The sequence below is a fragment of the Olsenella porci genome (genome assembly GCF_009695875.1).
In the GTDB taxonomy this organism is placed as follows: domain Bacteria; phylum Actinomycetota; class Coriobacteriia; order Coriobacteriales; family Atopobiaceae; genus Olsenella_H; species Olsenella_H porci.
In genome coordinates this window covers 228,770-284,696 of record NZ_VUNC01000003.1, presented here as the reverse complement: position 1 = coordinate 284,696, position 55,927 = coordinate 228,770, and the positions used below count along the sequence as shown (strand labels likewise).

Below are 55,927 nucleotides of genomic sequence, written 5' to 3'. Positions count from 1 at the left end.
GGACAGGGCCTCGCCGGCAGTGGTCGCCGATTCCGGCGCCCCGCGGTGACGGGACTGGCGAATGTACGTTGGTGCGGATGGGGGCGGTTCGCTGTCTAGTCTGGTGAAATCTATCTTGACTTCAACAGATGCCGGGCATGTACGCCACGTCGTGGCCGGCGGCCCTGGCCCTCCTCAGGACGAGGGTGCCGATGTTGCGGCGCTGGTCCACCACCACGAGCACGCTCCGCCCGCGTCCGAGGGCATCGGCGAGGACGCGGTCCACGGACGCCTCGTCGTTGCCGAGGCCAACGTTGAACAGCACCTGGCCCCCCGCCGTGACGGCGCAGGCCCGGTGGGCGAGCTTCCCGACGTCGAAGCCGACGGTCACGTCGTGCGGTCTCTCGAACCCATGCATTCTGCTATCCTCCAACCGAGTCGGCCGGCCGGTGGACGCCAGGACACCCACATTACCGAGCCGTCATCCGCGGATGCGGCAGGTTCCCATCAGTCCTTCGTCGCGCCCCTTTCCGCCGCCGGTGGCAACACCCCCCGGGCCTTCGCGAGAGGCAGGGGCAGAGGGCCATCCGGCGGCGGCCGGTCGGCGGCCCCTTGCGGGACTGACAAAGAAGATAGCCCGGCCGTCGCCGGGGCAGTCGGGCCAGTCCTTAAGAGGCCAATTCGAACTGTAATGGGCAGCAGATGCCCATCCTCACGGCGGCGGGGGCACGTTGCACGGTGCTTGACTACTCCTGTGCGCAGACTGCCCTTTGACCCGGTCGAAAAGCGCACGTTTGCAGACGGGTGCGCGCGGGCTACACGGGAATGCAGTTCTCCCATACCGCCGGGGAGCTCCTGGGAGGCATAGCTCGCGCGGGACTCGTGCTGGACGACGCCTTCGACGACACCAACGGAGAGGGACGCCTGCACGAGCTGGGCATCCCCACCATGCTGGCGGTACGCGCCCACCGGGGTAGCGGGGAGGGACGGCTCCGCCGACGGGAGCACGGCGTCTCGACCATACCGCTCATGCGCGGGAGTCAAGTCAAAGGGTGGGGTGGGTTGGCCGCTCGTTCCAAGACGCTGGGCGAAACGGTCGCTACTCAGCGAGCTTCAAGCCGTGCATTCGTCCATGAGAATGGACGATGAAAGGTCCTGGCCCCGTCACTCGGGAGGGGGACCAGGTCAAGGAATGGGGCGGTGCAGAGAAACTGCCATAGGGGGCTCATTCCCGCGCGCGTCTCCGCCGTGAACGCGTTAGGATGGAACTCGGACACCATCGGGAACGCTCCGTCCAGTTGGTTAAACATAATTTCTCAAACCATGGCAGCAAATCGCCCGCGTGAGCACTCGTGCGGGAAGTTTCTGCCAATCGAATCCCCCTCCAGGCTCGGATGGCTGCCGCTTCCCGATATGAGCGCTCACTTCGGGAGTGCTCTGCCATGGCTGCAAAGATGATGGAGGACCAGCTGGGGTAACGCGATGCCGACGCGTCGCCGCAGCAGCAGAAGCCAGACGGAAGTGCACACATCGAGAGTTTGCTGCCAATGGGACAATCGCGGAGGTGCCGAATCCGCGGAGTGGTCTCTCCGCAGGGAAGAACCCTGAGAAGGGAATCCAGGGACCTGCTTGCCCAGAAGGTGGGTCGCCCGTCCCATTCTTAGCCCACCGACTCCCCGTCGTGGTCGTCGTGTCTCGGAGCACGAACGGTCGGATGCCGAGGAGAGCCGTCCTGTGCAAGAAACGACGTCCCGTGTGTACACGCGATACGTGTTTCCCGACAGAGGAGAGCTTTCCGACCGTCGGGAGGCGGGTCATATGCCAGAAAACCCATCGCGCGTGCACACCTGGGACGAGGTTTTTGACAGAGAGGACCCTCGCTGCCGTGCGGCTGTCTGAAAACCCATACCGTGTGTACACGCGCAAGGCGATTTCTGACCTTTTCAGGTGCAACGAGGTTGCTCCAACAGCGGTTATGCCTCTACTTGCGACGGCCCTGTCGGAAAGTATGTCCCGTGTGTACACGCAAGATGAACTTTCTGACAACGGGGAGAGCAGATCAGCCGGGACATGCGAGAACTCCTCTCGCATGCAAACGGGAGCCTGGAGAGGAGACCTCACAAGACGCCTCCTTCTTTGCCCTCCCCTCTGAGCGGAAATAGAACGGACAGCCTAGCTACCCCAGATGCCTCAAACGGTGGCCCCTTCTTTGGCCCCTCTTCGAGACTGAAACGGTTGGAGTGGACCTTCAAGCCCCAGGGAGCCTCAGGCGGCAACGACGCAATCGGACCACGCCGCCGCTGCCATGGGATTGCGCGACCACGCTGAGCGCGTGTCCCTCTCCCCTACCCCACGAAGCCACCGGCGCGCAGCATCCACAGCCACCCCGTGAGCGTGAGGGCGCACCCCAGCGTGGTCATCATCACGATGGTGGCGGTGAGCACGCCGTCGTGCCCCATGTTCCGTGCCATGATGTAGCAGCTGACGGTGGAGGCGGAGCCCAGCATCACCAGCAGGGCGACCAGCTGCTGGTCGCGAAAGCCCGGGTGGATGGCCATGGGCATGAAGATCGCGACCAGCACGACGAGCTTTATCAGCGTCGCGACCGTCGCGATTCCGACGCTGCCGCGTGCCTCGCGGAAGTCGAACGACGCCCCCATCGCGATGAGCCCGAGCGGCGTCGCGAGCACGGCGACGTTCTTGACGGTCGACCCCAGCACCACCGGCATGGGGAGCCCCAGCAGCGACCAGGCGAAGCCCACCGCGATCCCGAGGATGATCGGGTTGGTGACCACGCCGCGGACGGCCCTGCGCGCCAGCTCGCCCGCAGAAGCCCGCTCCCCGCCGCCATCGGCCGTGAGCGTGAGCACCACCACGGCGAACACGTTGTACAGGGGCACGCTGCCCAGGATCATCAGCGCTGCCATGCTGGAGGGGGCGCTCCCATAGATGCTCTGGATGAAGGCGATGCCCAGGATGGCCGCCGAGCTGCGATAGCTCGCCTGGATGAACTCGCCGCGCTGCCCCACGTCGCGCACCAGCACGCGGGCGAGAAGCACGATCCCCGCCATGCTGGCTGCGGTCGCCAGGAAGCAGAACAGCACGAAGCGCCCGTCCCAGGCGGCGGCGAAGTCCTGCGTGGCGAGGTCCTGGAACAGAAGGACCGGCAGCGCGACCTTGAACACGAACCCATTGAGATAGCCCGTGAACGCCTGGTCCATCATCCCCAGCCGGCGCAGCAGCATGCCCACGAGCATGGTCAGGAAGATGGGGAAGGTAGCGTTGACGCTGAAGATAAGGCTGTCCACCAGGCAATTCCGTTCCACGTAGCGATTCCGCGCCCGAGGTCGCATGGCAGTGGCAACCGGGGCCTCGTGGCATTGTAAGCCCCGCCCGCCCCACGGCATGCAGTCCGCAACGCGACGGTTACCACGGCGAGTGGCCCGTCCGTCTCGCACAAGCCAGGCGAGAGGCCCGCACGCCCATGCGCCGGGGCCGTCCAGCCGGCTGCCCGCGTCCCTCTCTCCCAGCCGCTACCTCCAGTGAGTGGGGTCCCAGGAGAGTCCCGCGGAGCATCCCTCGATTCCCATGGACGAGAGGACCTGCGCCAGGCTCACCGGACGGTATCCGTTGGCGTCCACGCCCACGTCGTAGCGGCACAGGCCCTGACGGCGGCACCACTCGTTGTAGCCGTGGAGCGCGTGCGCGTGCTCGGTGGCAACGGGGCCCTGGGGCTCCTCCCCCTCCGCCAGCCCTCGCGAGTGGATGTGCCCGTGCAGCATCACGGAGCCTCGATGCAGGCCGTCCCAGTCCAACACCGGGTAGTGGAACAGCACGAGCCTCTGCCAGGAGCCATCCGCAAGACGCACGCCGGTGTCCTCGTAGCGCGCCATCGACTCAAAGGCCCCGCTCTCCAGGCATGCCTGCTCGCGATCGTGATTGCCCAGCACCAGGCGGACGTGCCTGCAGTTGATACGCCGCATGGCGCAGGCGATGGTCCTGGCACCGCGCTCGCGGGTCACGTCTCCCAGGATCCAGAGCTCGTCCTCCAGGCTCACGGTGTCGTTGATGTTGGCGATGATGGCACGGTCGTGCTCGCCGATGGAACGGAAGGGCCGCCCCTCCCCAATGGTGACGATGGAACGGTGCCCCAGGTGCAGGTCCGCGGTGAGATATATCATCTGCCCTCGCCTCCGTCCGTGGCGTCTGGCTGCCTGCCGCCGGCGTCTGCCGCCTCATCCCGGAAGCCGTGCGCGTCTCGCCCGCCTCCCCGCTGCCCCAGCGCGAGTCCCTAGCGGCGGCGGAGGACCGCCTCGCGAACGCGACCGCGCGGGTCCCTCGCCAGCAGCGCGACGACCCAGACCACCAGGCCGAGCGTCACCACGCACAGGCCGAGGAAGGCATCGTTCGCAAGCCGCTCACCCGAGGGGTTGAAGATCGCGACGCCCTCGCCCAGGTACTCCGCGACGGCGTCGACAAGCCACATCAGGGACGCACCCCAGTACATGAGGCACGGGAGGGAGAGGAGCATCCCCTCTCCCCTGCCCGAGTACCACGCAACGGTGAACGCGACCGCCGCGAGGACGGTCATCGCCAGCGTCACGCCTGAACCTCGACCGCGGCGCCCTCGTTTGCACGGCGCTCGATCGCGCTGGCTACGGCGCACATCACGCCCCACACGACCGTGACCGCAAGCGCCATCCCGACCCCGACGGTCGCCATCTCGCGGACCATCGCAACGGCGTCAGACGGCGTCGCCATCGCCGTGAGGAAGGGCGCGAACGGGACCACCTCTCCATGCCAAACGTGCTCGAACGCCAGCAATCCGCTACCGCCCCAGAGCATGCCCGACAGCCAGCGCAGCCGCTGCGCCCGTCGCGCGACGGCCTTGGGGTCACCGGCACCGCCCCTCTCGACCCTGCGCTCGATGACCTTCACGACGGCGCCCTCCGCAGCGGGCACGATGAAGCAAGCCATGTGATTCTCCCTTGGTCCTGCCCGTTGCCGGGCACCCTGGTCCATGCGCGCATTCTATGCGAAATCTCCCCCTCCGTCACCTGCCTGGGCCCCCAAAAAGTCACCCGCCAGGGCGCCCGGGACGACCCGCCCACTCGCTCCCAACAACACCCCGTATGACGCACAGGTAAAAACTTTAAGGATGTACACACGACATACACACCCTACCTTGAGAATGTCTAGCTCCATGGGGCACTCGGTGCGTCGGCGCAGCGAGGGCTCGGCCAGCACACCCACGGCGAGAAAGGCATGCGATGCCCGCCTTCATACAGATTCGCAACCTCAACAAGTACTTTGGGGACCTCCACGTGCTCAAGGACGTCAACCTGGAGGTCCAGGAGGGCGAGAAGGTCGTCATCCTGGGTCCCTCCGGCTCCGGCAAGTCCACGCTCATCCGCTGCGTCGACTTCCTTGAGGAGCCCAGCTCGGGCGAGGTCGTGATCGACGGGACCACGCTCACCCGCAAGAACCACCTGGAGATGGCGCGCAAGTACTCGTCCATGGTGTTTCAGCAGTTCAACCTGTATCCCAACATGACCGTGCTGGGCAACCTCACGATCGCCCCCATCAAGCTGCAGCACAAGAGCAAGGAGGAGGCCAACGCCAACGCCATGGCCGCCCTCAGGCGCGTTGGCCTCGCCCAGAAGGCGGACGAGTACCCGCAGAACCTCTCGGGCGGCCAGCAGCAGCGCGTCGCAATCGCCCGCGCCATGTGCACCAAGCAGCCCATCATCCTGTTTGACGAGCCCACGAGCGCCCTGGACCCCGAAATGGTCCAGGAGGTCCTCGACGTGATGGTCGAGCTCGCGCACGAGAACATCACCATGCTCTGCGTGACGCACGAGATGGGCTTCGCGCGCGAGGTCGCGGACCGCATCGTCTTCATGGACGACGGCAGGATCATCGAGACGGGCACTCCGGAGCACTTCTTCACGCATCCGGACAACCCCCGCGTCCAGGCGTTCCTCGACAAGATCATCCACTAGGCGCCCGCATGGGGCGCCATCTTTGGGGAGAGAATCGCATGAACCTTTCTCGCAGGCAGTTCGTCAGGGCGGCAGGGGCCGTCGTGCTTGGGCTGGCGGGCTCGGGAGCCCTGACGGGGTGCGGGTCGGCGGGCTCGGGCTCGACCTCCGGCCCGGAGTCGTCCAAGCTCGCAACCATCAAGGGCCGCGGCACGCTCAACTGCGGCGTGAAGAAGGACATCCCGGGCTACGGCTACCTTGACCCGGCGACCGGCAAGTACCGAGGCATGGAGATAGACCTGTGCTACCAGGTGGCCGCCAAGGTCTTTGGCTGCAGCTACGAGCAGGCCAAGTCGGACGACCTGGTGGCCTTCACGGACGTCACGCCCAAGACCCGCGGGCCGCTCATCGACAACGACCAGCTCGACATGATCTGCGCCACCTACACCATCACGGACGAGCGCAAGCAGAGCTGGGACTTCACCCGCGCGTACCGCTCCGACTACATCGGCCTTTTGGTGAAGAAGGGCAAGTTCAAGGGCCTCCGGGACCTGGACGGCAAGTACATCGGGGTGTCCCAGGGCTCCAGCACCAAGCAGGCCATCCAGGACATGCTGAAGGACAAGGGGCTGGACGTCTCCCCCACCTTTCTGCAGTTCCCGGACTACTCCACGCTCAAGATCGCTCTGGACTCGGGCAACATCGACGTGTTCTCGGTGGACCGCTCCATCCTGGGCGGCTACAAGGACGACACGACCGAGCTTCTGGAGCCCGACGTCAAGTTTGGCAAGCAGGAGTACGGGATCGCGACCAAGAAGGGCTGCGACTTCTCGTCCACCTGCGACCAGGTCGTGGCCGAGTGCCTGTCCAACGGCTGGCTCGACCAGGAGGTCAAGGACTGGAAGCTGCTGTAGCACCGCACCATGCGATGGCATGCCGCGACCGCGCCCACGCGCGCCGGCATGCGTGAGGAGGAACGGATGGACCTATTCGACCCCATGCGCTGGCAGCAGACGCTTGCCAACATGGACATGTTCTGGGAGGGGTTTGGCTTCACGCTCAGGGTCGTGCTCGCCGGCCTTGCCCTGGCGCTGGTGCTGGGCACCGTGCTCGGGATCTTCTCGACCACGCGCTCCAAGGTGCTCCACGCGATCAACCGCGTCTACGTGGAGTTCTACCAGAACACGCCGCTGCCCGTGCAGGTCTTCTTCATGTACGCAGCCGGCCCGCTGATCCTACAGCGCATCACTGGCGCCTCCGACCCCGTGCGCATCGCGTCGTTCACGCTGGGCGCGTTGGGCGTGGGGCTGTACCACGCCGCCTACATCTCGGAGGTAATTCGCCAGGGGATAGAGGCGGTGCCCCGCGGGCAGATGGAGGCCGCACTGTCGCAGGGCTTCTCGCGCGCCCAGGCCTACCGTTACGTGATCCTGCCCCAGACGTTCCGCATCATCCTGCCGCCGCTCTGCAACCAGGCGCTCAACCTGGTCAAGAACACCTCGGTGCTGGCGCTCATCGCCGGCGGCGACCTCATGTATAACGCCGACAACTTTGTCTCTACCTACGGCTACCTGCAGGGATACGTCATGTGCTGCCTGCTGTACTTCCTCATCTGCTTCCCGCTTGCGCTGCTGGTTCAGCACCTCGAGCGCAGCTCGTCCCGCACACCGCGCCGTCGCCGTCGCGCCGTCGCCGCGCAGGCCGGCCAGACAGCGGGAGGTGAGGCGTAATGGGCGTCTTCACCGCCACCAACGTCGCCTTCATGCTGGGCGGCTTCGTCAAGACCATCGAGATATCGGCCCTCTCCATCATCCTCTCCGTGGCGATGGGCACCGTGCTGGCCATGGTGAAGCAGTACTGCACGGGCAGGCTGCGCGTGCTCTCGGTGGTAGCCAGCGCCTACATCGAGCTCTTCCGTTGCACGCCCAACCTACTGTGGATCCTCTTCGTGTACTTCACGGTCAAGGGCAACGACGTGCTGATCTCGGTCCTTGCGTTCACGCTCTTCACCTCGGCGGTCATGGCCGAGATCGTGCGCGGAGGCCTCAACTCCATCCCCAAGAGCCAGTTTGAGGCGGCCCAGTCGCAGGGCTTTGGCTTCTTCCAGTCCATGCGGCTCATCATCCTGCCACAGACCTTCAAGCTGATCATCCCCGCGCTGTTTGGCCAGTGCACCACCGTGGTCAAGGATTCGTCCTACCTGGCGGGCATCAACGTGGCGGAGTTCATGTACACCTCCAAGGTCATCATGGCCACCACCACGAGCCTTGACCAGATCCTCCTGGTGTACGGCTTCATCTTCCTGCTGTACTTTGCCCTCAACTTTGGCATCTCGCTCGCGGTGCGCCGCTACCAGCGCAGCCTCGTCGCCGCGTAGCGCCACGATCACCCAACCCCCAAGCCAGAAAGGCAGGCACCCATGAGCGAGAAGGACAGCGACGCCCGGCGGCAGGAGGCCGCACCCCACGGCGGCGAGCCCACCACGCCCGCGCTCAACCCCGTGGTCATCACCATCGAGCGCGACTTCGGCGCCGAGGGCCACGAAATCGGCAAGATGCTCTCGCAGGAGCTTGACCTGCCGTTCTACGACAACGAGGTCCTGGTGCGGGCATCCGCGCGCGCCGGCGCCCCCGTGGACGAGGTGGCCGCCTACGACGCTCGCCTCACAGCCGAGATGAGCGCGTTTCTCCCCGACCGCATCGACGCCCGCTCAACCGCCGACAAGCTGTTCCAGCGCGTGTCGAGCGTGGTGCGCGACCTCGCCTCGGTGGGCCCCTGCATCATCGTGGGGCGGCTCTCCGACTACATCCTGCGCGACAACCCCAACCGCATCGCGGTGCTGGTGACCGCCCCCGAGGAGGATCGCATCGAGACCGTGCGCACCAAGCGCGGCATGACCCGCAAGGAGGCCAAGAAGCTCGTGCGCCGCATGCAGAAGGGGCGCGAGCTGTACTGCCACCGCTACTCCGCCGGCAAGTGCGAGATGCACGACGGCAAGGACCTGGTGCTCAACCGCTCGCGCTTTGGCCGCGAGGGCTGCGTCGCCGTCATCGCCGCCGCGTATCGCGCCAAGGTCGCGGAGGTGCAGGAGGGCGAGGGAGAGTAGCGCCGGCCGCGGGGCCCAGGCCCGTCCCGCCGGCATCCCGGGCAACGGACCCGTGCCCCGCGCCCGTCTCGCCCGCCCCCTACCCCTGCGCTGCAGCCTCGAACGGGGGGCGCACCGACTCGTACGAGCGGGGCGAGACGATTCCGCCGCCCAGGCACACCTCGCCGTCGTAGGCGACCACGCTCTGGCCGGGCGCGACCGTGCGCACCGGCTGGAAAAAGCGCACCGTGGCCGATGACCCGTCGCCCGTGGGCTCGAGCCGAGCGGACACCAGCGCCCCCGTGTGCCGCATGCGCACCACGGGCTCGCAGGCGCCGCCCTCCTCCCCCGCCACCCAGCGGCAGCCGTCGAGCACGAGGGAGCCGGTCCACAGCGCGGGGCACGAGCGGTCCGCCGTGACGTAGACCACGTTCTCCCCCACGTCCGTGCGCACCACGTAGCGGGCGGGGCCGCCGCCCAGGTCGAGCCCGCGGCGTTGCCCCACGGTGAAGAGGAAGGCGCCGTCGTGGTGCCCCAGCACCCGGCCCGTCTCCCACTCCACCACGTCGCCCGGGCGCCTCTCCAGCGTGTCGAGCAGGAAGGTGCGAATGCCCACCTCGCCCACAAAGCAGATGCCGTCCGAGTCGGGCTTGCGTTCCACCCCCAGGCCGCGCTCGGCGCACGCAGCGCGCACCTCGGCCTTGCTAGGGTAGTCGCCAATGGGGAAGAGCGTCCGGTCCAGCACGTCGGCAGGAACGCGCCAGAGGAAGTACGTCTGGTCCTTGTGCTCGTCGCGCGAGCGCAGCAGCTGCGCGGGGCGGCCACCCTCGCCGTGCCGCACGCGGGCGTAGTGCCCCGTTGCCACGTAGTCGGCCCCACGGGCGAAGGCCCGCTCGGCGAACGTGCCAAACTTCACCGTCTGGTTGCACATCACGTCGGGGTTGGGCGTGAGGCCATGGGCGTAGGCGTCAACCAGGTAGTCTACGACCGTCTCCTTGTACTCGCGCTCGCAGTCCCACACCTCAAGGTCGATGCCCAGCGTCACGGCCACGCGCTCCGCGTCCGCCAGGTCGTCGGCCCAGGCGCACTTGAATCCCGGGAGGTCGCGCGACCAGTTGCGCATGTACACCGCCGTGACGTCGTAGCCGCACTCGACCAGCAGCGCGGCCGCAAGCGCCGAGTCGACCCCTCCGCTCAGGCCCACGAAGACCCTCTCGCCCATCACGCACCGCCTCCCGCGGCCTGCCGCATGTCGTCGTCCGTAAGCGAGAGGCGCGCCATCTCGTCGCGCACGCAGGCCGCGATCTGCCGGGAGGCGTAGGCTACGTCCTCCGCGCCCGTCTGCCTCCCCAGCGTGATGCGAAGGCTCCCCTGCGCCACCACGTCCGGTACGCCCATCGCGGCGAGCACGTGCGAGCTCCGCATCCTGCTCGCCGCGCACGCCGAGCCCGTGCCCACGTACACGCCGCGACGCTCCAGCAGGATCACGAGCCTGCGCGCGTCAAGCCGCGGGAACGAGACGTGCAGCAGCCCGGGAAGGCGCAGCCTGCCCTGGCGGGGACCGCTCACCACGCACCACGGGAACTCTCGCCTGAGCCTGCCCTCGAGATCGTCACGCAGGGCAGCCAGTCGCCGCACCTCCTGCGGGCGCATCCGCTCCGCCAGCTCCAGCGAGTGGGCAAAGGCCACGGCGCCGGCCACGTTCTCGGTGCCTGAGCGCACGCCGCCCTCCTGGCCGCCGCCCAGCACGAGGGGACGGAGCCGCACGCGGTCGGACGACCACAGCAGTCCCACCTGCTTGGGGCCGTACACCTTGGCGGCGCTGAGCGTGACCAGGTCGGCACCCAGGGACGACACCGCGACCGAGACGTACCCGGCAGCCTGCGAGGCGTCCACGTGGAGCAGGATGGGGCAGCTCTCCCCTGCCCTCAGCCGGCGATCGCGCTCCGCCGCCACGACCGCCGCGACGCGCCTGACGGGCTGGATTGCACCCACCTCGCCGTTTGCCGCCTCAACCGAAACCAGCTCCGTCCGGGGCGTGATGGCCTGGGCGACCTCGTCGGGGTCAACGCGCCCATCGGGTCCCACGCCCACGATGACGCCGCCACGCGCCTGCGCCACGGCGAGAACGCTCTCGTGCTCTGCCGCGTCGGTCACGACCTCGCCGTCCACGCATGCGAAGGCGAGGTTGTTGGCCTCGGTGGCCCCCGCGGTGAGCGTGATCGACGCCGGACGCGCACCCATCACGCGGGCGAGGGAGGCACGGGCGTCCTCCAGTGCCGCATGGGCGCGACGCGCGGGGGCGTAGGGGGCGGAGGGGTTGTAGAACTCATTCGAGAGGAACGGCTCCATGGCGCGCACCGCACCGGGATCCATGGATGTCGCCGCCGCATAGTCCAGGTAGACCTCGCGCGACACCTCCTTGCCGTCCCAAGGGGTAGGGGCACCTGGCATCACAGGTCCTGCCCAATCACGAGGTTCTGGAACCGCTGGCTCATGAACTCGTCGGTGTAGTGGTCGTCTATCCAGCGCTCGAAGTCGTTGGACGCGGGGATGCCCGCGTCTCGCTCGGTGCGACGCTGGAAGCACGCCAGGGTCATGAAGATGTCGAGCGCGAGGTAGGCTGCCAGGATGACCACGAAGGTGACCTGGCGCTTGGTGGTGGGCTCGCCGATGCGGTACAGCAGCTCGGGCATGATCATCTTGGTCCACACCAGCCCCAGCACGCCCCACATCACCAGGAAGCGCCATGCGATCCACTGCGTGATGTGGTCGGGCAGGTACAGGTAGGTCCACGACTGGGCCTGGAACAGGGTCTCCATGGCCCAGCCGGTGAACTGCTCCAGGCAGCCTCCCACCAGCGCCGAGACCAAAAACACCTGCCAGCCCTTTGCGCCGCGCTTCCTCATCTGAAACGCGATGAGCGTTAGGAACACCGTGCCAAACCCATACAGGGGCGAGAAGGGCCCCCACACCAGGCCCACGCGGCTCTGCGTGAGCCCGGCGGAGGCGAACATCCACAGCTCCTCTAGCAGCAGCCCCGCCATGGAGCCAAACACGAACAGGATGACCACCTGGTACCAGGTGATGTGGAGGTTGTCGAGGAACTCCTCGCGATCCTGGAGCTGGGCTCGCATGACCTCGGCTCGCTGGTCGCGCGTGAGGTGGCGGCCCTCCTCGAGGTAGGCAAGGGCGGTCTCCTCGCTCACGCGCTGGTGGTCCACCGCGGTCCTGAGGTCCTTGCCCCTGCCCAGCCAGGTGATGAAGTACCTGATCACACGCGCGAAGCCCCTCACGACCAAGGCGAGGAAAAGCAGGGTGAGGATATTGAGGAACATGGTTCTCCTGACGTACGTGCCGCGTACGGCCTAGCGGTCCCGGGCGCCAGGATGCGGGCGCCCTGCCTAGCATAGCGCAGTCGGGACGCGCGCCATGCCGCCGGGATGACTGGCGGCCAAGAGGGCGGTGCCTCTCACCTGCATTTTCTTCCACGCGAGGAACAAGCTGACAAGATTTTTGAAATTCGTGCTTGCATAATCGGGCTTCGCCACGTATATTCTTCTTCGCGTCGCGGGCTTGGCGCAGTTGGTAGCGCGCCACCTTGCCAAGGTGGAGGTCGCGGGTTCGAATCCCGTAGCCCGCTCCATGAGCTTAGCGGGCCGGTCTCAGCCGGCCCTTTTCATAGCCGCATATCTGGCGAGATGGCCAAGTGGTAAGGCGCGGGCCTGCAAAGCCCTTATCCCCGGTTCGAATCCGGGTCTCGCCTCCAAGCGATCGACGGGCGTCCCCTCGGGGCGCCCTTTTTCGTGGCTCTCCCCTGGCGGCGGAGGGAACGCCCTCGAAGGGCGCGACGCCCGCACGGATTCCGCGCCTAGCCGCCTGGCGCCCCGTGCGCTTAGTAAAGCCAGGCCCCGTGCCGATCCTGCGGCCGCGCGCTTAGCGACTCCAGACCTCTTGTAGCTTTGGTTGCCGCGCGCTTAGCGACGCTAAGCGCGTCATTCATCAAGCTCGGATTTGTGTGCGTTAGGTTGAGGGCGATGCCCTCGCACCTCTCCCCTTGCGAATGGGAGAGGTTCCTCGTATACTTACTCCTCGCGTCGCGGGCTTGGCGCAGTTGGTAGCGCGCCACCTTGCCAAGGTGGAGGTCGCGGGTTCGAATCCCGTAGCCCGCTCCATGAGCTTAGCGGGCCGGTCTCAGCCGGCCCTTTTCATAGCCGCATATCTGGCGAGATGGCCAAGTGGTAAGGCGCGGGCCTGCAAAGCCCTTATCCCCGGTTCGAATCCGGGTCTCGCCTCCAAGCGATCGACGGGCGTCCCCTCGGGGGCGCCCTTTTTCGTGGCTCTCCCCTGGCGGCGGAGGGAACGCCCTCGAAGGGCGCGACGCCCGCACGGATTCCGCGCCTAGCCGCCTGGCGCCCCGTGCGCTTAGTAAAGCCAGGCCCCGTGCCGATCCTGCGGCCGCGCGCTTAGCGACGCTAGGCCTCTTGTAGCTTTGGTTGCCGCGCGCTTAGCGACGCTAGGCCTCCGTGCCAATTTCCGACGCCCGACCCGCACGAGGGCCAGGGGGATTAAGCATCGGGCGCCGAAATCCGCAAGAGGGCTAGCATCGCTAAGCAGCCCGAGCCAAACCCCCACGAGCACTAGCGACGCTAAGCGCGTCACCCGCCGAGCGCGGATTGTCCCGCCCTATGCCGTCCGGTTCCTCGTTACCCCAGGTTATGACGCTCACAGCGGGGAGCAATGGAAAGAATGGAGCGAGCGTTCACCGTTCGGATTGCAATCCCTATGCGCACCAAGCTCCACCCCCTCCTGAAGCTCTTTCCAGATGGGTTGATGCAGACAGCAGACCAGACCCACCTCTGTGGGGAGAGGCCCACTGCTCGAAGACTCACGAAGCGAGTTCTCACACCGAGCCTTGTCGCCGTTGTAGGGCGCTTGAACGCGACCTCCGCATCCGCATTTGGGGTGGGAGGTAACGCTCATCTCCCAGCTGAGGCCAGGGACACCATCCAAGTTAAACCCACTTGCACCACGCCCCCTCTTTGAGGGGGCAAGCAGATCTGTCCCCAAGGTTGATATCCCTCGCCTTCCTCGAACTCGCTCTTCGCTAAATCATGCACGAAGGTTCGGCACCATCGCGTTCTCGCCGGCAGACAGGCATACGACGACGTTTCGCTGATATGATTGCTAGTTTGATTAGATACGAACTAAGGAAGACGGATCCAGAATGCGGGGATGGGCCATGCCTGCTGAGGAATATCGAGTTGTGGCAATCTGAAGGCCGCTTACGGCGGGGAAAGCGGAGTGCTGGTCTTCCAAGGCCATGTTCCCGACCCTGCCCCAGCACAGAAACCCCACTTTTCCCGAAACTTAGCGTGCATTCGGGCTGCCCCGATTGCCACAAGTCGCATTTCCTCAGCAGCTACCCACTGTGGAAGCGTCCAAGCCCGCCGTTGACTGCCACAGCTCCGTTTTCCTCAGCACCCCACCGTCCCGCTACGGGCGAAAAAGCTTCACGATGCGCACGCAGGTCCCGCCCTGCTGCCGGCGCACGATCGAAACCGAGTCGGCAAGCAGCCGCATGAGCTTGATGCCGCGGCCGCGCTCGTCTCCCTCCCCCACCTCGGGCGTGTCGTCGTCGGGCGAGAGCTCAAAGCCACAGCCGCAGTCCGTCACGTCCACCACGGCTCGATCGGGGTAGCACGCCACGGTCACCAGGGCGCACCGGTCGTCCGTGTGGTCGATGGCGTTGCCCATCGCCTCGCCCGTGGCAAGGTTGAGGTCAAACAGGTCGTCCGGCGACAGGTCCATGCGGGAGAGGAGCGACGCCACGCGCTCGCGGCTCGCCCCCAGGTCGTCCGGGTCGATCCACACCGTGGTCCTCCAAAGCGGCATGGCAGAGGGGTCCAGCGCCGGAACCTGTGGCCGCGAGCCCTGGGCCGAGACCGGAACCAGGTCCACGACGCGAGCGATCCTGAGCGCGCGCATCACGCTGGGCGACACGTTGGTGAGCGAGAGCAGCCCTCCGTGCTCGCGCATGTGGCGGATCTCGTGGAAGATCATCCCCATGCCGGCGGAGTCCACGTAGGTTGCCTCGGCCATGTTGAGCACGATCCGCTTGCACCCGCCATCGATCAGGGCGTCGATGGCCCTCCTCAGGCGAGGCGTGGTAGTCACGTCCACGTCGCCAAAGGCCGGCACCAGCGCGATGCTGGGACCCGCCACGGACCCCCGGGCCTCTCCGGCACCATCCCTCATGCGCCGCTCACCTCCCCCTTCTCGCGAGGCGCGTCAGACGGGCCCACCATGTCAAAGCGGAGCGAGACCATCGCCACGTCGTCGTCCAGGTGCCGCTCGGTGAAGGAGTCGAGCGTCGCCAACAGGCGGTCGAGCAGGCCGTCGTAGCCGCGCGGCACCTCGCGCATCACGGCGTCGCGCAGCCCGTCCTCGCCAAAGAACGACCCGTCCGCCGCACGCGCCTCGGTGGTGCCGTCGGTGTAGAGCAGCAACACGTCTCCCCTGCGCAGCCTCACGCGGCCGTTGCGGTACGTCATCTCGTGGAAGGCGCCCACCACGCCCGACTGCACGTCGAGGGTCTCTATCTCGCCCGTGGCGGCTCTCACGAGTATCGCGGGCGGATGGCCCGCCGAGCAGTACGAGAGCATACCCGACCCAAGGTCCACGATGCCCACGAACAACGTTGCGAACGTCTCCAGGCGAGAGAATCCCAGCAGGAACTCGTTGAGCAGCCGCACCATGCGGGCGGGAGAGAGGCCCTGCCATGAGTAGGCCCCCAGGGCGGTCTTGACGGCGGCGGAGACGGACGCGGCCTCCACGCCCTTGCCCGACACATCGCCCATGATCACGCACGCGCGGCGGTCTGGGAGCCGGATCAGGTCGTAGAAGTCTCCGCCGATGACCGCGGTCGCCGTGGCGGAGGAGTAGATGCCCCGCGCGGTGATGCCGTCGACCTGCTGGAGCTCGTTGCGCATGCCCGTCTGGAGCGCCTGGGAGATGCGCTTGTCCTGCTTGCGGCGCTCCTCTCCCCTGGCAAGGCCCTGCAGGTCGCTCGCGACGCGTCCGAGGTAGCGCAGCTCGCTCTCATCGAGCGGCTCGCCGTCGGACGGGCGAAGCACCAGGACCCCCAGGGCGTCGTCCCCGATCCTGCCCAAGCCCACGTAGGCGCCCGTAGCCGGCATGCCCGCCTCCGCAAGTGCCCGGGATGCAGCGTCGTCGGGCTCCAGGGGCATGACCGCGGTGCCGTCCTCCTGCGTCAGGCGTTGGACCTGCTCGAAGTCCAGCGGGACGCTCAGGTCCTCGCCCGCGGGGGTAGTGACCAGCGCGGTGTTGCCCTGCCGTTGGTTCAGGCGCACCTCAACGCAGGTCGCATCCAGTGCACGCTCGACCTCGTCCGTCACCTCACGGCGCGACTCTGGGGTGAGGTCACCGGCCTCCATCAAGGTCTCCCTCACCTGGGAGGCGCTGTCGCGCAGCTCGCCGTCGCGGCGGGCCCTGAGCGCGCTGAAGGCTCCGACAAGCTGCACGGAGAGGTACTGGGCGACGGCGTCCAGCAGCTCGCTGTCCTCGCGCTGGAGGGGACGCGCCTGCTCCCAGCCGACCTCGATGAGCGCTATCACTTGGCCGCCAAACCACACCGGGACCGCGATGAAACTCGTGAACGGGGGCACCTTCCCGGCGCGCAGCCGATAGACCTCCTGGGTCTCCTCGTTCACGACCTCGCGGTTGGTGAGCCTGCCGCGGCGGAGTTCGTCGCCCTTGGGCGGGAGCACCCGTAACCTGAGCGCGCGACCCGCCCGCTTTGCCAGGGCGTCGATGGTCTGGCCAAACGAGAGGTAGCGCGGCACCCGGGCGCCCGCAAGCGACTTGCTGACGCCGCGAAGGTGATAGCCATCCTGCTCGGCCACGTAGAACACGGTGCCGGAGGCCTCCATGGTGTTGGTTATCTCCTCCAGCGCGCGGCTGAAGAGCGTCATCACGTCGCCGGAGTCGAGCGTGCCCAGCACGATGCCCAGCGTGCCCGAGAGGCGCTTGTTTGCCCTGGAGAGCTCCTGGACCAACCGGTCATTCTCACGCTCCGCCTGCGCCGCCGCATCGCTTGCCACGGCAACGAGGAGGTACGTCTCGCCCGCCGAGGGAACGCGGTCGCAGCGAACCGTCAGGTCGAGCGTGCTGCCGTCACCCGCTTGGCACACCAGCTGCTTTGAGCTGCCGTCCATGGGAAACGGGAGGTCGTCCGGGCAGAAGGGGGCGTCGGGATCGGCGTCCTCCGACAGCGGGAAGCACGAGCGCACGTCACAGCCCACGAGTCCCCCTGAGGGGTGGGGAAACACCAGCGCAGCGGTGTCGTTGGAGAGGAGCACCCTTCCCAGGCCGTCGAACGCGATCACCGCGTCGCTCGTGAGCGAGAGGAGCGTTGCCAGCGTGCCGCCCACGCTCTTCTCCCCTATGCCATCCAACCTGCGGACGATACCGCCCTGTGCCATGCATCCCCCTGCCGCCCGACTGCGTCACGGCAGATTCTACCCAGATGGGCGCAGGTAAACGCCAGGGCTTGCGCCGAGCTGCGAGGGGCGGGCGTGTGGACGTCGGTTGGCGCGAGCTTGCGCTGAGCGAGACGGTCGCTAGCCCAGGAGGTCCGAGAGTGCCAGGTCGTGGAAGTCGATCTCGCGCAGCTTGACGGCAACGGGGTCGCCCGTGACTCGAATCACGTCCACGGCGCGGTCGCGGATGGAGCAGCTGTAGGCGTACTGGATGTTGAGGTCGCCGCTCGCGATGCGCGTAACCACGGATGCAAGGCCGCCTGGGACGTCGGGCACGTCCACGGCGATGACCTTGGTGGTGGCGGCGCTGAGACCCGCCTGGTGCAGCGCGTCGAGGGCGCGCGGGGTGTCGTCCACAATCAGCCGGACGCTGCAGAAGTCCGTGGAGTCCGCGACCATGATGGCGAGAATCTGGACGCCTGCCTTGCCCAAGACGTCGCTCATGTGCGCGAGCGTTCCGGGTTCGTTGGGGAGAAACACGGTGACCTGGTCAATCATTGTGCATCCCACCTCTCGTGCGGGGACTTTTATCGCATGGTAGGCCGGCGGGACGCCCGATTGGTTGCGCGCGGGTTTCGTTTTGTGGAAGGTTAGGCACGTCGACGGGCGGGCAGAGTCTACGTCGCGAGGCTGTGCCTTCGCCGGGACGGACTTCGCGAGTCACCGACCAACGTCGCTCTCACGACGCCAATCGCAACCCATCCGGATGGCGCGCTCTGGGCGTGACGGCTCGTCTCCCGCGGCATCGTCGGCGTTTGACCCGCCCACATGACATGGCGAGCGCTCAATATATAAGAAGAGAGGCTCCCGTGGGAGCCTCTCTGCACCTTCGTGGTGTCGGAGGCGGGACTTGAACCCGCACGACCTTTTAGTCAGTCACTAGCACCTCAAGCTAGCGCGTCTGCCAATTCCGCCACTCCGACATGGCTTGCTGCGTTGCAGCAGAAAGAATATTAACAGAACGTCCGACTCTGGCAAGCGTCAATTCCAAACTTTTGGAAAAAGTTGGGACGTACCTCTCACCCGTCAGAGACACCCAAGGTCACGAGCTTAGTTGGGGCGTCTCCCCCATGCGCCAGCATTGCCCGTCGACGACTTTGTCCACTATCGGGGCGAGAAGATCCTCGATCCGACTCCGGACACCTCCCCCCGGCATCCGGGGAGACGAGGCCGTCGCGCCCCTCTGGCTCGCCATCAATCGCCCTGTAAAACGGAGCTCCCGAATCATCCCCACACGGGCGTACGGCGCAAGAGCCAGCATCAGACATCGGACCTTGGCAAATAGCCCCTCGCGTGAATGATCCGAGCGTGTGTACGCATGGGTCGAGGCTGTAGGTACAGGGCGGCTCCCCCATCATCCGGCCACACGGGCTCTACGCCACGACGACCACGGCAGGGGATCGATGCGCAAGGAATGGGGCGGGTCTCCTGGCCCCCGGACGCGCCGGCCTCCCACATGTGGCGGATCCCCACGACCCAGTTCCCAGAGCTCCAAGTGGATGGCAACCGCGACGAGACGGGAGCCTCCCGCGGAGGGCCCAATGGCAGCGAACTCCCGAGGTGAGCACCTCCGCGTGGCCTCGGCAGCGGATTGGCGGGGCATTTCCCCAATTGTGTTCCCGTCAGAAAGGGAACCGTGGCAGAAAGCTCCCGACGTGTGTGCTCATTTGGGGAAGCGGCTACCAATCAGAGGTTGACAGATGGTCTCTTGGCAGCAAACTCCGGATGTGTGCACTCACATCCGGCTCCCGCCGCCATTAAGGACCTAGTGGGCTTTGACTCATCGCAGGACGAGGGAGACGCACAAAACTGGTGTCGGTGCCGAGACAGGGTTCGCGTCGCCACGGCAGGCCCGGTGACGTCCGCAATGGCTCAAAAAGTGAACAGGCACCTTCCCCGATGGCTCCGCCCCCAACAGGGGAACACGCTCCTCTCCCCTTCTTTGCCCTCCCTCGAACTAGCTCAGGCGAGACCCTCATCGACCCAAAGGGAGAGGGACCCGGCCGCGTTGGCCAGGCCCCTCTCGCCAGGGCAGTCACTTTGATTGAGGAGGAACGCCTACAGCTCCACCGAGGACTCCTTGATGGGCTTGGGGGCGGCGAAGTGGCAGCGGCAGAAGTGGCCGGGAGCGACCTCGCGCAGCTCGGGCATGGGCTCCTTGCTGCAGATCTCCTGCGCGATCGGGCAGCGGGTGTGGAAGCGGCAACCCGAGGGCGGGTTGATGGGCGAGGGGGGATCGCCCTTGAGGATGATGCGCTTGCGGTTGCGCTGGAGGTCCGGGTCGGGAACGGGGACCGCGGAGAGCAGCGACTGCGTGTACGGGTGATAGGGCTCGGCGTAGAGGGTCTTCCAGTCCGAGTACTCCATCATGTTGCCCAGGTACATGACCGCAACGCGGTCGGAGATGTGCTGAACCACGCTGAGGTCGTGCGCGATGAAGAGGTACGCGGTGCCGTACTCCTGCTGCAGGTCGCTCAGCAGGTTGAGCACCTGCGCCTGGATGGACACGTCGAGTGCCGAGACGGGCTCGTCGCAAATGATGAGCTTGGGGCGCAGCGCGAATGCGCGCGCGATGCCGATGCGCTGGCGCTGGCCGCCCGAGAACTCGTGCGGGTAGCGGTTGATGTGCTCGGGGTTGAGGCCCACGACGTCGAGGAGCGAGCGGACGTAGTCCATGCGCTCGTCCTTGTCAGGCATCACCTTGTGGATCACCAGCGGCTCAGAGACGATCTCACCGATGGTCATGCGGGGGTTGAGCGAGGCGTAGGGATCCTGGAAGATGAACTGCATGTTGCGGCGCATCTCCTTGAGCTCCGCCTTGTTCATCTTGGAGACGTCCTTGCCGTCGAACACGACCTTGCCCGAGGTGGGCGTGGTGAGGCGCATGATGCAGCGGCCGGTGGTCGACTTGCCGCAGCCGGACTCGCCGACCAGGCCAAAGGTCTCGCCGGGATAGATGTCAAACGAGACGTCGTTGACCGCGTGGACCGACTTCTTGCGCGAGCGGTTGAAGACGCCGCCCTCCACGGGGAACTCCTTGGTGAGGTGCTCCACATGCAGCAGGGGCTTCTGACCAGTCCTGTCCTGCTCCATTACGCCTCACCTCCTTCCTTGGCCGCCTTGGCCGCAGCCTTGGTGCGGGAGTTGGCGGGTGCGTTCTTCTTGACGAACTCCGGGTCGCCCGCGTAGTGGCAGCGAGAGTAGTGACCCGTCTCGGTGACGTAGAGGTCGGGGTACTTCTCGTGGCATAGCGCGGTGGCATAGGGGCAGCGGGGCGAGAAGGGGCAGCCCTTGGGCACGTTGACCAGCGAGGGTGGGTTGCCCTCGATGGGCGTGAGCGGGTGCTTCTCGGTGAAGACCGGGTCGGGGATGGAGCGCGTGAGACCCCAGGTATACGGGTGGAGCGAGCCGTAGAAGATCTCGTCCGCCGTGCCAAACTCCACGGGGGAGCCGGCGTACATGACCATGATCTTGTCGGCGACGTCCGCGACGACACCCAGGTCGTGCGTGATCATGATGATGGCGTTGCCGTTCTTCTGCTGCATCTCCTGCATGAGCTCGATGATCTGCGCCTGGATGGTGACGTCCAGTGCGGTGGTGGGCTCGTCGGCGATCAGGATGTCGGGGTTGCAGGCAAGGGCCATGGCGATCATGACGCGCTGGCGCATGCCGCCCGAGAACTCGTGGGGGTAGTCCTTCACGCGCTGCTCGGGGTTGGGGATGCCCACCATGTCGAGCAGCTCGATGGAGCGCTTCCACGCCTGCTCCTTGGTGTAGCCCAGGTGGAGCCTCATGCCCTCGCTCAGCTGGCGCCCGATGGTGTACACGGGGTTCAGCGACGTCATGGGGTCCTGGAAGATCATCGCGATGTCGTTGCCGCGCACGTGCTGCATGTCACGCTCGCTCATCTTGAGGAGCGACTTGCCACGGTACAGCACGTCTCCGCCCATGATCTTTCCGGGAGGCATGTCCACCAGGCCCATGATGGTGAGGGAGGTGACGGACTTGCCGGAGCCGGACTCGCCCACGACGCCCAGGGTCTCTCCCCTGTCGAGGTTGTACGACACGCCGTTGACGGCCTTGACCACGCCGTCCTGCGTGTAGAAGTACATCTTGAGGTCCTGGACCTCGAGGAGGTGGTGACCCTCGGGAACGGGCTGCTCCTTGAGCTCCGTCCAGGTGTCTTCCTGATTCTTCTTTCTCATTATGCGTCCTTCATCTTGACGTCGAGTGCATCGCGAAGGCCGTCACCAAGCAGGGTGAAGGCAAGAACGGTGGAGATGATCGCGAGGCCGGGCATGATCATGAGCCACGGGTTGGTGGCGAGGTACTTCTGGCCGTCCTCGATCAGGATGCCCCAGGAGGGGTCGGGCGGAACGACGCCCATGCCCAAGAACGAGAGCGAGGCCTCGGTGAGGATGGCGCCACCGATGTTCATGGTCGCGTACACGACGATCGAGGCAACGGAGTTGGGGAAGATGTGGCGCGTGATGATGCGGAAGTCGGACGCACCCATGGAGCGCGCGGCGTCGATGTAGTCGTTGGACTTGACCGACAGGATCGCCGAGCGGAACACGCGGGCGATTGACGGCCATCCCAGCACGCCGATGGCGATGAACACGTTCTGGATGCCGCTGCCCATGACCGCCAGCATGACGATGACGAACAGGATGTACGGGAACGCCAGGAAGATGTCTGCCAGACGCATGATGATGGTGTCCCAGAGACCGCCGTAGTAGGCGGCAAGGGCGCCCATGATGAGACCGATCACGGTCGAGATGGCGGTTGCCATGACGCCGACAGCCAGCGAGATGCGCGAACCATAGATGACGCGCGAGAGAACGTCACGACCGACCTGGTCGGTGCCAAAGGGGTGCTCCCAGGACATCGGGAGGCGGGCGTCATAGAGCTGCTGGGTCGGACCGCCGAGCTTTGCGGGGACCCACAGGTCCGCCGTGAGGGCGATCAGGACGACGATCGCGATCCAGATCACCGAGATGATGGCGAGCTTGTTGCGGCGAAGGCGCCTCCAGGCATCGCTCCAAAGCGTCCTGACGGGAGCGGTCGTCTCGACCTCGCTCCCCTCCTTCGGGGCGTTCGCACGCGCCTGCTCGGGCGTCTCCACGCCCACGGGCTTCTCGTTGAAGATCTTCTTCTTAGCCATTGTGCGAGCCTCCTAGCCCTGTTCCTTGGGGCTGCCGTACCTGATGCGCGGGTCGAGGTACGCGTAGCTGATGTCGACGATCAGGTTGATGACCATGACCACCACGACGATGACGGTGACGGAGCCCAGGACGATGGGCCAGTCGCGCTTGGTGATGGCTCGGTAGGTCTCGTAGCCGACGCCAGGCCAGTTGAAGACCGTCTCGGTGAGAATGGCGCCCGCGAGCATGCCGCCAAAGTCCATGCCGATGTAGGTGACAACGGGGATGAGCGCGTTCTTGAGCGCGTGGTGCACGATCACGTCGTGCTTGGAGAGGCCCTTGGCGCGCGCGGTACGAATGTAGTCCTGACCCAGGACCTCAAGGAGCTGGGACCTCATGATTCGAGCGACGTACGCGCAGGAGACTGCGGACAGCGTGACGGCAGGAAGGATGTAGTACACCCAGTCGTCAAACTCCGCGGTGGGCCCGCCCGCACCCGAGATCGGCAGGTAGAATGCGCCGCCGGTTGCGTTCTTGAGCACAATGCCGAAGAACAGCTGGAGCAGCATTCCCAGCCAGAACGCGGGGATGGACACGTTGATGGAGGTGATGAGGGTCACCAGGATGTCCCAGAACGAATATCTCTTGATGGCGGATATCATGCCGGCACCTATGCCTATGATCGCCTCGAGGATGATGGCGACCACGGCGAGCTTGATGGTGTAGGGGTACTTCTCCGCCAGGATGTCTGCGACGGGCTTGCCGTTCTGCTGGTAGGAGTAGCCCAGGTCACCATGGAGCAGACCACCGACGTAGTCCACGTAGCGCTCCCACATGGGGGTCTCGATGGTGTTCCCATTCTCGTCGTAGATGGGCTTGCCATTCGAGTCGGACTCGATGAGGTGGTACTTGATGCGAAGGTTGATCTCCGTCTGGGGATCAAGCTTCTTCTCGCCGGCGATCAGCTTGATGGGGTCGCCGGGAACCACGTTCTCCATGAGAAACAGGATCAGCGTCACGCCCAGGAACACTGGGATGAACTGGAGGACGCGTTTGACAATGTATCTGCCCATAGGGTGGACTCCCCTTTCCGCGGGTTTACACTGCGTTTGATGTGGTCCTTTCACATACAAACGGGTGAATTATAGGCTAACGGGCACGGTCCCGTAGGCCGGGCACCTGCAGGCCAAGGCTTATTGACAGAAAACCTGTCAGGTAACCCAAAAAATGGGAGAGGCGAGGTGCCAGGTAGACACCCCGCCCCTTGAACGCTCTTCTCCCGGTAGGGCTTCAGCTACGCGGTGATGCTTGCGCTGCCGAGCTCCGCCTTGCCCTGCGGGTCGTAGTACATCTTCTGGACGCGGTCGCTGCCCACGTGGTTGTGAGCGTAGAACATGATGGGCGCGATAGGCAGGTCCTCGCCGATCTTCTTGTTGATCTCGCGATACTTTGCCCTGCGCTCGTCGTCGTCCTCGGTCTGACGAGCCTCGTCGATGGCCTTGTCGACCTCGGTGTTGCTGTACTTGCCGTAGTTGTTGTCAGACCCCGTGTAGAAGTTGGGGTAGATGAAGTTGTCCATCGTGGGGTAGTCGGCAATCCAGCCCAGGCGACCCATGAAGAAGGATCCCTCGCTCATCGAGGAGAGGTAGGCAGCCCACTCCTGGGAGGACTGCTTCACCTTGAAGCCAGCCGCCTCCAGGCCGTCCTGGATGATGCTCATGATGTCCTCGTGGCCACCGCCGGAGTTGTAGTCGAGCTCGAGCTCGATGCTACCGAGGTTGTTGTCGGAGACGAGCTTCTTGGCGGCGTCGGCGTCGTACTTGGCGTACTCCCAAGAGTTGTCGTTATCCTTGTCCAGGATGGTGGGGATGGCGCCGTCAGCAGGCTTGCGGGAGCCCTCGAAGAGGGTGTCGCAGATCTTCTGGCGGTCGATGGCCAGGTTGATCGCCTTGCGGACGTTGAGGTCCTGCAGCTCCTTCTTCTGGAGGTTGAAGCACAGGTAGTAGATGGCGGTCTCGGCACCGGTCAGGACCTGCTTGCCCGGGGTGACGGTGTAGCCGTCCTCGGACGTGCCCTTGTCGCCCTCGATCTCCTTGATGCGGCCGGAGGGAATCTGGCAGAAGTCAAGGTTGCCGGCCTCGAACTCGCGGTACGCGGTGTCCGGGTCCTTCTGGATGGAGAAGTTGATTGCGTCGAGGTTGGCCTTGGTTCCGTAGTAATCGTCAAACTTCTTGACGTTGATGTACTGGTCGGAGACCCACTTGCCATCCATCTGGAAGGGGCCGTTGCCGATGGGGGCAACGAGGAAGCTGTCGGGGTCGTCCAGGGCCGCCTGCGGCACGGGCGCGAGAGCGGGGTGAGCGCAGACGTAAGGCCAGTCGGCCATGGGGTACTTGAGCTTGACGACGAAGGTGTTGTCGTCCGGGCAGGTAAGGCCAGAGATCTCGGTCGCGTCGCCGGAGTTCATCTCGTCATAGCCCTCGATGGGAGCCAGGTGATAGTTGATGTCCGACGGAGTTGCCATCTTGGGGTTGGCGATGCGCTCCCAGCCGCGCTTGAAGCTCTTGGCGTCGACGGTGTCACCGTTGTGGAACTTGGCGCCCTCGACCAGGTGGAAGGTGTAGGTCAGGCCGTCATCAGAGACATCCCAGGACTTGGCCGCCTTGGGAACGACCTTCTCCTTGTCCCAGTCGTAGTCGGTGAGGGCGTCGAACAGGATGTGCTCGACCTGCGTGCCCTCGGACTCCTGGGCGTTGTAGGGATCGATGGCAACGGGGTTGCCGATGTAGAACTTGAAGGTGCCACCCTTTGCGGTGCTGTCGCTGGCAGCAGAGGAGCTGGTGCTCTTCTTTCCGCAGCCTGCGAGAGCGGCGAGCGCGCTTGCTGCGAGCCCACCCTTCACGAAGGTGCGACGGCCCATCATGAGCTTATCCGCCATACATGCCTCCCATGTGTAGACTTTTGCAGTCATCCGACTGCCCGTCTTTGTTGGACGGCTCCCCCGTCCAACCCGTTCACCCATTTTCGTCCCGCATTCAAATTAATGCAATTCCATTTAAGCTGTGAATGCCGCCCCTTAGCAGATGTGATGCTTCCGTAAAGCCCTTCACGTGGGCAAACGCCAATTTAGCCACATTGTTAAATCAATGTTTCGTGCAGACGGCGATAGGAACTTGCTACCAATCCCCTATTTTCGGGATAAAAAAATACGGACACCCCTGGGGAGAGGTGCCCGCAATACGCCAGATGAGACGGTCCTAGATGGTTCCAAGCGGGAACGTGAGCGCCATGATGCAGATGCACGCCACGAAGATGACGGCAGTGATGACGGTGAGCCTGTCGAGGTTCTTCTCCCACACGCCCGAGCCAGCGGCGGAGTTGTACATGGACGAGGCGATCATGTCAGACACGCCCGTGCCCTTGCCGGAGTGGGCGAGGATGAGGAGGATGGTGAGAATTGCGGAGATGGTCATGACGACCAGCAGGAAGACGTTGAGTGGGCTCACTTGTATGGCTCCTTCGGGCATGCCGCTTGTGCGGCTCAGTTAGACATCAGAACAGGTTAGCACAGTGGGGTCCTGCCACAAAACGTCCAGAGCCAGACATCCCATGCAAAAGCAGAAGGGGCACCCGGGATTACCGGATGCCCCTTTCGCGTTCCCTTGGAGGGGCTCGTTACATCGCAGCCTTGACCATGGCGGCGAAGCTGTCCGCCTTGAGGGAGGCGCCGCCCACGAGGGCGCCGTCCACGTCCTCCTTCTCGAGGAAGCCGGCCACGTTGTTGGGCTTGGCCGAGCCTCCGTAAAGTACGCGGATGCCGTCAGCGGTCTCCTTGCCGAAGATCTGGGCGAGGGTCTCGCGGATTGCGCCGCAGACCTCCTGCGCGTCGTCGGCAGTGGCGGTCTTGCCCGTGCCGATGGCCCAGATGGGCTCGTAGGCGATGACGTACTTGGAGGGATCCTCGATGGTGAGGCCCTCGGTGTCCTTCTTGATCTGGTCGACGACGAACTCGACGTGCTTGCCCGCCTCGCGAACTTCGAGGGACTCGCCGCAGCAGCTGATGGGCACGATGCCGTGAGCCATGAGGGCCTTGGCCTTCTTGTTCACGTCCTCGTCGGTCTCGTGGAAGTAGCCACGACGCTCGGAGTGCCCGATGATGCAGTACTTGGCACCGACGTTGGTGAGCATGCTGGGAGAGATCTCGCCGGTGAAGGCGCCCTTCTCCTCCCAGTACACGTTCTCCGCGCCCAGGGCGAAGGGTGCGTCATGCTGCTCGATGACCTCAGAGACGCCCTTGAGATCGACGGCGGGGGTGCACACGACGACGTCGACGTCGCCGGTGCCGCCCTCGAGCTCCTTGGCAAGACCCTCGGCGAGGGCGACGCCCTCGGTGTAGGTCTCGTTCATCTTCCAGTTGCCCGCAATCATCCTGTTACGCATCGAGAAGCGCCTCCACTCCGGGGAGCTTCTTGCCCTCGACGAGCTCCATGGACGCGCCACCGCCGGTGGAGATCCAGCTCATCTTCTCGGCAAGATCGAACTTGTTGATGGCCGCGACGGAGTCGCCACCGCCAATGATGGAGGTGCCGCCGTTGGCCTTTACCTCGGCGACCGCGCGCGCAACGGCCTCGGTGCCATGTGCGAACTGGTCAAACTCGAACACGCCCATGGGGCCGTTCCAGAACACGGTCTTGGCGCCCTTGATGGCGTCGGCGAAGAGCTGCTCGGTCTTGGGGCCGATGTCCATGCCCATGCGGTCGTCGGGAATGTTGTCGGAGTCCACGGCCTGGCCCTGCGCATCCTCGCCAAAGTGGTCGGCGACGATGTTGTCGATGGGGAGAAGGACCTTGACGCCCTTCTTCTCGGCCTTCTCGAGCATCTCCTTGGCGCGGTCGACCCAGTCCTCCTCCTTGAGGGAGGTGCCCACGGTGTGACCCTGGGCCAGGAAGAAGGTGTAGGCCATGCCGCCACCGATGATCAGGGTGTCGCAGGAGTCGATGAGGTGGTCGAGGACGCCGATCTTGCTGGAGACCTTGGAGCCGCCGACGATGGCGACGAAGGGACGCTCGGGGTCGGCGAAGATCGAAGTCAGGGTGTCGACCTCCTTCTCGAGCAGGAAGCCGGCGACCGCGGGGATGTACGCGGCCGGGCCCACGACGGAGCCCTGAGCACGGTGCGCGGTGCCAAAGGCGTCGAGCACGAAGAGGTCGCCGTAGGAGGCGAGCTTCTTTGCGATCTCGGGGTCGTTCTTCTTCTCGCGCTTGTCGAAGCGGACGTTCTCGAGCAGGAGGATGTCGCCCGGCTTGACGGCGTTGACGGCCTCGGTGGCCTTGTCACCATAGGTGTCGTCGACGAACTTGACGTCGTAGCCCGTGAGCTCGGCGAGCTTGGCCGCAACGGGCTTGAGCGAGAGCTCGGGCTCGGGGCCGTCGCCCTTGGGGCGGCCGAGGTGGCTCATGAGCACGATGCCCGCACCGTGCTCCTTGAGGTACTTGATGGTGGGGATGGCAGCGCGGACGCGGGTGTCATCGGTGACGACGCCGTCCTTTAGGGGGACGTTGAAGTCGACGCGCATGAGGACGCGCTTGCCCTCCACGTCGATGTCGCGAACGGTCTTCTTGGTAAAGGCCATGCTCACTCCTTCTGTTGACACGTTGCATTGCCGAGGAAAAGGGGCGCGGCCGCGGCCCTAAAGCTGCGAACCGCGCCCCTGGTTACTTGGGAAGCGTCACCTTAGGCAACGAACTTCTCGAAGTACTTGATGGTGCGGACCATCTGGGAGGTGTAGGAGTTCTCGTTGTCGTACCAAGAAACGACCTGCACCAGGTACTCGTCGCCGCCAACGGGCAGCACGGAGGTCTGCGTGGCGTCGAAGATGGAGCCGTGGGTCTCGCCCACGATGTCGGAAGAGACGATCTCGTCCTCGTTGTAGGCGAAGGTCTCGGGGATGGTCTCGGCGTAGGCCTTCATCGCAGCGTTGACCTTCTCGGCCGTGAGGGCCTCAGAGGACTTGACGACTGCATAGAGAAGGGTGGTGGAGCCATCGGGCACAGGCACGCGCTGAGCGGCACCGATGAGCTTGCCGTCAAGCTCGGGGAGGACGAGGCCGATTGCCTTTGCAGCACCCGAGGAGGTCGGGACGATGTTGGCAGAGGAGGTGCGGCTACGACGCTTGTTGCCCTTGCGCTGCGGGCCGTCCAGAGCCATCTGGTCGCCAGTGAAGGCGTGAATGGTCTGCATGATGCCGGACTGGATGGGGAACGCATCGTTGAGGCCCTTGGCCATGGGGGCGAGGCAGTTGGTGGTGCAGGAGGCAGCGGAGATGATGTTGTCCTCGGCCGTCAGCGTCTCGTGGTTGACGTTGTAGACGATGGTCTTGAGGTCCTTGCCCGCAGGAGCGGAGATGACGACCTTCTTGGCGCCGGCGTCGATGTGAGCCTGCGACTTGGCCTTCGAGGTGTAGAACCCGGTGCACTCGAGGACGACGTCAACGCCGAGCTCGCCCCAGGGGAGCTTGGAGGCGTCGGGCTCCTTGTAAATGGTAATCTCCTTGCCATCGACGATGATGGAGTGATCGGTGGCCTCGACCTTGTGATCGCGAGCGTAGTTGCCATGGGTCGAGTCGTACTTGAGCAGGTAGGCGAGCATGTCCGGCGAGGTGAGGTCGTTGATGGCGACGATCTCGGAGCCCTCGTGTGCGAACATCTGACGGAATGCCAGACGACCGATGCGGCCAAAGCCGTTGATAGCAACCTTTACTGCCATGCTGTCTCCTTTCGCGTGGCCGACCAGGGCCTATCCCCAGCTCGACCAAAGACTAAGCGACACACCACTCATATTATCCCCATTTATGCCTTCGCTACGCATGAACGGCGTCCTATGACAAATTTTGTTTTGCGGAGAGGAGATGTACATCTATTGCTAATCAATCTGTAGGATGACCAGTTTTCTCCGCAAGCGGTAGGTTCCACGCCACGTTTCTGCAGTATTCGTGATGTTTTTCCCCTTTTGGAGCATACGAGGGGGGGCACATCGCCGCTATTCGTCCCTGGGACTTGATACAAGGGCCTCGAGACGCAGCACCCGGTGGTACATCGCCGACTTTGACGCGGGGGGATCGCACATCTCGCCCAGTGCGGAGAGCGAGAGCTCGGGATGGGCACGCCTGAGCTCGCAGAACTCGCGGACGGCAGGAGGGAGGGAGCGGAGCCCCAGCTCGCGCTCCGCCCGGTCGATGAGGGCGAGCTGGTCGGCCGCCGCGCCGGTGGAGCGCGCCTGGTTGGCCATCTCGGCGTTGACCCTGCGGTTGACGTCGTTCTTGAGCGACTTCATGCGCCGGACGCTCTCGACCGCCAGGGCCGAGCGGCGTCCCCCCATCGCCTGGATGAGGCGCACGATCTCGTCAAAGCTCTTGAGGTAGATGGCAAAGGTCCCGCGCCTGCGGTTGAGACGGGCGGAGACCCCCATGTTGGCAAGCACGTCCATGAGGCCGTGGGCGTACTCCTCCCCCGTCACCGCGATCTCGAGGTGGAAGTCGCCCCTGGGGTCGGCGATGAAGCCTCCCGCCATGAACGCACCTCGAACGAAGGCGCGACGACAGCACTCCCTGCCCAGCAGCTCGCGCGGGATTCCGGAAGACAGACCGTGACCGGGGACGAGGATCCCCAGCCTCACCAGGTCGGCCTCGAGCTCGTCCTGCTCGGGTATCTCGATGAGGTAGTTGCGCGTCTTGTGCAGGTTGGAGTGGCGCACGGTAAGCGGCGTCTCGAGGTCGAAGAGCTCGTGCGTGAGCTTGATCATGGTGCGCGCCACCGCTCCCGTCTCGGTGGAGACCTTGATGGAGTAGCGGCCGGGCCCCCTGAACGAGAGGGTCCCGCAGATGCGCGTGATGGCCGATAGCTGGGCGTACGCGCAGAGCGGACACTCCCCCTCCACGCGAGACAGCTCGTCCTTTACCTGGGCGGTGAACGACATGGCTACCCGCTATCCGGTCGTGACGTTGGCGAGCGGCAGGTCACGATGCGAGAGGTGCACGTGGTACCCCTGCCTGGTGAGGCGCTCCGCCGTTGCGTTGGCGATCGCGACACTGCGGTGCTGCCCACCCGTGCACCCCACCGCGATGGAGAGCTGCGACTTTCCCTCGGCGATGTAGCCAGGCATCACGATGTCGAGCAGGTTGTACCAGGCCTTGAGGAACTCGACGGTGACCTTGTTGCCAAGCACGTAGTCGCGCACCTTGGGGTCGTTGCCCGTGAGGGTGCGCATCTCGGGGTCGTAGAACGGGTTGGGGAGAAAGCGCACGTCGATCATGAGGTCGGCCTCGACGGGCATGCCGTGCTTGAAGCCAAAGCTGAACACGTTGACGTCCATCAGCTGCTGGTCGGACAGCTCCGAGAAGCTGCGCCGAATGCGGCTGCGCAGGGCGTTGGTACGCAGCCGACTGGTGTCGATGACCAGGTCGGCATGGTCGCGCACTGGTGCCAGGATGCGGCGCTCGCGCGCGATGGCATCTGGCAGCGACTCCCCGGGGTGCGCGATGGGGTGGCGGCGGCGCGTCTCGTCGTAGCGGCGGCGCAGGACGTCGTCAGAGGCGTCGAGGAAGAGGATCTTCACCGTGAGCTCGTGGTCCTTGAGCTGCTGGATGGCATCGCTCATCTCGTCGAACAGGCCCTGGCTCCTGAGGTCGCAGGTGACGGCGAGGTGGCGCCCCACGTTGGAGTTGATGCCCACGACCTTGGCGAGATCGTAGATCAGGCGCGGCGGGAGGTTATCGATGCAGTAGTAGCCCATGTCCTCGAAGACGTGCATGGCCTGGGTGCGGCCGCTGCCCGACATGCCCGTGATCACCACGATGTCGGGAATGCGGTCGTCCTGCGCCGCGAGCCTCATGCTCTGGTTGCTGCTCTGGGTCGTCATGTCCCTCCCCTGTTGGCGTCAACCCAATACCCCAGTATATTCCACGCCATGCGGTGGCCCAGACAGTCGAGGAGGGTGCCCCTCTCCCCTGGGAAGGCGAGAGGAGGCGTTGGCGCGAGTAGGCAGGCATCCCGTGGGCTGCGGATGCGCCGAGAGCCCCTGGCTGGAGGTGCGGCCGTTCCGGGCTCCCGGCCCACCCTCACGGACGGCGGGCCGGAGCAAAGAAGGGGACGGATGGAGGGGCACCGAGGTCGTGGCGCCGCCAATCCCGCCGGCTTCGCTCGGTCGCCGTGAACGGAGGGGTGCGGCAGTTCACTGGTGCCCCCGGGAGCTGAGGGGTACTTTGTCACGCTAGGCCCCGCATGGTTTTGGCCGCCCGATGCTTAACAAACCTAGGCCTCGCGCGGATTCTGACGCCTGATGCTTAGCTGCTCTAGGCCTCTTGTCGATTTTGATGCGCGGTGCTTAGTCGAACTAAGCCTCATGTGAGTTTGTCGGCAGAAAACCCACTGAGGCCTAGGGACGCTAAGCATGCCGGGACAGAATCCGCATGAGGCCTAGGGTTGTTGAGCAGGCAGACGACGAACTCGCACGGGGGCGGAGAATATTAAGCACCACGGCGCAGGAATCGCGCGAGTGCGCCTCCTTGGGTAGTCACCGACTCGCACGCAACCCCGACACCTTGAGAGCGCGAATCTTCGCGGTCCCGACCTACTCGCCAGGCTCCTTGGGCACGACCACGACGTTGTCGCGCCGCGCCCACTCGTCCGGGACGTCGCCCGAGGTGACGAGCGTCGCGGAGGAGAGGGGGGCGTAGGTAATCAGGCTCGTGCGGCCCAGCTTGCTGGCGTCCGCCAGGACGAAGCCGCGGGCGCAGTGGGCGAGCGCGGCGGATTTCACGGCGGCTTCGCCCCGGTCCTGCACGGTGTAGCCGCACTCCTCCGTGATGCCGTTGGAGCCCCAGAAGCCGAGCGTGAAGTGGTAGCGCGCGACCGCCTCCAGGGTGTCGGGACCGGTCAGCGCCGCCGTCGCGCTCGTGAGCCTGCCCCCCAGGACGATGACCGCGAGCCCCTTTGCCGCAAGCCTCATGGCATGCTCCACCGAGTTGGTGGCGAAGGTCGCCCCGCACGAGGGGGAGAGCTGGTCGACCAGCCGCTCGACCGTGGCGCCGCAGTCCAGGTACACGAAGTCGTCGGGACCGACGAGAGATGCCGCGTGCCGGGCGATCGCGAGCTTCTCCCCCGCGTGAAGGCCGTGGCGCTCCGCGAGCGTGAGGTCGCGCGTGAGGTGAGCTGCCTCCATGGCCATGGCGCCACCGTGCACCTTGACCAGCCGGTTTGCCTCGTGCAGGCGGTCGAGGTCGCGACGGATGGTGGATTCCGACGCACCCGTGGCCTGGGCGAGGTCCGACACGGTGGCCGTGCCCCTCTCCCCCACCATGCGGACGATGCGGGACAGGCGCTCCTGCGCGAGCACCTAGCGCTCCTCGGGATAGGTGACGCCCCACTCACGCCTGAGGCTGGTCATGAGGTCCATGACGTCGGCGGCGTAGTCGATGAGAGATGCCGCCCGCTCGTCGCCCGCAACCGCGCGCTCGAGGTCGGCCATCTCGTAGCACAGGGCGTAGCCCTCGACGCCGGCGTGGACCTCCTCACGGCTGCCGTCCGCGGTCCACACGATGGTCGCGTGGTCGGCGCGGGGATAGTCCATGACCTCGACGTAGCACTTGTCAAAGCTCAGCACCGCACGCTTGGGCTGTTTGGAGTGGAGCGAGAGCGAGAGGACGCCGAGCTGACCCTGCTCGTTGCGGCAGACGATGCCGCTCGTCTGGTCAACCCCCGTGGAGGCGAGGTTGGCGAGCGAGACGACCTGGTTGGGCTGGCTCACCATGAACAGCCTCATGAGGGATAAGGCGTAGACGCCGATGTCGAGCATGGCGCCACCGGCGAGCTTGGGGTTGTAGAAGCGGTTGGTGAGGTCGCCGTACTCCTTGTAGCTGCCAAAGTTGAGCTGCGCCAGGTTGAGGGGACCGAACTCCCCTGCCTTGGCGCGACGCAGCAGCTCCTGGTACAGGGGCATGTGCAGGATGGTCGTGGCGTCCATGAGGATGACGCCGTGCTGGTCTGCAAGGGCGCGCGCCTCGTCGAGCTCCTGCGAGTTGAGCGTGATGGACTTCTCGCACAGCACGTGCTTGCCGGCGGCGAGGGCACCGCGGAGGTAGCGGATGTGGGTGTTGTGCGGGGTCGTGATGTACACTGCGTCGACCTCGGGGTCGACGTAGAGGTCCTCGATGGAGTCGTACACGCGCTCGACGCCATGGCGCTGGGCAAACGTGACGGCCTTGTCGTGCGTGCGGTTGGCGACGCCATGCAGGTGGCGACCTGCGAGCGAAAGCGAGATCGCCATCTGGTTGGCGATGACCCCGCACCCGATGACCGCCCAGCGGAGCTGCGGGGCGGCGAAGATGTCGTTGGGGAAGGGCTTGCCCTCCACTGCGGAGAACGCCGCCTTTGCGGCTGCCGCCGCGTCAATGGGACCTGCGGGCGTCTTGTCTGCTGCCATTGTGTCCTCCTGTGTTCGATGGGTTCTTGCGGTGCTGGTGGCACCTGTCTGCGAAACCCCGTGCGCTGTTATGCTCATTATTGCGCGTTTTTGCGTGTTTTCAACCTCTTTCGATCACTTCACGTCATTTCTAGTCAGAGAGAGGCCGTTAGTGGTGGGAGAGAAGAGCCACCACCACGGCAGCGAGCGATCCCGCTGGCATTGGGAGGGACTTTGGTCGCGGTCCATCCGAAAGAGCTCCGAGAAGGGGGCAAGAGGGTAACCCGACGCGAAGGGCTACGTAGGAAAGGACTCAGAGAAGGGAAGGGCAGAGAGGTCAATCCTCAAGGGATGGGTGATCCTGACTTTGATGGCGTCAGAAAGTGCTCAGAGAAATCGATTCGCAGAAAAATGTGCCCACTCATTTGAGGCGATGTTCATGGCGAACGTCGAGGCAGCCTCGGGATGGACTGAGGTGGAGCCAGTTCCCCTTTAGTGGCAGCAAACTCCCGACGTGAGCACTCACGCGGGCGAGTTCCTGCCTTCATTCGAATATTGATGTCATGCGACCTGTGGAAATGCCGGTCGGGCAAACTCCGCTGGCAGAAACTGCGTCACATGTGTACACACGCGAGGGACTTTCTGACAATCGGCCCCATCTCGGGTGCCCGAATGGCAGAAACCGCGCCGCGTGTGTACACACGCGAAGGACTATCTGCCAAAGTTAGAAACTTGATTGGATGACAACTGGGGAAAGTCTACGACGGAAGGCCACTCTGTCCAAAATCGCGTCGCGTGTGTACACACGCGGGGAACTTTTCGACAGGCGTCCGTAAGGAGTTAGGGTCTCCCCCAGGAAAGGGGGCCCGCTACCGTGCAGAAAGCCCTCGGAGAAGTGGCAGCAGGGGATTACCGGGCGGGCAACGGCGATCACCGGTGAGGGAGGCTTGCACACTGGCCAAGACTCGCGCGTGCCAGGAGGCCCTCCCCCTTCTTTGACCGGCAGACCCTCCCCCAGTCGAAGACACGACGTGTCCCGCACCCTACGGCGAGGACGCGTCACCTCCCCTTCCCTAACCCCCGCGCCGGGGCCGCCGCCCGGGGAGAGGGAGCTGCGCGGCGCGCGGAAGCCGGTCCCGTAAGACTTCGCGCGGTTAGGGACCCCGTAACCGCGCGGAACCTTACGGGAATTGGAATCCCGTAAGGATTGGCGCGGTTAACCGCCTCCTAAACGTGCGAAGTCTTACGGGACGCCCCGGCGGGGCGCCTAGGATGAGAAAGGAGCCACAGCCGCCATGCGCGACCACGGCCACGGAAGATGCCCCCTCTCCTCTTCTTTGACAAGGAAGCCCTCCCACGTGAGGGGAGGCGAGGTGCCCTTCCTCGAGGCTACCAGCGGGGCTAGTCGGCGACGCCCGCCCCAGGGTTGCCGTCGGGCGCGCCGTCACCCGCGGCGGCAGCGGCGACGCCCGCGGCCTCGTCGTCCCAGGCACGCAGGGTCTCCCACACAGCACGCGCGACCTCGGGCGGAACCCCCTTGACGGCGGCGATCTGCTCCTCGGTCGCCGCACGCAGCCGCTTCATGGAGCCAAACGCACGCATGATGGCGCGCTTGCGCTTTGGCCCCACCCCGTCGACCTCGTCCAGGATCGAGACGGACTGTGCCTTGGTGCGCAGCTCGCGGTGGAAGGTGATGGCAAAGCGGTGCGACTCGTCGCGCACCTGCTTGATGAGGTAGAGCGAGGCGGACCCCGACGGCAGGACCACCGGGGTCTCGTCCCAGGGGACGAACACCTCCTCGTCTGACTTGGCGAGTCCGCACACGGGGATATTGAGCCCCAACGCCGAGAGCTGGTTCATGGCTGCCGTGAGCTGCGGCTTTCCGCCGTCGACCACGAGCAGGTCGGGCGCGCGCTCGGCAAAGCGCTCGTCGGCCATGTTCTTCTCCCCGTAGCGACGGCCCAGGACCTCCTCCATGCTCTGGAAGTCGTTTGCCTCGTCCAGCTCGGCACGGATCTTGAAGCGGCGGTACTGCCCCTTGTCGGGGCGGCCGTTGGTGAACACGACCATGGACGCGACCGTGAACGTGCCATGCAGCGTGGAGATGTCAAAGCACTCGATGCGCAGCGGTGGGCGGTCCAGGGCGAGCGCGCTCTCCAGCTGCAGCAGTGCCTGGTTGGTGCGGTCGTCGGCGTACCCCGTGCGCACCATGTAGCGGTTGAGCGCGTGCCGGGCGTTGCTCTCGGCCATCTTGAGGAGGTGTGCCTTCTCGCCCCGCACGGGATGGTGGATGCGGCACACGTGGCCGCGCTTCTCGCCCAGCCACTCCTCGAGGAGAGGCTCGTCGGGAAGCTCGCACGCCAGGTCGACCTCCTGGGGGACGTCGGCGGTCTCGTCGTAGTAGCGCTTGAGGAAGCCCTCCGCCAGCTCCACGCGGTCCACATCCATGCCCTTGTTGAGCACGAACTCGCTGGAGCGGATGGTCCGCCCCTCGCGCACCACGAACACGCACGCGGCGCTGATGGTCTCCTCGCGGTAGAAGCCGATGAGGTCGATGCTCACGTCGGACGAGAACATGACCTCCTGGCGGTCGTCCAGCCCGGCGATCACGTCGAGGCGCCGCTTGATGCGCCCCGCACGCTCAAACTCCAGGTTCTGGGCGGCCTCGCGCATCTGGTCCTGGAGCTCGTCCACGATCTGCGAGCGCTTGCCGCCCAGGAACTTCTCGACCTGATCAACGTGACGGGCGTACTCCACGGTGTCGATCTCGCCGCAGCATACGCCGGGACCGCGCCCCACGTGGTAGTCGAAGCACGGGCGGCCGCGCTTGGCCAGCACCATGTTGGCCACCGGGATGTCATCGGGGTGGCTGTTGAGATAACGCCGCGCGCGCTTCCACTCGGCGCAGGTGCCTATGCAGATGGGGACCGCCTTGCGGAGGGTGTCGATGGTCTCGCGCGCCGCCTTGGCATCGGTGTAGGGCCCAAAGTACCTGGTGCCCTTGCGGTGACGCTCGCGAGTGTACTTGATGGCGGGGTACACGTCCGACTCGGTGACGGCGATGTAGGGGTAGCTCTTGTCATCCTTGAAGTCGACGTTGAAGTAGGGGTGGTACTGCGCGATGAGGTTGCGCTCCAGCACCAGCGCCTCGTGCTCCGAGCCCACCACCACGTAGTCGAACCCCCGCACGACCTGCATCATCAGGGGAATCTTGGCGCGGTCGTCCTGCAGCGTGACGTACTGCCGCATGCGGGCGCGCAGGTTCTTGGCCTTGCCCACGTAGATGACCTCGCCCTTGGCGTCCTTCCACAGGTAGCAACCGGGCTCGGTGGGAACCCGGTTCACCTGCTCGGCGATCGAGGGAAGGTGCGCTGGGGCAACGGGGGCGCCCGCCGCACTGTACGGGGGCGTCACGGCCTTGGCGACTCCATCGTCAGGCGAGAGGGACGTCCCTTCTCGCCTGCTGGCAACCTCGCCGGCATCGCGCGCGCCGCCCTCGCTCGGGCCATCCTCCCGAGAGGGGTCGCCGTGGTCTGGGCTAGTCCGCATCTGCCTGCCTGCCACCGGTGTCCCACACGTACTTCTTGAACTTCTGGATCTGGTGGTAGTAGGTGACCTCGGCCCAGAACCAGTGGTTGAGCGAATCCGCTTCGTAGAACAGCGGGAACTGTGCCATGCCGCTGCGGTAGCGCGCCAGGACGTCGTCGCGCAGGGCGGGGTCCTTGACCGTGCGGCGCACCACGGTGGGCGGCACGCACGCATACAGGAAGGGGTCGCCCGCCACGGTGACGGGAATCTGGTGCCCCAGCACGTAGTCCTCCACGAACAGGCTCACAAACGGCACACCGGCCAGGCTGAGGTAGAACGTGTTGCGGCCGGGACGCGTGTTGACCTCGAAGAAGCGATACGAGCCGTCGCGCGGGTCGTACTTGACGTCGAAGTTGGCAAAGCCGTGGTAGCCCACGTGCTTGAGGAAGCGCGCGGCCTGCTCCACCACGGACTCCACGCGGGCGTCGCGTATGACCACGGGGTTGCCGATGGCCGAGGGGGCGTGGTCCTGCAGCACGACCTGGCCCATGCAGCTCACGCGCAGGTTGCCCTCGTCGTCGCTGAAGGTGGTGACGGAGCGCAGGCCGTCGTCCTCGCCGGGGATGAACTCCTGCACGATGAGCTCGCGGTCGTAGCTGGACTCCTGCAGGTTGTGGTAGATCGCGCGCAGCTCGTCCGGCGTCTGAACCTCGAAGATCTTCTTCTTGCCCGGGAACTCCGCGTAGTGGTAGCGCGCCGAGTTGGACGGCTTGGCGATGAGCGGGTAGTCAAACTGGTCCGCGTCGATGGTGGCGTCGCGGTCGGCGCAGTCGAACAGCCAGGTCTTGGGGTAGTCGATGCCCAGCTCCTCGCAGATGGAGTAGAAGCGCTCCTTCTGGGTGATCTGGTCGAGGAGGTCGAAGTCGATGTAGGGCACCACGAAGCGGTGCTCGAGCTTTGCCTTGTTCTGCGAGAAGATGCGGGCGTACCAGTCGCCGGAGCCCACGAGGATGCCCACCTTGCCCTTTGCGGCGAGCTCGTCTCCCAGGTCCATGAGGTAGCTGATGAGGGACTCCTCCTGGTCGACCCCCTTGACCACCCGGTAGTCGCAGAAGCGGCTCGACGAGGCCGCCTTCACGTCCGCTGTGGCGAGCAGGATCGAGTTGATCCCGTACACCCGGTGGAACTCCCTCACGTACGAGTAGCCGAGTATGTCTCCCCCAAGGACGACGGGAACGAGCTTCTCCTTAACATCGTCCAGGCTGTTGATAGAAGCTGCCGCGGGACTCTTTGACATAGGTTGGACGCCCCCATGGTGTTGGCTGCGAAAAAGACGCTCAACAGTGTATGGCAACCTTGGGCCCGCCACACGACGCAGACATTCCCGGCAGGCGAGAGGGACGGGGCCACGCGGCTGGGGCTACCTCATCCTGGCGTTGAGCTCACCCGCGAGCTCGGGCAGCGTGACGCCGTAGCGCTCGAGCGTCACCAGCAGGTGGTACACGAGGTCGCCGGCCTCGTAGCGAATGTGGTCGTGGTCGTCGTCCTTGCAGGCCATGATGACCTCGCTGGCCTCCTCGGCGAGCTTCTTCAGGAGCTCGTCCTCCTCGCCGTTGAGCAGGCGCGCGGTGTACGACTCGGCGGGGTCGTGATCCCAGCGGCCGTGGATGGTCTGGGCCAGGCTCGCGAGCGTCTCTCCCATGTCGCCGTCCTGAACGTTGGCCGTCCTCACACCCATCTAACACTCCCCCTTTGCGTCATCCTCCGCCGTGAGCTGGCGGAAGAAGCAGCTCCTCTTTCCCGTGTGGCACGCCGGGCCGGGCGAGTCCACCTCGTACAGCAGCGTGTCAGCGTCGCAGTCGACGAGCACGCGACGCACCTGCTGCATGTTGCCGCTGGTGGCGCCCTTGTTCCACAGCTCTCGGCGGGAGCGCGACCAGAACCAGCTGGTGCCGGTGGAGAAGGTCAGGCGCACGGCCTCGTCGTTTGCCCACGCGACCATCAGGACCTCGCCGGTGCCGACCTGCTGAACCACCACCGGGACGAGCCCGCGGTCATCGTACCTGATGCTCGTCTCGCCTGCCGTGACCTGCTGCAGTGACTCGCCCGCATACGTGGAGGGGGATCCCCCCTGCCGCGACTCCGCCATGTGTGCCAACCTCCCCTGGACGCCTTGCGTTCGCGCTCACTTTACTACACTACAGTGCCAGGCCGACAAGGTCGCATCAACTGGAAACGGAAGGCGGCTTGGGGGCGTGGGATGTCGGGCTGTCGCGGAGCCGCCCGGGGGTGCGGCGAAGCAGACTCCAAAGGTTCCGCGGGAGAGGGAAGAGCGGCTAAGGAGGGACGACGGAGGGTGCCTTTTGGCTGGGGGTAACCGCTCATTCGCCGCCGTCGAGACGCGCACGGAGAGTCACTGCTCCCATGCGGATTCCGTCCCGGGATGCTTAGCGGTGCTAGCCCTCGTGTGGATTTGATTCCCGCGTGCTTAGCGATGCTAGCCCTCTTGTGGATTACCGCCGCGCAACTCACACGAGGGCTAGCGTTGTTAAGCATATCGCCCCGAAATCGACAAGAGGCTTAGCGTGTCTAAGCATCTCTCACCTAAATCCACCCGAGGGCTAGGTTTGTTAAGCACCGAGAGACGGAAATCGCACGAGGCCCGAGAAAGCTAAGCAGGCATGTCTCGGGATTCGCACGGGCACCGGTTTTTCTAAGCGGCCGGGGTCTCCAGGGTCACGTGGGGCGGCAATGGCCCACGGATTCCCCGGCGTCCCCTAGAGCGTGCAGTCCGCCAGTCGCTCGAAGTAGGTCACCATCGAGGCGAAGTCCTGGTCCATGAGCCCGTTTGCCCTCATCGCCTGGAGGATCTCGTACGCCTGGGCGGTGTACGGCACGGGAGAGTCCGCCTCGTGCGCGGCGGCCAGGCAGTTCGCCACGTCCTTGTGGAGGATGCTCGTCGCAGCGCTGGGCGGCGTGAAGTCGTGCGCGAGCATCTGGGGAAGCTTCATGTCGAGCACTGCAGAGCCGGCCGCTCCGCCACGAATCGCCTCGAAGACGGTCTTGGGGTCCACGCCCTCCTTGCGAGCGAACGTGAACGCCTCGCACACGACCGCGGTGGTGTTGGCGACGATCATCTGGTTGACGAGCTTGGCGACGCTGCCCGAGCCAACGGGTCCGATGAGCCTGGCGGAGGCGCCCATCACGTCGAGCATGGGAGACATGCGGTCGAAGTCTGGCTGGCTCCCACCGCACATGATTGCGAGCCTGCCCTCCTCGGCACCCTTCTGTCCGCCGGAGACGGGAGCGTCCACAAAGCCCACGCCGACCGCGCCGAGGAGACGCGCGCAGGCACGGGACTCCGACGGCTTGACCGAGCTCATGTCGCAGACCAGCGCACCCTTCCGCAGCGATGCGGCGACCGTGCCGGGCTCGACGGACGTCGCCCCCGGCGCACCGAAGAGGACCGACTGGACCACGGGGCCGTTGGGAAGCATCGTCACCAGGACGTCCGCCCACGCGGCGATCTGGTCGTTGGTGCCCGTCTGCGCACCCTCGGCGACCAGCGCGTCGACGGCTTCCCGGTTGAGGTCGCCCACCATGAGGTCGTATCCCGTACGCACGAGGTTGGTCGCCATCGGCCTTCCCATGTTGCCAAGCCCGATGAAACCGATCTTCTCCCCCACGAGAACCACTTCCATTCGACTAAAAATCCCCTGGCGCCAAATGCGACGCCAGGGGATTCCTACCGCAGGAGGCGGGAGTTCATTCACGGGGAGACAAGCCTAGAAGTCCAGACGCACGGCGATGCCCTGCGAGGCCATGTACTCCTTGACCTGGCGGATGGTGTACGTGCCAAAGTGGAACACGCTCGCGGCGAGGACGGCGTCTGCCTCGCCGTCCACGATGCCCTCGGCAAAGTGCTCCAGGCAGCCCACGCCGCCCGAGGCAATCACGGGGATGGGCACGGCACGGGCGACCGCCCTGGTGAGGGGGATGTCGAAGCCGTCCTTGGTGCCGTCGCGGTCCATGCTGGTGAGGAGAATCTCGCCCGCACCGCGACGCGCGGCCTCCTCGGCCCACTCCACCGCGTCGATGCCCGTGGGAGTGCGGCCACCCGCGGTGTAGACCTCCCACTTGTCGCCGGGTCCCACGTGACGCGCGTCGATTGCGACGACGACCGCCTGGCTGCCAAAGGCGTCCGCCGCGGAGGTGATGAGCGACGGGTCTCTCACCGCAGCGGAGTTGACCGAGACCTTGTCGGCGCCCGCGGCTATCATGCGCCTCATGTCCGCCACGGTGCGCATGCCGCCACCCACGCAGTACGGAATGCGGACCTCCTCGGCGGCGCGCGAGGCGAGCTCCACGGTGGTGTCCCTGTCGTCGGAGGTCGCCGTAATGTCCAGGAACACGACCTCGTCGGCGCCCTCGCGGTCGTACGCCGCCGCAAGCTCCACGGGGTCCCCGGCGTCGCGGAGCCCCACAAAGTTGACGCCCTTCACGACCCTGCCGTCCTTCACGTCCAGGCAGGGGATGACGCGCTTAGTCAGCATGCGCTTCTCCCTTGGTCACGAAATCACCCTCGCCCGCCGCGGCGGCAAGCGCCTCGCGCAGCGAAAGGCTCCCCTCGTAGATGGCACGTCCGGTAATCGCGCCCTCCACCACGTCGCTCCCCAGACCAGCGAGCCGGCGCACGTCGTCGATCGACGCGATGCCGCCCGAGGCGACCACGGGGAAGCCCGCCACCTGGGCGACGTGCCGGTATGCCTGGTCGTCGATGCCCGACTGCATGCCGTCGCGGGCGACGTCGGTGTAGACCAGGTGCCGGTAGCCCATGGCCGCGAGCGACGAGACGAGCTCGTCCACCCTGAGGCCGACTCCCTCTCGCCAGCCGTTCACGCGGACCATGCCGTCACGGCCCGCAACGTCTGCCGCCAGGAGCGACCCGTAGCGCCGTGCCGCCTCGCGAGCGAAGTCGGCGTCGCGAACGAGTGCCGTGCCCACGGCGATGCGGGTTGCGCCCACCTGCGCAAGGCGCTCGATGGCTTCCATGGACCGCACTCCACCACCCGTGTCGACCCTGAGGTCGCCGAGAGCACAGATGGCCGAGATGGCACGGCGGTTGGCCTCGAGCGCCCGCTCGTCCTCGCCAAACGCCGCCGAGAGATCCACCACGTGCACCCACGTGGCCCCGCTCGCGGCAAAGTCGCGCGCCACCGCCACCGGGTCGTCGGAGTACACGTCCATCTTGGAGCGGTCGCCGCGGGAGAGACGAACGACCTTGCCCGCCACCAGGTCTATCGCCGGGAGTAGGACCATCGCTATCCCCTCACCACGCGCACGAAGTTGGAGAGGATCCTGCCGCCCGTTCCCGAGGACTTCTCGGGGTGGAACTGGACCCCGTACACGTTGTCGCGCCACACGCACGAGGCGAAGCTGCGCACGTAGTGGGTGCGCGCCGCCACGATGCCGTCGTCCACGTCGTCCGAGACGGCGTAGGAGTGCGTGAAGTACACGTTGGCGCCCTGGGGCACGTCCACCAGGAGCGGACACCTCTCGCCCACCTGGGTGAGGTAGGCCTGGTCCCAGCCCACGTGCGGGACCTTGAGCCTCGTCGACTCAAGGCGCGTCACCGAGCCGCTGAGCACGCCCAGTCCGGGGACCCACTTGCCCTCGAACGACTTGCCGGGAGTGGCGCTGCGCTCGTCCCCCCGCTCAAAAAGCAGGTGAAGGCCCAGGCAGATGCCCAGGAACGGAACGCCACGGCGGATGGAGTCGACGATTGCGTCGGCCTGACCGCTCTGGCGGAGGAAGGCCATTGCGTCCTCGAAGGCGCCGACGCCCGGGAGCACGACGCCCGAGGCCTCGGAGATGGCCCGCGGGTCGTCTGTGACAGTCGCGCTCCCTCCCACGGCGTTGATGCCGCGGACGACGCTCTGCAGGTTCCCCTTGTGGTAGTCGACCACGACGATGTCGCCGGCACTCATCACAGGCTCCCCTTGGTCGATGGGATGCCGCTCACGCGCGGGTCGGGCTCGACGGCCTGCCTGAGGGCGCGCGCGGCGGCCTTGAACGCGCACTCCAGGATGTGATGGGCGTTCTCGCCCGCCAGCTCGCGCAGATGCAGCGTGATGCCGGCGTCGCGAGCGAGCCCCTGGAAGAACTCGTGGCCCAGCTCGGTGTCGAAGGTCCCCACCTTGTCGGGGCCAATGGGGACGTCCCAGTACAGCTCCCCGCGCCCGCTCACGTCGATGGCGGCGAGCACCAGCGCCTCGTCCATGGGGACGATCGCCTGGGAGAAGCGCGCGATGCCGCTCTTGTCCCCCAGCGCCTGGCGGATGGCCTGCCCCATCACGATCCCCACGTCCTCGACCGTGTGGTGGTCGTCCACCCAGGTGTCACCCTTGGCATGGACGGTCAGGTCCATGAGCGAGTGGCGCCCGAGCGCCGACAGCATGTGGTCGAAGAAGCCGATGCCCGTGTCTATGTCGCACCGTCCCGACCCGTCCAGGTCGAGGGTGACCGTGATGTCCGTCTCGCCCGTCTTGCGGGATACGGTGGATGTCCTGCCCATCAGTCCTCCCTGCTCAGGATCTGGGATATGGCCGAGACGACCTCGTCGTTCTCGGCGGGGGTGCCCACGGTGACGCGGAGGCAGTCCCTTAGCCCCGGGGTGCTGGAGAAGTCGCGCACGAGGATGGAGTGCTCGTCGCGCAGCAGGCAGCGGACGCGATGGGCGTCCGGCATGCGCACGAGGAGGAAGTTGGCCTCGCTGGGCCACACGCGCACGCCCAGGCGCTCGAGCGACGAGAGCCCGCCCGCGAGGCGGGAGCGCTCCGAGACGATCCGGGCGATGGTGGGCTCAAACGCCTCGCGCTCGCTTACAACGACGGATGCCGCCGCCTGCGAGAGGACGTTGACGGAGTAGGGCTGCCGCACCGCCGAGAGCGCGCCGATGACCGAGGGCGAGCCCAGGAGGTAGCCCACGCGCGCGCCGGCCATGCAGTACGCCTTGGACAACGTGTGCAGCACCACGAGGTTGGGGTGGCCGGACAGCAGCGGCTCGGCCGAGGAGCCCGCAGCCGAGAACTCCCCGTAGGCCTCGTCCGCGAGCACGACGCCCGGGCACGCCTCGCACACCCGTGCAACCAGCTCGGTGGGGACGAGGTTGCCCGTGGGGTTGTTGGGCGAGGTCAGGACCACGATGCTCGCGTCCGTGGCGGCCTTGACCAGCTCGTCTGGATCGATCGAGAAGTCCTCCGGATTTCGCCGCACGTCGCGCACGGTGGTCTCGACCAGCTCCGCGTACAGGCGGTACACCGAGAACGTGGGCGGGCAGTCGACCATGGTGTGCCCACTGCCACCGAAGGCCAGGAACAGGTTGAAGAGAAGCTCGTCTCCCCCGTTGCCCACGATCACCTGCTCCGGCATGACGCCATGCCACTCCGCGATCTGCGCCCTGAGCTCGTCGCTCATGGGCTTGGGGTAGCGGTTGGTCGCCACCTGGGCGAGGGCCTGCGACACGTGGTCGCGCACCTCGGCCGGCATGCCGTAGGTGTTCTCGTTCGCCGACAGGTTGACCCTGCAGGGCGAGAAGGACGGGTCATAGGGCTCCAGGCTCACCGCCGACGGCCTCATGACCGCCCGCACCGCCTGGGAAATCTGCTGTGCCAAAGGACGACCTCCCCCGCGTCAGCGCGACTCGTACCCGGAGAGGACGGGCCTGCCGGGCTCCTCCAGCTTACGCGGCCACGCCGTCTGCATGGCATCTGCGCAGGCTTCCGTTACATCGGCGAAATTGTCGCCGCCCTCCGCCAGGAGCTTGCGGCGCATGCCCACCGAGAGCGCGTGGGCCCACAGGCCCTCCGCCTGCGCGAGCGCCTGGACGGCAGGTGCGTCGGCGAGCAGCCCCTCGGGGGTGTAGCCGATGACCGACGAGCGCTTCTGGAAGTCGTAGACGCCGAGCGGGTTGGAGAAGAGCGCGGTGCCGCCCGTGGGAAGCGTGTGGTTGGGGCCCGCCACGTAGTCGCCCAGGGGCTCGGAGCTCCAGGGGCCGACAAAGATCGCACCGGCGTTCTGGATCCTGCCGAGAAGCGAGAAGGCATCGGCGCAGTGGAGCTCAAGGTGCTCCGGGGCGATGAGGTTGACGGCGTCGACGGCGGCGTCGAGGGAGTCGCATGCTACGCAGAGCCCCTTGCCGTCGAGGGAGGCGCGCGTTATCTCCTCGCGGGGGCTCTGCGAGACCAGCGCCTCGATGGCGGGGAACACGCGGTCCGGAAGCGTGGGGTCGTCCGTGACCAGGTAGCAGGCGGCCATGGGGTCGTGCTCCGCCTGGGCCATGAGGTCGGCTGCGACGATGGCGGGGTCGGCCGTGGCATCCGCGAGCACGCACACCTCGGAGGGGCCGGCGACCATGTCGATCCCCACGTCGCCCGAGACGTAGCGCTTAGCCGCGGCGACGTAGGCGTTGCCCGGGCCCACCACCTTCGAGACGGCGGGAATGCTCTCGGTGCCGTAAGCAACGGCACCGATGGCCTGGGCGCCTCCGACGGCGTAGACTTCGTCCACGCCAGCGACCGCAGCCGCGGCGAGGGTGTAGGCCGAGAGCGAGCCATCGCGCTGGGGCGGGGTCACCATGACCACGCGGGGCACGCCGGCGACCTTGGCCGGGATCGTGTCCATGAGCACGGTGGAGGGGTACTGGGCGCGCCCGCCGGGCACGTACACGGCGACGGAGGGGACCGGGGTCACCTTGACGCCCAGGATGGTGCCATCGGGCTTGGTCGTGAACCACGACTGCTCGCGCTCGCGCTCGTGGAAGTCGCGGATCTGGTCGTACGCCTTGCGCAGCGACGAGAGGAACTCGGGATCAACCATGTCGAGGGCGCCCCTCACCACCTCGTCCGGCACGCGGAACTCGCTGGGGCAGGCGCCGTCAAAGCGCTGGCAGTACTCCCGCACCGCGACGTCGCCGCGCTCGCGGACGTCGTCCACGATCGCCTGCGCGCTGTCCATGACCTCGCGGGGCAGTGCGCCCGTGCGCGCGAGGTCCTTCTTGGAGAGACGCTCCTCTCCCCTAAGCTCCACCGTTCTCATTGCTGGTTCCCTTCACTCTGGCAGATCCGCCCGAGCCTCGCGGCCAGGTCGCGCACACGCACGTCGGTGCGGTACGCGGCGGGGCTCGCGAAGAAGCGGGCGGTGCATTCCATTACGTCGTCCACGACCACCAGGTCGTTCTCGCGCAGCGTGGTGCCCGTTGCGGTGATGTCCACGATGCGGTCGGTCATGCCCACGATGGGCCCGAGCTCGATGTTGCCGTGCAGCTGCACGATGTCGGCATGCTGGCCGATGGCGTCGTAGTACCTACGCGTGATGCGCGGGTACTTGGTGGCAACGCGAACGGTGCCGCGCCACTGATAGGCGCGCTCTGCCTCGCCCGCGCGGCTCCTGGGCTCCGCCACCACAAAGCGACAGCGGCCAAAGCCGAGGTCGACGAGCTGCAGCAGGTCGATGCCCGCCTCGATGACCGAGTCGTTGCCGCAGATGCCGCAGTCCGCGCCGCCGTGGCCCACGAAGCTCGGGGCGTCCTGGGCGCGCACGATCACGTACTCCACGTCGCCCGCCGGGATGATCAGGCGGCGTCCCGGCTCGCGCAGCTCGTCCACCGGCATGCCCGCCTGCTCCAGGAGGCGGACGGAGCCCTCGAAGAGGGAGCCCTTGGGCACGGCGACCCTGAGCGGCCGCTGGCCACGGGGCGCGACGCCGGAGACCACGCCGCTCTCGCCCTGCTCGCCCAAGACCTCCTGAAGGCGTTCGAGGAGAAGCGCGAAGCCGCAGGACGCCACGTCGGGACGACCGAAGTTGGCGAGGACCGCGTCGTAGCGCCCGCCCATGGCGAGGGCGCCGGACGAGCTCTCGCAGTAGGCGCGGAAGATGAGGCCGGTGTAGTAGTCGAAGGAGTTGATGACGCTGAAGTCGAAGGACACGTGGTCCTCAGCCACGAGGTTGCCCAGCCCGCGGACGAAGGAACGGAGCTCGGCGGTGCCGCGCCTCTCCGCCGTAACGCCCGCTGCGTCGAGGAGCCGGTCGAGCTCGTCGATGACCGAGGCGTCTCCGGCCAGGCGCGGAATGGCGCAGATTGCGCGGGCCGCGGCGGGGTCGACGTCAGAGGCGGCAACGAACTCGTCGAGCGAGACCAGGTCGGACTCGTGCACCAGGCGCTGGACGGTCTCGCGGAACTCGTCGCTTGGAGCGCACGAGTCGAGCAGCGCCTTGAGGGGCGAGACGGAGCCGCACACGATGCGCCAGGCGGGCACGTCGAGGGCGCGCAGGGCCTCGCCAAGCAGCGTCACGACCTCGACCTCGCCCTCCATGCCGTCGCCGCCAAAGCGCTCGACGCCCAGCTGCGTGAACTGACGGGGCTGGCCGCCGAGGACCGACTCCTCGCGCACGATGGGTGCCGCATAGCGCAGACGGGCGGGCAGCTGCGCGTCCGAAACGCGGGCCGCCACCAGGCGCGCGATGGGAAGCGTGAGGTCGGGACGGAGGACGAGCAGGCTGCCGTCCGTGTCAAAGAGCTGAAACGGGCTGTCCTGTATGCGGCCGCCCCGCTCGATGACCGCGCGGTCCTCCAGGAGGGGTGTCTCCACCGGGAGGTACCCATGCGACGCGAAGCCCTCGGTGACCGTTCGGCTGATGCGCTCGCGGGCGAGCGCCTCGGTCGGGAGGATGTCCCTGAATCCGCTGGGCGTTCCTGACAGCACGCTTGCTCCCCTCGTCTGGCGGGCCCCAACGGCCCGGCTGCGGTACGCCGACCTTCCCGTGCGGCGTCTCGCTCCCTTCGTGATGGTTGTACTTTAGCGCGATAAAGTGCCAGTGGTGACAGTCCGGCGCTGAGGTAACGCGCTCGAAATGTCATCGCCACATTGGGCGCACCTTGCGGGTGACAGGAACGGGGTTTCTCCTCTGGCTGGAGGAGCGCAATCATCATGCCTTGCTCACGATGGCTCCCAGCTCACCTCCACGGGTAAGGTTCTAAGAAGAGCTCTTGGAAGAGAAGCGCGGGGACACTAGGGATCGGAAGTGGCGCTCGTTTTGCATGGCGCCACTTCGGAAGAACTCACAGAAGGGGATCACGGGTACGGAGATTAGGGCCGGAACGCATCGGGTTGCCCTTCATGTCTTCACGACCGCCCAGAGGTGGAGGGCACGGCGGCGCAACAGCCAAGATGACTCCAGACACCCGGTGTAAGCTGGCTGCTCCTGCGCCTCTTCCAAGAATCCTCGTCCAGCGTCGACGCGAGAACCACGGGTTCGAAGCAATGCAGATCAAGACGAAAGGACTCAAGGAGAGTGCGGCTGCACTGGGCATCTGGCTGGAAACTCCCGATGTGAGTGCTCACATCGGGAGATTCTTGCCAGCAGTTGGGAGACGGTGCCTCTCCCATCCTTTTTACCTGCGAAAACATGAAGGTTATGGCCAACGCCCGGATGAACCCCCCATAAGAAGCGCTCACGTCGGACTCTCGTCTCCATGGTTCGAGCCTTGATGTCATGTACCAGGCGAGCCGAGAGGATTGGAATGCGTGGATGTGCGCCTTCCCCAGGCAGCGCACGGGGAGGGCGACTCAGCAACGCGAACCTAGTGGCCCACCAGAGCCCAAGCCTTGTCGGAAACCACGTCCCGTGTGCCCATGCGGGATGCAACTTCTGACGCTGAGCTAGGCTCACGGCTGCCGCGCCCTGCGCGCGGCTCAGCGGACGCCAGCGACGGGAACCGGGGGCACAACGACCTCCAACCAGCGCGTCAACGCTGATGCCGGCGGGACCAGTCGGGGGCGAGGCGACGGCTCTTCTCTCTCCCTTCCGCGCCTCAATTACTCGAGAAGATCGACCAGCCAAAGCTCCCTCCGTACTTGACACCCCACCTTGCCCCTGATAGCTTATGCACCAGTAGTTATGAGTGTCTGTTCATGTGTTCAATATTAGGAGGTCACCATGGCATGCAGCTGCTGCCACCACGACGACGAGGACGAGCGCGAGCACGCCTGCCACTGCCACGACGAAGCCGTTGAGGGCGAGGGCGAATGCTCCAGCAGCCACTGCTGCGGCGACGGCTGCCAGTGCGACGGGGACGACGACGATGATGACGACGACCCGCGCGAGACGCTGAGCCGGATCATCGCCTCGGCAATCCTGCTCGTCGTTGCCATGGTCATCCAGCATGTGACTCAGCTTCCGCTGGTGGCGCAGCTGCTCCTCTTCCTCCCCTCGTACCTCGTCGCAGGCGGTGAGGTGTTGCGCGAGGCGGGCGAGAACCTCCTTGCCGGCCACCCCTTTGACGAGGACTTCCTGATGTCCGTGGCGACCCTGGGCGCGCTGCTCATCGCGTTCGTCCCCGGCGGCGAGCCCGAGTTTGCCGAGGCCGTCTTTGTGATGCTGTTCTTCCAGGTGGGCGAGCTCTTTGAGGGCATGGCGCAGCGCAACAGCCGCAAGTCGATATCCGAGCTCATGGACATCCGCCCCGACACCGCCAACGTGGAGCGCGACGGCTCGGTCAAGACCGTGGACCCGTCGACGGTCCAGGTGGGAGAGACGATCGTGATTCGCCCGGGCGAGAAGGTCCCCATGGACGCCGTGGTGGTCGAGGGCAGCTCGAGCCTGAACACCGTCGCCCTGACCGGCGAGAGCGCGCCACGCGACGTGACCGTGGGCTCGCAGGTGGTCTCTGGCTGCGTCAACGTCTCGGGCGTGCTGCGCGCACGTGTGACCAAGAGCTTTGGCGAGTCCACCGCGAGCAAGATCCTGGACCTGGTGCAGGACGCGAGCAAGGGCAAGTCAAAGTCGGAGAACTTCATCCGCCGCTTCGCAAAGGTGTATACGCCCATCGTAGTGTACCTGGCCATAGCCGTGGCGGTTCTCCCCCCGCTTGTCTCGGGCGACTTTGGGGCGAACTTCGCCACGTGGCTTCTGCGAGCCCTGACCTTCCTGGTGGTGAGCTGCCCCTGCGCGCTGGTGCTCTCGGTGCCCCTCACCTTCTTTGGTGGGATCGGCGGCGCATCGCGCAAGGGAATCCTCGTGAAGGGCTCGTCGTACCTGGAGGCGCTCGCGCAGGCGGACACCGTCGTCTTCGACAAGACCGGCACCCTGACCAGGGGCGTGTTCGCCGTGAGCGCCGTGCACCCCTCGTTGGTGGGACCAGACGAGCTGCTGCACCTTGCCGCACACGTGGAGCGCAACTCCACGCACCCCATCGCCGCGGCGCTGCGCGACGCCTACCCCAACGAGGACGACTCCTGCGAGGTCACCGATGCCGTCGAGCGCGCAGGCGAGGGCATCGTCGCCAAGGTCAACGGCCGGAGCGTGGCCGTGGGCAACTCTCGCCTGATGGACGCCGTGGGCGCCAAGTGGACCACGTGCAGCGGCGACACCGGGACCATCATCCACGTGGCGATTGACGGAACGTACGCAGGCCACGTGCTGATCTCCGACGAGGTGAAGGACGACGCCGCAGAGGCAATAGCCGCCATCAAGCGCGAGGGCGTCCGCAGGACCGTGATGCTCACCGGCGACCGCGAGGACGTTGCGAAGAGGGTCGCGGACGAGCTGGGGCTGGACGAGTACCACGCCGAGCTGCTGCCGACGGACAAGGTTGCGAACGTGGAGAGGCTCCTCTCGACCGAGCCCGAGGGCGCCCGCCTCGCCTTCGTGGGAGACGGCATCAACGACGCGCCCGTGCTCGCACGCGCCGACGTGGGCATCGCCATGGGTGCGATGGGATCCGACGCGGCGATCGAGGCGGCCGACGTCGTGCTGATGGACGACAAGCCGTCCAAGATCGCGGTCGCCATCCAAATCGCCCGCCGCACGCTTGGGATTGCCCGCCAGAACATCGTGTTCGCCATCGCCGTGAAAGTCGCGATCCTGATTCTGGCGGTGCTGGGGCTGGCGCCCATGTGGCTCGCGGTGTTTGGAGACGTGGGGGTCATGGTGCTCTGTGTGCTCAACGCGACCCGCGCCCTGCGCTAGGGGGCCGCGGAACGGCACCGACGCAGGCGACGTGACCAGCGCCCCTAACCACGCCCGTCGCCGACCATGGTGTACCATGCTTTCCACCGACAGAGGCCCGCTCCGCTCACCGGGATCGTCCGGCGACGCGGGGCGGGCCGTTTTCACCCGAGGGGAGCGAGCGTGGCAGAAGAGAGACGGGCGGTCATGCGCGACGTGCTGACGGTCGCCTGGCCGGTTATGCTTTCGTACGTCGCGGTCGGACTGCCCTGCGGGGTGCTTGCCGCCAAGGCGGGCATGGACCCGCTGATGAACTTCGTCCTCTCGCTCACATTCCTCACGGGCGGCGGCCAGTTCATGATGAGCAACCTGTGGCTGGCGGGGACTCCCCTCCCCTCGATAGTTGCCTCGGTTGCCGCGATATCCACGCGCTTTGCCCTGTACTCGGCGTCGCTCTCCCCCTACCTCACCCGATTCCGTCGTAGGGACGCCCTTGCCATCTCCTGCTGCTACACGGAGGAGGCGTACGGCATCACGCTGGGAAAGCTCGCCGGCGGCGGCGACTGGGACGCGCGCCGGGCCCTCGCGCTCAACGTGACGGTACAGCTAACCTGGGCGCTCTCGTGCGCGGCCGGGGCGGCGCTCGGGAGCATCGTGGACGTGCCCACGGCAATCGCGGGCTTTGCCATGACCTCGCTGTTCATCTATCTGCTCTGGTCCCAGCCGCACACCCGTGGGAACGCCTGCGCCGTCGTCGGGGCGGTCGCGGCGGTGGTCGCCTGCAAGTGGTCGGGGGTCTCGGGGATTGCGGTCCCCGTCGCCGCCCTGGTGGGAGTTGCCGCGGGAATGGCGTCGCAGGCGCTACCTGCCAGGAAGAGCGGGAGGTCACGCGCATGACGGCACCTATGGGCACCGGCGACTTCATGATCCTCTGGCTCTCCTCGTTCGGCTTCATCCTGTTCTGCCGCGTGGCGCCGGTCGTCGCCCTGAGGGGGCGGCCCCTCTCGCCCCGGGTCGTCGACGCGCTGGGGTACATCCCGCCCGCGGCGTTTGCCGCGCTCGTCGCCAACGACCTCCTCTCCCCCGGGATGTTCTCGGCTGGCCCGTGGACGGGCCTGATGCCGCTCGTCGCGGGAGGCGTCGTGGTGCTGGTGGCATGGCGCACGAAGTCGATGCTCTGGTGCTGCGTTGCGGGAGTCCTAGCGTACGTGCTGCTGTCACTGCTTTAGGACGATGGGGTGCGGGGCCCCGCTCCTGCCCTCACGGAGCTCGTCAGTCTTTTGGCTCCGTCCCCGGCAACCAACCTGCTGAGGAATCTTGAGTTGTGGCAATCGACGCGATTGGCGGGGGCGCGAGGCGCCGATTCCCCGCCGAGGAAAGCCGAGCATTGGCAATCCGGGCCTGTCGGAAGCTCAGGAATCGCGAGGTTTGGCAGCCCGGGGTCCCCTTCCAGCTGCCAATGCTCCGCCTTCCTCGGCGGATTGGGTCTGCGGATTGCCACAACTCGACTTTCCTCAGCACCTCGGCCTCCCGCAAACCCGCCAGAGATCCGGTAACCACCGTTGGGACACAAATACCGGCCTTTCACACCATGCGCGAGCCAGAGGCGTGCCACGCGCCCCGTCCGGTCAGGGTGACCCCCTACCCGCGGTGGAGCACCCGGTTCAGAAGACGGCGGACGACGCCCATCTCGGGCGCCTTGGTGGCGAGCGCAAGGCCAAAGGTGACGGCAACCGCAGGCACCCCTCCCACCACGATGTAGAGCAGGGCGCGGCCAACCGAGTTGGTCACCGCGTAGTCGCCCAACGGCGTAAGGCCCACGATCAGCATCCCGATGGCGGTCCCAGCAAGCCCGTAGAGGGTCGCGCGCACCCCCGCGCCGATGATGCTGCGAAGCCCCACGTGTCCGAGCTCGCCGCGCAGCATCGCGAAGGTCACGATGTCGACCGCGGCAAAGTATAGGAAAGACGAGAACGCTACCATCCACAGCCCGGTCCTCTGGGTGAGGGTCATGCACACCACCACCTGCACGCCCGCAGCGACCACGTTTGCCACGGCGTACACGCCCATCTTCCTGAGGGACGAGCACACCTTTTGCAGGTACATGCACACGCCGTACACGGGCAGCGACACTGAGAGGGTCGCGAGGTACGTCGCCGTGAGGCCAATCTGGTCGCCCGTGAACTTGCCGGCGGCAAGCAGCGTGATGAGCGGGCGCGAGAACGCGATGAGGTACATCATGAACGGAATCATGAGGAAGAGGATCTGGCTGGTGCCCGCCGACACGCCGTGGCGGTAGGACTCCATGTCGCCGCGCGCGACGTCGTCGGAGAGCTCCGTGAACATGGCGGTGGTGATGGGCACCGCGAGGATGGCATAGGGCAGCGTGTACCAAAGGCGCGCGTAGTACGAGACCGAGGCGCCCGCCGCGGTGACCGAGAGCGCCGAGCTGGTCATGACCGAGACCGTCACGAACGAGCAGACCATGACCACGAGCGACGGGATTCCGATTGAGAGGGTCTCCTTGATCGCCGGGTCATGCACGTCCACGTGCCAGCGAATGCGGATGCCGTGCTTGCGGAGCGAGGGGATCTGGATGCCCGCCTGGATGGCAACGCCGAGCGGGTTGCCGATGGCCAGCACGAGGAGCGCAAGCTTGGGGTTGCTCGGCACCAGGAACGCGTACGCGAAGAACGACGCCGTGGTCACGAAGTTGTTGAAGATTGGCGCGGCGCTGCTCCAGAAGTAGTCGCGCTCGGCGTTGAGCACGCCCGAGAAGATCGAGTCGAGCGAGTACAGAACGACCTCAATCACGAAGAACCGGAAGAAGTACGTTGCCAGGTTGGAGTCGAAGTCCGAGCTCGCCGAGAACGACTGCGTCCACACCACCTGCGCCGCAAAGACAAAGCCCAGGATGGTGACCGCGCCCATGATGAGTACCACGAGCGAGATGAGGTTTGAGGTGTACTCGCTCGCCCCCCTGGTGCCAAGCCTCTTCTTGACCGAGAGGTACACGGGCAGGAACGCCGTCACCAGCATGCCGCCCACCACGAGCTCGTAGAGCTGGTTGGGCAGGTTGTTCGCCACCGAGTAGCAGCTCGCCGTGACCGTGACGCCCAGCGCGTAGGCCTGTCCCCAGGTGCGGAAGAAGCCGGTCAGGCGGCTGATGATCACCAGCACGCTCATCAGGACGGTGTTGCGGCCCACCTGGGCGGCCTTCTCCTCCTCGGAGGGCTCTTGCTCGGAAGCCTCGACGGACCCCTCCTTAGGGGAGAGGGACGCGCCGTCCTCCGCCCCGATCGTCCCGATGGCAGCAAGCGCGTCGTCCTCCACGGCAATCGGCTCCATATTGGCGAGAGAGTCATCCACCAGCCACGGGTCGCCCTGTCCGGCCCTGACGGACCCGCCCGACACCTCGCGCGAAGTGCCGGACGAGACGGGAGCCGCCCCCTCCCTGCTCTCCTGGGCAAGGCGCACGTAGAGCATGGTCTCGTCGGGCGAGAGGCGCCTTCCGCGCTGGCTGGGATCCATGTTGGGGCGCGGGGTCGATCCGTCCCCCGCGGCGAGGTGCTTGGGTGCCGAAGACAAGGCTTCCTCCTCTATCGGGTGATGTCGGCGAAGGTGGCGCCGAGGAAGTCGCGGAGCGCGACGGGGTCGAGCGTGAGCGAGAGGCCACGCCGCCCACCCGAGATGATGATGGTGTCGAACAGCTGGGCGGTCTCGTCGATGAGCGTGGGAAACGCCTTCTTCATGCCCACGGGCGTGCAGCCGCCGCGCACGTAGCCCGTGAGGCCCTCGAGCTCCTTAACGGGGATGAGGGAGAGGCTCTTCTCCCCCGCCGCCGCGGCCGCCTTCTTGAAGTCGAGCTCCTGCGCAACGGGGATGCAGCACACCACGTGGTCGCCCGACGGCGCCACGGTCACCAGCGTCTTGAACGAGGAGTCGGGGTCCTCGCCCGCCTCCTCGGCCATCCGCAGCCCCAGTCCGCGCGAGAGGTCGTCCTCCTCCATCTCGTGCCACTCGTACGAGACGCCCCCGCGCTCCAGCTCGCGCATGGCGTTTGTCTTCTGGACCTTGTCCCGCTTGGTCATCTACCTCTCCTCCGCCATGCGCGCCCGGTCGCGCTCGAGGATGGGCGCAAGGTACCTGCCCGTGTACGACTCGCTGACCTTGGCCACCTGCTCG

At 66.0% G+C, this 55,927-nt stretch carries 47 protein-coding genes and 5 tRNA genes (1 of these 52 only partly in view); 12 read left to right on the top strand and 40 right to left on the bottom strand.

Features of this window, described 5'->3' with window-relative positions; genetic code table 11:
* Positions 1-121: 121 nt before the first annotated feature.
* The 5 genes from FYJ68_RS05770 to FYJ68_RS05750 form a co-directional block, all read right to left on the bottom strand.
* Complete coding sequence (locus tag FYJ68_RS05770; protein ID WP_154434895.1) at positions 122-397, bottom strand: IS110 family transposase; 276 nt, start codon at positions 395-397, stop codon at positions 122-124.
* Between the two features lie 1,927 nt (positions 398-2,324).
* Positions 2,325-3,287, bottom strand: a complete 963-nt coding sequence (locus FYJ68_RS05765) for an AEC family transporter (RefSeq protein WP_326832240.1) — start codon at positions 3,285-3,287, stop codon at positions 2,325-2,327.
* A 225-nt stretch (positions 3,288-3,512) separates the two neighbouring features.
* Positions 3,513-4,160 (bottom strand): metallophosphoesterase, encoded by a 648-nt coding sequence (locus tag FYJ68_RS05760; RefSeq protein ID WP_154434891.1) that lies wholly within the window; start codon positions 4,158-4,160, stop codon positions 3,513-3,515.
* Between the two features lie 110 nt (positions 4,161-4,270).
* Positions 4,271-4,582 carry a hypothetical protein gene (locus FYJ68_RS05755; protein ID WP_229772051.1) on the bottom strand — a complete coding sequence of 104 codons (312 nt, stop codon included), beginning with the start codon at positions 4,580-4,582 and terminating at the stop codon, positions 4,271-4,273.
* Complete coding sequence (locus tag FYJ68_RS05750) at positions 4,579-4,956, bottom strand: hypothetical protein (RefSeq protein WP_154434889.1); 378 nt, start codon at positions 4,954-4,956, stop codon at positions 4,579-4,581. The genes FYJ68_RS05755 and FYJ68_RS05750 overlap by 4 nt, the downstream gene beginning before the upstream one ends.
* Positions 4,957-5,249: 293 nt before the next feature.
* Between FYJ68_RS05750 and FYJ68_RS05745 the strand changes: the two genes are divergently transcribed.
* The 5 genes from FYJ68_RS05745 (at position 5,250) to FYJ68_RS05725 (ending at position 9,066) form a co-directional block, all read left to right on the top strand.
* A complete protein-coding gene (locus tag FYJ68_RS05745) occupies positions 5,250-5,981 on the top strand; it encodes an amino acid ABC transporter ATP-binding protein (RefSeq protein WP_154434887.1) in 732 nt (243 codons plus the stop codon).
* A gap of 38 nt (positions 5,982-6,019) precedes the next feature.
* Positions 6,020-6,874 carry a transporter substrate-binding domain-containing protein gene (locus tag FYJ68_RS05740; protein WP_154434885.1) on the top strand — a complete coding sequence of 285 codons (855 nt, stop codon included), beginning with the start codon at positions 6,020-6,022 and terminating at the stop codon, positions 6,872-6,874.
* A 66-nt stretch (positions 6,875-6,940) separates the two neighbouring features.
* Positions 6,941-7,690 (top strand): amino acid ABC transporter permease, encoded by a 750-nt coding sequence (locus FYJ68_RS05735; protein ID WP_154434883.1) that lies wholly within the window; start codon positions 6,941-6,943, stop codon positions 7,688-7,690.
* A complete protein-coding gene (locus FYJ68_RS05730) occupies positions 7,690-8,337 on the top strand; it encodes an amino acid ABC transporter permease (protein WP_154434881.1) in 648 nt (215 codons plus the stop codon). The genes FYJ68_RS05735 and FYJ68_RS05730 overlap by 1 nt, the downstream gene beginning before the upstream one ends.
* A 42-nt stretch (positions 8,338-8,379) precedes the next feature.
* Complete coding sequence (locus tag FYJ68_RS05725; RefSeq protein WP_154434879.1) at positions 8,380-9,066, top strand: cytidylate kinase-like family protein; 687 nt, start codon at positions 8,380-8,382, stop codon at positions 9,064-9,066.
* A 79-nt stretch (positions 9,067-9,145) separates the two neighbouring features.
* Here FYJ68_RS05725 and mnmA read toward each other — a convergent pair whose 3' ends face one another.
* From mnmA to FYJ68_RS05710, 3 genes are read right to left on the bottom strand one after another with little or no spacing between them, the layout of a single operon-like run.
* Positions 9,146-10,267: a tRNA 2-thiouridine(34) synthase MnmA gene (gene mnmA / locus FYJ68_RS05720; protein ID WP_154434877.1), complete on the bottom strand. Its 1,122-nt coding sequence runs from the start codon at positions 10,265-10,267 to the stop codon at positions 9,146-9,148.
* Complete coding sequence (locus tag FYJ68_RS05715; protein WP_154434875.1) at positions 10,267-11,499, bottom strand: cysteine desulfurase family protein; 1,233 nt, start codon at positions 11,497-11,499, stop codon at positions 10,267-10,269. The genes mnmA and FYJ68_RS05715 overlap by 1 nt, the downstream gene beginning before the upstream one ends.
* Complete coding sequence (locus FYJ68_RS05710) at positions 11,499-12,383, bottom strand: putative ABC transporter permease (RefSeq protein WP_154434872.1); 885 nt, start codon at positions 12,381-12,383, stop codon at positions 11,499-11,501. Before FYJ68_RS05710 ends, FYJ68_RS05715 begins: the two co-directional genes overlap by 1 nt.
* Before the next feature lie 232 nt (positions 12,384-12,615).
* Between FYJ68_RS05710 and FYJ68_RS05705 the strand changes: the two genes are divergently transcribed.
* The 4 genes from FYJ68_RS05705 to FYJ68_RS05690 all read left to right on the top strand — a co-directional run bounded on the left by FYJ68_RS05705 (position 12,616) and on the right by FYJ68_RS05690 (position 13,343).
* Positions 12,616-12,691: transfer RNA gene (locus tag FYJ68_RS05705), tRNA-Gly, on the top strand.
* Between the two features lie 49 nt (positions 12,692-12,740).
* Positions 12,741-12,814 (top strand) — tRNA-Cys (locus FYJ68_RS05700).
* 330 nt (positions 12,815-13,144) lie between these two features.
* A tRNA-Gly gene (locus tag FYJ68_RS05695) sits at positions 13,145-13,220 on the top strand.
* 49 nt (positions 13,221-13,269) lie between these two features.
* A tRNA-Cys gene (locus FYJ68_RS05690) sits at positions 13,270-13,343 on the top strand.
* Positions 13,344-14,541: 1,198 nt separating this feature from the next.
* Here FYJ68_RS05690 and FYJ68_RS05685 read toward each other — a convergent pair.
* The 29 genes from FYJ68_RS05685 to hisG form a co-directional block, all read right to left on the bottom strand.
* A complete protein-coding gene (locus tag FYJ68_RS05685) occupies positions 14,542-15,303 on the bottom strand; it encodes an anti-sigma factor antagonist (protein WP_154434870.1) in 762 nt (253 codons plus the stop codon).
* On the bottom strand, positions 15,300-17,549 hold the full coding sequence (locus tag FYJ68_RS05680) for a GAF domain-containing SpoIIE family protein phosphatase (protein ID WP_154434848.1): 2,250 nt from the start codon (positions 17,547-17,549) through the stop codon (positions 15,300-15,302). Before FYJ68_RS05680 ends, FYJ68_RS05685 begins: the two co-directional genes overlap by 4 nt.
* Before the next feature lie 138 nt (positions 17,550-17,687).
* A complete protein-coding gene (locus FYJ68_RS05675; RefSeq protein WP_154434846.1) occupies positions 17,688-18,104 on the bottom strand; it encodes an ACT domain-containing protein in 417 nt (138 codons plus the stop codon).
* A 334-nt stretch (positions 18,105-18,438) separates the two neighbouring features.
* Positions 18,439-18,529, bottom strand: a tRNA-Leu gene (locus tag FYJ68_RS05670).
* Between the two features lie 1,135 nt (positions 18,530-19,664).
* Positions 19,665-20,699, bottom strand: a complete 1,035-nt coding sequence (locus tag FYJ68_RS05665; RefSeq protein WP_154434844.1) for an ABC transporter ATP-binding protein — start codon at positions 20,697-20,699, stop codon at positions 19,665-19,667.
* A complete protein-coding gene (locus tag FYJ68_RS05660; protein ID WP_154434842.1) occupies positions 20,699-21,811 on the bottom strand; it encodes an ABC transporter ATP-binding protein in 1,113 nt (370 codons plus the stop codon). Before FYJ68_RS05660 ends, FYJ68_RS05665 begins: the two co-directional genes overlap by 1 nt.
* Positions 21,811-22,770: an ABC transporter permease gene (locus FYJ68_RS05655; RefSeq protein WP_154434840.1), complete on the bottom strand. Its 960-nt coding sequence runs from the start codon at positions 22,768-22,770 to the stop codon at positions 21,811-21,813. Before FYJ68_RS05655 ends, FYJ68_RS05660 begins: the two co-directional genes overlap by 1 nt.
* A 12-nt stretch (positions 22,771-22,782) precedes the next feature.
* Positions 22,783-23,823: an ABC transporter permease gene (locus FYJ68_RS05650; RefSeq protein WP_154434838.1), complete on the bottom strand. Its 1,041-nt coding sequence runs from the start codon at positions 23,821-23,823 to the stop codon at positions 22,783-22,785.
* Positions 23,824-24,044: 221 nt separating this feature from the next.
* The gene (locus FYJ68_RS05645) at positions 24,045-25,688 is read right to left on the bottom strand and encodes a peptide ABC transporter substrate-binding protein (RefSeq protein WP_154434836.1); all 1,644 of its coding nucleotides are present in this window, start codon (positions 25,686-25,688) and stop codon (positions 24,045-24,047) included.
* Between the two features lie 319 nt (positions 25,689-26,007).
* Positions 26,008-26,256 carry a preprotein translocase subunit SecG gene (gene secG / locus FYJ68_RS05640; protein ID WP_326832239.1) on the bottom strand — a complete coding sequence of 83 codons (249 nt, stop codon included), beginning with the start codon at positions 26,254-26,256 and terminating at the stop codon, positions 26,008-26,010.
* 169 nt (positions 26,257-26,425) lie between these two features.
* Complete coding sequence (gene tpiA / locus FYJ68_RS05635; protein WP_154434832.1) at positions 26,426-27,190, bottom strand: triose-phosphate isomerase; 765 nt, start codon at positions 27,188-27,190, stop codon at positions 26,426-26,428.
* Entirely contained in the window at positions 27,183-28,382 is a 1,200-nt protein-coding gene (locus FYJ68_RS05630) for a phosphoglycerate kinase (RefSeq protein WP_154434830.1), read from the bottom strand. The genes tpiA and FYJ68_RS05630 overlap by 8 nt, the downstream gene beginning before the upstream one ends.
* Positions 28,383-28,483: 101 nt before the next feature.
* Positions 28,484-29,515 (bottom strand): type I glyceraldehyde-3-phosphate dehydrogenase, encoded by a 1,032-nt coding sequence (gene gap / locus FYJ68_RS05625; RefSeq protein WP_154434829.1) that lies wholly within the window; start codon positions 29,513-29,515, stop codon positions 28,484-28,486.
* A 273-nt stretch (positions 29,516-29,788) separates the two neighbouring features.
* Positions 29,789-30,724 carry a DNA-binding protein WhiA gene (gene whiA, locus FYJ68_RS05620; protein WP_154434827.1) on the bottom strand — a complete coding sequence of 312 codons (936 nt, stop codon included), beginning with the start codon at positions 30,722-30,724 and terminating at the stop codon, positions 29,789-29,791.
* A gap of 9 nt (positions 30,725-30,733) precedes the next feature.
* Positions 30,734-31,666, bottom strand: coding sequence for an RNase adapter RapZ (gene rapZ, locus FYJ68_RS05615; RefSeq protein WP_229772050.1), 933 nt, complete (start codon positions 31,664-31,666; stop codon positions 30,734-30,736).
* Between the two features lie 711 nt (positions 31,667-32,377).
* Positions 32,378-33,142 (bottom strand): DeoR/GlpR family DNA-binding transcription regulator, encoded by a 765-nt coding sequence (locus FYJ68_RS05610; protein ID WP_154434825.1) that lies wholly within the window; start codon positions 33,140-33,142, stop codon positions 32,378-32,380.
* Entirely contained in the window at positions 33,143-34,228 is a 1,086-nt protein-coding gene (locus FYJ68_RS05605) for a Gfo/Idh/MocA family protein (RefSeq protein WP_154434823.1), read from the bottom strand.
* 1,380 nt (positions 34,229-35,608) lie between these two features.
* Entirely contained in the window at positions 35,609-37,756 is a 2,148-nt protein-coding gene (gene uvrC, locus FYJ68_RS05600; RefSeq protein WP_154434821.1) for an excinuclease ABC subunit UvrC, read from the bottom strand.
* Positions 37,746-39,032, bottom strand: coding sequence for a carboxylate--amine ligase (locus tag FYJ68_RS05595; RefSeq protein ID WP_154434819.1), 1,287 nt, complete (start codon positions 39,030-39,032; stop codon positions 37,746-37,748). The genes uvrC and FYJ68_RS05595 overlap by 11 nt, the downstream gene beginning before the upstream one ends.
* 123 nt (positions 39,033-39,155) lie before the next feature.
* A complete protein-coding gene (gene hisE, locus FYJ68_RS05590) occupies positions 39,156-39,473 on the bottom strand; it encodes a phosphoribosyl-ATP diphosphatase (RefSeq protein ID WP_154434817.1) in 318 nt (105 codons plus the stop codon).
* Positions 39,474-39,884 carry a phosphoribosyl-AMP cyclohydrolase gene (gene hisI, locus FYJ68_RS05585; protein ID WP_154434815.1) on the bottom strand — a complete coding sequence of 137 codons (411 nt, stop codon included), beginning with the start codon at positions 39,882-39,884 and terminating at the stop codon, positions 39,474-39,476.
* Positions 39,885-40,512: 628 nt separating this feature from the next.
* Positions 40,513-41,436, bottom strand: coding sequence for an NAD(P)-binding domain-containing protein (locus FYJ68_RS05580; protein ID WP_154434813.1), 924 nt, complete (start codon positions 41,434-41,436; stop codon positions 40,513-40,515).
* Between the two features lie 84 nt (positions 41,437-41,520).
* Entirely contained in the window at positions 41,521-42,288 is a 768-nt protein-coding gene (hisF, locus tag FYJ68_RS05575) for an imidazole glycerol phosphate synthase subunit HisF (protein ID WP_154434811.1), read from the bottom strand.
* The gene (locus FYJ68_RS05570) at positions 42,278-43,054 is read right to left on the bottom strand and encodes a 1-(5-phosphoribosyl)-5-[(5-phosphoribosylamino)methylideneamino]imidazole-4-carboxamide isomerase (RefSeq protein WP_154434809.1); all 777 of its coding nucleotides are present in this window, start codon (positions 43,052-43,054) and stop codon (positions 42,278-42,280) included. Before FYJ68_RS05570 ends, hisF begins: the two co-directional genes overlap by 11 nt.
* A gap of 2 nt (positions 43,055-43,056) precedes the next feature.
* Positions 43,057-43,722: an imidazole glycerol phosphate synthase subunit HisH gene (gene hisH, locus FYJ68_RS05565; RefSeq protein WP_154434807.1), complete on the bottom strand. Its 666-nt coding sequence runs from the start codon at positions 43,720-43,722 to the stop codon at positions 43,057-43,059.
* Positions 43,722-44,309 carry an imidazoleglycerol-phosphate dehydratase HisB gene (hisB, locus tag FYJ68_RS05560; protein WP_154434805.1) on the bottom strand — a complete coding sequence of 196 codons (588 nt, stop codon included), beginning with the start codon at positions 44,307-44,309 and terminating at the stop codon, positions 43,722-43,724. The genes hisH and hisB overlap by 1 nt, the downstream gene beginning before the upstream one ends.
* Positions 44,309-45,409, bottom strand: a complete 1,101-nt coding sequence (gene hisC / locus FYJ68_RS05555) for a histidinol-phosphate transaminase (RefSeq protein ID WP_154434803.1) — start codon at positions 45,407-45,409, stop codon at positions 44,309-44,311. Before hisC ends, hisB begins: the two co-directional genes overlap by 1 nt.
* An 18-nt stretch (positions 45,410-45,427) precedes the next feature.
* Positions 45,428-46,831: a histidinol dehydrogenase gene (gene hisD, locus FYJ68_RS05550; RefSeq protein ID WP_154434801.1), complete on the bottom strand. Its 1,404-nt coding sequence runs from the start codon at positions 46,829-46,831 to the stop codon at positions 45,428-45,430.
* Positions 46,828-48,498, bottom strand: a complete 1,671-nt coding sequence (hisG, locus tag FYJ68_RS05545) for an ATP phosphoribosyltransferase (protein WP_326832238.1) — start codon at positions 48,496-48,498, stop codon at positions 46,828-46,830. The genes hisD and hisG overlap by 4 nt, the downstream gene beginning before the upstream one ends.
* A gap of 1,234 nt (positions 48,499-49,732) precedes the next feature.
* On the opposite strand from hisG, the gene FYJ68_RS05540 reads away from it, so the two are divergent.
* From FYJ68_RS05540 to FYJ68_RS05530, 3 genes are all read left to right on the top strand, one after another.
* Positions 49,733-51,763, top strand: a complete 2,031-nt coding sequence (locus FYJ68_RS05540) for a heavy metal translocating P-type ATPase (protein WP_195837734.1) — start codon at positions 49,733-49,735, stop codon at positions 51,761-51,763.
* Positions 51,764-51,925: 162 nt separating this feature from the next.
* The gene (locus FYJ68_RS05535; RefSeq protein ID WP_195837733.1) at positions 51,926-52,639 is read left to right on the top strand and encodes an AzlC family ABC transporter permease; all 714 of its coding nucleotides are present in this window, start codon (positions 51,926-51,928) and stop codon (positions 52,637-52,639) included.
* Positions 52,636-52,971 (top strand): AzlD domain-containing protein, encoded by a 336-nt coding sequence (locus FYJ68_RS05530; RefSeq protein WP_229772049.1) that lies wholly within the window; start codon positions 52,636-52,638, stop codon positions 52,969-52,971. Before FYJ68_RS05535 ends, FYJ68_RS05530 begins: the two co-directional genes overlap by 4 nt.
* Positions 52,972-53,383: 412 nt before the next feature.
* Here FYJ68_RS05530 and murJ read toward each other — a convergent pair whose 3' ends face one another.
* The 3 genes in view from murJ to uvrA are tightly spaced (at most 11 nt apart) and all read right to left on the bottom strand, a layout consistent with a single transcriptional unit that may run on beyond the window.
* A complete protein-coding gene (gene murJ / locus FYJ68_RS05525) occupies positions 53,384-55,330 on the bottom strand; it encodes a murein biosynthesis integral membrane protein MurJ (RefSeq protein ID WP_229772048.1) in 1,947 nt (648 codons plus the stop codon).
* Between the two features lie 11 nt (positions 55,331-55,341).
* Positions 55,342-55,833 (bottom strand): Cys-tRNA(Pro) deacylase, encoded by a 492-nt coding sequence (gene ybaK / locus FYJ68_RS05520; protein ID WP_154434797.1) that lies wholly within the window; start codon positions 55,831-55,833, stop codon positions 55,342-55,344.
* A protein-coding gene (uvrA, locus tag FYJ68_RS05515) for an excinuclease ABC subunit UvrA (RefSeq protein ID WP_154434795.1) crosses the window boundary here: on the bottom strand, positions 55,834-55,927 show its 3' portion. It continues 2,798 nt past the right edge of the window; the window shows 94 of its 2,892 coding nt (coding positions 2,799-2,892); its start codon lies off the right edge, out of view — the gene reads right to left on this strand; it ends in the stop codon at positions 55,834-55,836.

Bases quoted from the DNA above. Each gene is read 5' to 3' on its own strand.
- FYJ68_RS05770 (WP_154434895.1), bottom strand. From the start codon at position 397: ATGCATGGGTTCGAGAGACCGCACGACGTGACCGTCGGCTTCGACGTC.
- FYJ68_RS05760 (WP_154434891.1), bottom strand. From the start codon at position 4,160: ATGATATATCTCACCGCGGACCTGCACCTGGGGCACCGTTCCATCGTC.
- FYJ68_RS05750 (WP_154434889.1), bottom strand. From the start codon at position 4,956: ATGGCTTGCTTCATCGTGCCCGCTGCGGAGGGCGCCGTCGTGAAGGTC.
- FYJ68_RS05745 (WP_154434887.1), top strand. From the start codon at position 5,250: ATGCCCGCCTTCATACAGATTCGCAACCTCAACAAGTACTTTGGGGAC.
- FYJ68_RS05740 (WP_154434885.1), top strand. From the start codon at position 6,020: ATGAACCTTTCTCGCAGGCAGTTCGTCAGGGCGGCAGGGGCCGTCGTG.
- FYJ68_RS05735 (WP_154434883.1), top strand. From the start codon at position 6,941: ATGGACCTATTCGACCCCATGCGCTGGCAGCAGACGCTTGCCAACATG.
- FYJ68_RS05730 (WP_154434881.1), top strand. From the start codon at position 7,690: ATGGGCGTCTTCACCGCCACCAACGTCGCCTTCATGCTGGGCGGCTTC.
- FYJ68_RS05725 (WP_154434879.1), top strand. From the start codon at position 8,380: ATGAGCGAGAAGGACAGCGACGCCCGGCGGCAGGAGGCCGCACCCCAC.
- mnmA (WP_154434877.1), bottom strand. From the start codon at position 10,267: ATGGGCGAGAGGGTCTTCGTGGGCCTGAGCGGAGGGGTCGACTCGGCG.
- FYJ68_RS05715 (WP_154434875.1), bottom strand. From the start codon at position 11,499: ATGCCAGGTGCCCCTACCCCTTGGGACGGCAAGGAGGTGTCGCGCGAG.
- FYJ68_RS05710 (WP_154434872.1), bottom strand. From the start codon at position 12,383: ATGTTCCTCAATATCCTCACCCTGCTTTTCCTCGCCTTGGTCGTGAGG.
- FYJ68_RS05685 (WP_154434870.1), bottom strand. From the start codon at position 15,303: ATGAGGGATGGTGCCGGAGAGGCCCGGGGGTCCGTGGCGGGTCCCAGC.
- FYJ68_RS05680 (WP_154434848.1), bottom strand. From the start codon at position 17,549: ATGGCACAGGGCGGTATCGTCCGCAGGTTGGATGGCATAGGGGAGAAG.
- FYJ68_RS05675 (WP_154434846.1), bottom strand. From the start codon at position 18,104: ATGATTGACCAGGTCACCGTGTTTCTCCCCAACGAACCCGGAACGCTC.
- FYJ68_RS05665 (WP_154434844.1), bottom strand. From the start codon at position 20,699: ATGGAGCAGGACAGGACTGGTCAGAAGCCCCTGCTGCATGTGGAGCAC.
- FYJ68_RS05660 (WP_154434842.1), bottom strand. From the start codon at position 21,811: ATGAGAAAGAAGAATCAGGAAGACACCTGGACGGAGCTCAAGGAGCAG.
- FYJ68_RS05655 (WP_154434840.1), bottom strand. From the start codon at position 22,770: ATGGCTAAGAAGAAGATCTTCAACGAGAAGCCCGTGGGCGTGGAGACG.
- FYJ68_RS05650 (WP_154434838.1), bottom strand. From the start codon at position 23,823: ATGGGCAGATACATTGTCAAACGCGTCCTCCAGTTCATCCCAGTGTTC.
- FYJ68_RS05645 (WP_154434836.1), bottom strand. From the start codon at position 25,688: ATGGCGGATAAGCTCATGATGGGCCGTCGCACCTTCGTGAAGGGTGGG.
- tpiA (WP_154434832.1), bottom strand. From the start codon at position 27,190: ATGCGTAACAGGATGATTGCGGGCAACTGGAAGATGAACGAGACCTAC.
- FYJ68_RS05630 (WP_154434830.1), bottom strand. From the start codon at position 28,382: ATGGCCTTTACCAAGAAGACCGTTCGCGACATCGACGTGGAGGGCAAG.
- gap (WP_154434829.1), bottom strand. From the start codon at position 29,515: ATGGCAGTAAAGGTTGCTATCAACGGCTTTGGCCGCATCGGTCGTCTG.
- whiA (WP_154434827.1), bottom strand. From the start codon at position 30,724: ATGTCGTTCACCGCCCAGGTAAAGGACGAGCTGTCTCGCGTGGAGGGG.
- rapZ (WP_229772050.1), bottom strand. From the start codon at position 31,666: ATGACGACCCAGAGCAGCAACCAGAGCATGAGGCTCGCGGCGCAGGAC.
- FYJ68_RS05605 (WP_154434823.1), bottom strand. From the start codon at position 34,228: ATGGCAGCAGACAAGACGCCCGCAGGTCCCATTGACGCGGCGGCAGCC.
- uvrC (WP_154434821.1), bottom strand. From the start codon at position 37,756: ATGCGGACTAGCCCAGACCACGGCGACCCCTCTCGGGAGGATGGCCCG.
- FYJ68_RS05595 (WP_154434819.1), bottom strand. From the start codon at position 39,032: ATGTCAAAGAGTCCCGCGGCAGCTTCTATCAACAGCCTGGACGATGTT.
- hisE (WP_154434817.1), bottom strand. From the start codon at position 39,473: ATGGGTGTGAGGACGGCCAACGTTCAGGACGGCGACATGGGAGAGACG.
- hisI (WP_154434815.1), bottom strand. From the start codon at position 39,884: ATGGCGGAGTCGCGGCAGGGGGGATCCCCCTCCACGTATGCGGGCGAG.
- FYJ68_RS05580 (WP_154434813.1), bottom strand. From the start codon at position 41,436: ATGGAAGTGGTTCTCGTGGGGGAGAAGATCGGTTTCATCGGGCTTGGC.
- hisF (WP_154434811.1), bottom strand. From the start codon at position 42,288: ATGCTGACTAAGCGCGTCATCCCCTGCCTGGACGTGAAGGACGGCAGG.
- FYJ68_RS05570 (WP_154434809.1), bottom strand. From the start codon at position 43,054: ATGGTCCTACTCCCGGCGATAGACCTGGTGGCGGGCAAGGTCGTTCGT.
- hisH (WP_154434807.1), bottom strand. From the start codon at position 43,722: ATGAGTGCCGGCGACATCGTCGTGGTCGACTACCACAAGGGGAACCTG.
- hisB (WP_154434805.1), bottom strand. From the start codon at position 44,309: ATGGGCAGGACATCCACCGTATCCCGCAAGACGGGCGAGACGGACATC.
- hisD (WP_154434801.1), bottom strand. From the start codon at position 46,831: ATGAGAACGGTGGAGCTTAGGGGAGAGGAGCGTCTCTCCAAGAAGGAC.
- FYJ68_RS05540 (WP_195837734.1), top strand. From the start codon at position 49,733: ATGGCATGCAGCTGCTGCCACCACGACGACGAGGACGAGCGCGAGCAC.
- FYJ68_RS05530 (WP_229772049.1), top strand. From the start codon at position 52,636: ATGACGGCACCTATGGGCACCGGCGACTTCATGATCCTCTGGCTCTCC.
- ybaK (WP_154434797.1), bottom strand. From the start codon at position 55,833: ATGACCAAGCGGGACAAGGTCCAGAAGACAAACGCCATGCGCGAGCTG.